Origin of the sequence: Collinsella aerofaciens, from assembly GCF_018785245.1 — a bacterium.
Classification (GTDB): domain Bacteria; phylum Actinomycetota; class Coriobacteriia; order Coriobacteriales; family Coriobacteriaceae; genus Collinsella; species Collinsella aerofaciens_AD.
The window spans coordinates 1-57,671 of sequence record NZ_WQPL01000004.1 but is presented as its reverse complement, the minus strand read 5'-3'; the positions used below and the strand labels follow the sequence as shown (position 1 = coordinate 57,671).

Here is a 57,671-nt window from a genome sequence, read left to right as displayed (position 1 = left end):
GCGACAGCGGCGCATGCGAACCGGTGGCAGCTTGGTATGGTGGCCATCTTTGGCCGAAAGGAACATGGGAAGCGCGACCGCGCGCGGAACGGGGCCGCAGGCGTAGCAGACGTCGAACATACCGTCATAGGGGTCGGCGTCGGGGCAGATGCGATAGCCCGAGCCATAGGTAGGACCCAGCTGAATCGCCATGATGATCGCCCTCACGCGCTCGGCGGGCGCCCCGTCAAAGCTGACTGTCATGGGGTAGTTGCGATAGCGTAGGCCAAACTGCTCAAGTCCCGAGAGGGTGTAGAGCGGCGCGCCGGTGAGACCCGTCTTTTTGCGCAGCTCGGTGGTGCCCAGGCCGATGGCGGCATCGATGCCGATCGAAAGCGTCTGGTCGAAGTACTCAACGGTAGCCTCGCCGCTGCCGCTCGCAGGGCTCCAAGAGCGAATGCGCCCGATGTCCTGACGCTGCAGCTCGCAGGTGAGCAGCGCGCCAAAATCCTTGCCGGAGAAATCGTCGATGCCGAGCGTCTGGGCAAAATCGTTGCCGGAGCCCACGGGCAGGACGGCAAGAGCGGGGCGGGCGTCCTCCTTTTGCGTCATAAGCCCGTTGACGACCTCGTGGATCACGCCGTCGCCGCCGAGTGCGATAACGGTGCGATAGTCCGTTGCCTGGGCGGCCAGCTCTTTGGCGTGTCCCATGTGCTCGGTAAGCACCAAGTCAAACTGGGATGCGCGCGCGGTCATATCCAAAAAGCGCTGCAGGCGCTCGGCAACTTCGCGCGCCGCACCCGACTGGGCGGCGGGGTTGGCGATGATGAGCGTGCGGCCAAAATCAGTTGCGTGCATGGGGCGACTCCCGGCGTATGACGTGACGGTGCGGTCGCTCTCAGGTCGAATTGCCCCCGATTGTGGCTGCACGTCGAATGCTTACGTCTACTCTATCAGGTCGTTGTGGCGCTCGATAGCATCCGCTACCGTACCGCCCTCATCCACAATAAGCGAACGGCGCTTGGGCGAGATGATGCGCTGGGCGGGGTACACGCCGCGGTGTCCGGCGGTTAGGTAGCTGATAAAGGCCACGATGACAAAGAACCCGGCGGCCGTGCCGTGGAACAGGTCGATGGCCATCATGCAGGTGGTGATGGGCACGTTGAGGCCGGCGCAGAACACGCCGAGCATGCCGAGAGCCGCCAGAAAACTGGGGTCGAGCCCGGTAAGGCAACCGATCCAGCCACCGAGTGCCGCACCGATGCCAAACAGGGGCGTGACCTCGCCGCCTTGGAAGCCGGCGCCCAGGGTGAGCGCCGTTACGACGAGCTTGATGGCGGCGTCGGCGAGGGTAGTCTTGCCGGCAAACCCGGCACCCGAAAGCCACGTGGAAAGGCCGGCATACTCCCAGGCGTCAAGCATCGCATAGACCGCGAGAACCACGAGCGCGCCGATGAGTGCGCGAACGAGGTAATTGGTGATAAAGCGACCGTACAGGCTCTTGACGGTTCGAACCGACCAGGCAAAGAGGCGTGCCGTCAGACCGAAGATAATGGCGCTGATAACAACGATGACAACCGTTTTGGGTGTCATGTTGGGAACGCTGGCGATGACATTCGCTTCGTACTCGGTACCCAGGGCGAGTGATGTAAAGTAGCCGGTAAACGAGGCGACCAGGCAGTAGATGCCTGCGGTGTAGTCGATTTTGCCGATAAAGCACATCTCCATGCCAAAGAAAGCTCCGGCAAGGGGCGAACCGAATACGGCGCCAAAGGCCGACGAGATGCCGGCGAGCATGAGGTCGTGATGGTCATGCTTTTCGAGGTGGGCGAGGCTCGAGATGTTGCTGGCGATGGTGCCGCCGATCTGCACCGCGGCTCCCTCGCGACCGGCCGATCCGCCCGTTAGGTGCGTGAGCGTGGAGCACACAAACGTGAGGACGGCCATGCGCATATGGATGAGGCGTGTGCCCAGAGCGGAGTCGATGACCAGGTTGTTGCCACGCTTGGCGGCGAGACCGTGGTTTTTGTACACCCATGCGGTGGCAACGCCCACAACGGGAAGCAAGGCGTAGACCCACGCATGGTGCTCACGATAATCGGTCGCGATATTCAGCGAGGCCAAAAACGCCCAAGCGGCAACGCCCATGGCGAGCGAGACGATGACGACGAGCGCGAGCAGTTTGGCGCTTGCAAACAGGTTGCGGGCGTTGCGGCGTGTGTCGGCGGCCAAGAGCTGCTCGGAGCGGGTGAGCTGATGCCTGCCTGCCATGATGACGTCGTTAAGGGAGAAAAAGCCGCCGGCGTCGAGCGGTTGAGAATGATCCTGCGTCTCGTTTGCGCTTTCGGGTTTGTCGTTATGAGCCATATGTTCCTCTTTTAGGTTGCAACGCAAGCATTATAAAACGCGGTAAACGCGACGAGCCGGTGGGTTGGTTTCTATTCTGTTTCGCGGCCTGCAACCGACAGGTGTATTTGCGGGTACGGGCCGAGTCGCGGTCGTGCGTCGGGGGATTATACTGAGACAAGCATAAAGAAACGGCGCCCCTGTTGTGCGCCGTGGCATTAAGAGGTGCATATGGCAGAGAAACTTATTCCACTGGATGACGCACAGTCGATTGTCCTGTCGCACGTTGCTCCGACCGATCTCGTCGAGATTCCCGTGTGGCAGGCCGCCGGTCTTCCCTTGGCCAAGGATGCGGTGGCCGATATCGACATCTCGCCGTTTGCCAACAGCGCTATGGACGGATATGCCGTGCGCTCGGCGGACTTGGTGCAGGCATCTGGCGAGGCGCCAGTGACGCTCGACGTTATCGGACACGAGGCCGCGGGTCATGTGTTTGGGGGCACAATCGGCGCGGGCGAGACAGTCCGCATCATGACGGGCGCGCCGGTACCCGAAGGTGCCGATGCCGTGGTGAAGTACGAGATCGTCGACGTGCTCGATGGCGACGGCAACGAGGGCTCGCACGTTCGCTTCTCGGCGCCTGCCAGGGTAGGGGAGAACGTTCGCTCTGCCGCCGAGGAGGCTCATGCCGGCGATGTTGTGATGCACGCCGGCGAGGTCGTGGCTCCGGCGGGCGCGGGTCTGCTGGCAAGCGCCGGATACGCGAGTGTGAAGGTGCACGCTGCCCCACGCGTGGGCATTATCTCGCTGGGCACGGAACTGGTCGCACCGAGTAAGGTACCGGCGCGCGGTCAGATTCGCGATTCCAACTCCTCGGCGTTAATGGCCGAGGCACTTGATGCCGGGGCCGAGCCCGTGTTCTACGGCATTGCGCCCGATGATGGGCAGGCGATTGCCGAGCTGGTGCATCGCGCCGTGCAGGAGTGCGATTTTGTCATTACGAGCGGCGGTGCCTCGGCGGGCGATTATGACTACGTGACGGCGCTCGTCCGGCGCGAGGGCGAGGTGCTGTTTGACCGCATTTCGATGCGTCCGGGCAAGGCCATCACGTTTGGCTTGCTCGGGGGTAAGCCCTACCTGGGGCTTTCAGGCAATCCGGCCGCGGCGTATGTGGGCTTTGAGATGCTCGCGCGCCCGGCGATTCGCAAGATGCGTGGTTTTGCCGAGGGGGCGCGCCCCGTGCAGCGAGCGGTTCTTACCCACGGTGTGAAAAAGCGCCAGGACCGACGCTTCTTCGATCGCGCCACGGTTTCGCGCGACCCCGAGACCGGTGAGCTGTTGGTGACCGAGGCCAAGACGCAGAATTCGGCGCTGCTCGGCACGATGCAGCGGGCCAACTGCCTGCTGCGTATTGACGAAGGACCGTGCGAGCTCAAGGCGGGAGATGTCGTGGACGTCGTGCGTGTCGACCTGCCTGAGGGAACGGTGCTATAGGAGGATCGCTATGGAGTTGAAGATTTCGATTGTGACGTGCTCGGATACGCGCGATCTTGCCCAGGACGAGGCTGGAGCCGCACTCGAGGAACTTATCGAGGCGCGGGGCTGGACGGTCGCCTCACATGTGGTCGTGCGCGACGACGTCAGCGAGATTGGTGATGCCATTGTGGAAGCCGCCGATGAGTGCCACGCCAATGTTGTGCTCACCTGCGGCGGCACGGGGCTTTCGATGCGCGATGTGACGCCCGAGGCGACGCGTGCCGTCTGCGACCGCGATGTGCCGGGTATTGCAGAGGCGATTCGCGCGTACTCGATGACCAAGACGCGCCGCGCCATGCTCTCGCGCGCTATTTGCATGCAACGAGGTCATACGCTTGTCGTAAACTTTCCCGGTTCTACGAAGGCCGCCCGCGAAAGCTGGGAGGCCATAGCGGACCAGCTGGAGCACGCGGCTCAGATGACAGCGGGCGGCGGACATACCAACTAAGCGGTTTACCTGCGGCGGGGCGACCTGAACGGCTGCTCCGCTTTTGTTTTCCACCGAAGCGACGCCGAGGTGCACAGTAACTCGAAACTATATACTCTGGTGAGAATAATTTCTCACTATCATTATTCGCGCAAAAGTATAATCTGATTGCAGATTAAAGCCCGCGGTGGGGTACCCGGGCACAAGGTCCGAAAGGGTTGAATATGTTCGATATGGTTTCTCGCCGCGGATTCGTCTCGCTTTCTGCTGTCGTCGCTGCCGGCCTTGGTCTTGCCGGCTGCTCGGGCAGCAAGACGTCAGAGCCGGCCGGATCCGATGCCGGCTCCGCCAAGGCCTCTTCCAAGAAGGAAACCGTCGAGCTGCAGGTCTTTGCCGCCAACTCGCTCGAGAAGGCGCTCCCCGAGGTCCAGGAACTCTATACCGAGCAGACCGGCACCACCTTTGCCGACACGCAGTTTAAGGCCTCCGGCGACCTCGTTGAGCAGATGAAGGCCGGCGCCACGGTCGACGTGCTCATCACCGCTTCCAAGGGCACCATGGATGACGCTGAGACCGCCGAGCTCGTCGACGCCGACGCCCGTGAGGATATGTTCGTCAACGACCTCGTGATTATTCGCGCCGAGGGTTCCGACACCAAGGTCGAGGCCATCGCCGACGTCGCGAACCTGGACGGCAAGATCGCCATCGGTGATGCCAAGACCGTCCCCGCTGGCAAGTACGCCAACCAGGCCCTGGCCTCCGTGGGCCTTTACACCGGCACCGAGGGCGACGACGGCGAGTATGCTCCCGAGATTGCCGACAAGGTCGCACTGGCCGATAAGGTGGGCACCGCCGCCGCCTATGTCTCTACGGGCGACTGCGTAGCCGGTTTTGTCTACAGCTCCGATATCTTCCGCTACGACGGCATCGAGGAGGCCTTCGTGTGCCCCGAGGATTCGCACAAGCCCATCGTGTACCCGGGTGCCGTTGCCGAGAGCTCCGAGCATGCCGACGAGGCCAAGGCGTTCATCGACTTTTGCCTGTCCAACAAGAAGGCTCAGAAGATTTGGGCTAAGTACGGCTTTGAGCTTTCCGCGTAGTGCGGCTTGGCGCGATAATTCCATCGTTTTGTGTTTCACTCCGTCCTTGTATTCGCTTGGAGCTTTTCGTGCTTAATAGATTCCGCATGCTTGTCGCCTGTGCTTTGACCTTCGCGCTTTGCTGGGTGCCGGGATTTGCGTTTGCTGGGGATGCTGAGGACGGGGCCCAGGTTGCTGCGACCGCTCATGGGCTTTCCTATGGGATCGAGGGTTTTGAGCGGCTGGCCAAGGGGACCGCTCGTGCCATGGAGGGCCAGCCTGAGGGCTACCGGTTTCCCGTTGACGAGGACGTGGACCTTGTAGTGGCGCCTGCTGCCGATCGCGTTGTGGTGTGGATATCGCCTAAGGCGGTCGAGAGGTATGGATTTGATCCGCAGGACAACGAGTGCATACCGGGTCTCAAGGCCCTCGTCTGCAAGCTCGACAGTGCAAACTGCATGGGAGGTGCGCAGCTGGGGGACGTGGATCTTCCTTGGTATGTCACGGCGGAAACAACGTTTGATGCCGGCGGGTATACCTATGGCTTTGACGAGCGCGGTGCGGATGGGGACCGCTATGTGGTGATTGCATCAGCCTCGGGTGATGCTAAGGGCGGCGCGCGTTGGCTTGATAGCGCTCAAATGGTAGAGGCATCGTCTGTCGTGTTGCGGGATGAGCAGGGGCCCTTGACCTCACTGGCTTCCTTTTTGGGCGATATCGACTATCGCCCGTTTTGGGTGTCCATTAAAACGAGCGGCCTTGCCCTGCTGATCTCCTTTGCGCTGGGCCTGTTTGCCGCATGGAAGACCATGGGTACGACGAGTCGCATCAAGGGCCTGCTCGATTCGGTCTTTACGATTCCTATGGTGCTGCCGCCCACGGTCTGCGGCTTTCTGCTCCTTATGCTGTTTGGCCGCTCGACCGGGGTGGGCCAGTGGCTCATCGCGCACGGCATCTCGATTGTCTTTACGTGGCCGGCAGCGGTGATATCTGCCGTGGTGGTGTCGTTCCCGCTCGTCTATCGTACGGCACTCGGAGCCTTCGAGAGCCTCGACACGCAAATGCTCGATGCGGCGCGAACCCTGGGATGGTCCGAGCGTCGCATCTTTACCAAGCTTATGATGCCGCTTGGCTGGCCCTCGATTGCCGCCGGCACGGTGCTCGCCTTTGCCCGCGCGATGGGCGAGTTTGGCTGCACCCTGTTCTTTGCGGGCAACTACGCCGGCATTACGCAGACCATTCCCATCGCCATCTACTTTGAGTGGATGGGCGGCAACACGTCGGTGGCCCTCTTTTGGGTCGCCGTCGTGATCGTGTTTAGTTTCCTGGTCATCCTGTTCATCAACATGTACACGGCGCATTCGCAAAAGTACCGCGAGCGTGGTCTTTCCCGTGCGGAGCGCAAGCAGGCCAAAGAGCTCGCCGGACAGGGCGATTCGCTCGACCCGGCGGGCGGCGATGCCCTGCGTATCGATCGCGAGGCGCTGGCCGAGCTCATGCGCGATGACGCTGTCTCGAAGGGAGGTCGATAGGTCATGTCACTCGTTTTGGATATCAAAAAGCGCTATCCCGGGTTTATGCTCGACATGCAGCTTGAGGCCGGCGAGGAGCGCGTGGCGCTGCTGGGCGCCTCGGGTTGCGGCAAGAGCTGTACACTGCGCTGCATCGCCGGCGTGGAGACGCCCGACGAGGGCAAGATCGTCGTCAACGGTGTGATCTTCTTTGACTCGGCGGCGGGCATCAACCTGTCGCCCCAGGAGCGCAAATGCGCCCTGCTGTTCCAAAACTATCAGCTGTTTCCCAACATGACGGTGGCCGATAACGTATGTGCCGGTGTAAAGGACGCGGGCGATGCCGCGGCGCGTAAAAAACTTGCCGAGCGCTACCTGAGCATTTTCGGTCTAGCCGACTTTGCCGACCGCTATCCCGCACGCCTCTCGGGCGGCCAGCAGCAGCGTGTGGCGCTTGCCCGCATGGTGGCGGCGCATCCGGGCATTTTTATGTTCGACGAGCCCATGAGCGCGCTTGATTCCTATCTTAAGAGCGCACTCGAGCAGAATATGCTCGACCTGTTCGATGTATGCAACCGCACCGTGCTCTACGTGAGCCACGACATCGACGAAGCGTGCCGCCTGTGCCAACGTATCTGCGTAATGCATGACGGGCGCGTCGAGGAGATCGGTTCTGTCGAGGTCGTGGTCCGCCGTCCGCAGACGCTGGCGGCACTGCGCCTGACGGGCTGCAAGAACACAAGCCGGGCGCGCAAGATCGGGCCTCAGGAAGTTGAAGCCCTGGATTGGGGTATGACCTTTAACGTGGGTCGCGAGGTTCCCGATAATGTGGCATACCTGGGCATTCGCGCAAGCTACTTCCATGTTGACAACCGTGCCGAGCGGGGCCGCAACAGCTATGATTTGCACGTGGCCCGAGTGAGCGATTCACGTTTTGAGCGCCTGGTGCTGCTGGACGTGCCGCGCGCCGATGCGCCCACGCGCCTGCAGTGGAAGGTCAACAAGGTGAGCGTGCCTGTAGAGGAGTTGCCACAGGCGGGGGAGACCTTGCGCATGCATTTTGATGCGAGCAGGATTCATCTGGTTCGTCGGTAGGGTAGAGGGCGGGCCGTCGAGGATTCTCGGCAGCCCGCAGTTTCGTTCCCTACCGTTCGCCGAATGTAGAATGGTAATTAATTATCAAGCAAGATAATAATTTATTAAAAGGCAACGGGTGCCTCTGTCGTACGAATGTCAACGGTGTTCGCATGGTCGATAACCGTTGATATAGTTGACCTCAACTGGTAAAGGAGGGTGCGCACATGCCGCAGACGACATACATTCGCCGCGTTGCCGCGCGCGCCCTGTATATGGCTCGGAGTCGCATATGAGCAGGTATGTTCACGGCTCCGGGAGAGACGACGCACAACTAAATTATCAGCTGCAAAGCAGGTTCCCCAAAATTCCGGGTTTAGGCGCGGCTGGGTTTTCGCCACCCACCGTGCAGCAATACCGTAGCTATTCATTTTTGGTTCGAGAGGGGAACCGTCATGGCTGAAGAATTTGATTTCCATCCGATGTGGGAGAGCCTCGGCATGAATCTTGCCGACCACGACATGCTGCTGGGCGCCGTGGGTCAGATGTACGGCGATATGTTCCTGACGCAGAACAATCGCCCCAAGTCCACGTCCTACCTGGATTTTGTCGCCACCAACATCCACAGCGGCCGTATTAAGGAGATGCTCGACAAGAAGGAGGCCGGCGAGGCCACCAAGATTGTTGGCAGCTTTTGCGTGTACGTGCCCGAGGAGATCGTACTTGCCTGTGACGGCATTCCCGTGGGCCTGTGCTCGGGTGCCGACTGGGCAACCGACAAGGTCGAGGAGCACTTGCCGCGCAACACCTGTCCGCTCATCAAGAGCTTTGCCGGCTTTAAGCTGGGCGAGGTCTGCCCCTACATTGAGTCGAGTGACCTGGTGGTGGGCGAGAACACCTGCGATGGCAAGAAGAAGGCTTATGAGTTTTTTGCCACGCAAAAGAACATGTACGTCATGGATATTCCCAACGTACACGACGAGTCGACGCTCGTGACCTGGAAAGCCGAGGTCAAGAAGCTCGCCGCCAAGATTGAGGACGAGTGCGGCGTCAAGATTACGCCTGAGCGTCTGAAGGCCGCCATCCACGCCGTCAATGAGAAGCGCCGTGCCCTGCAGCGCCTCGCTGCCACGCGCGCTGCCGATCCGGCGCCCATCAGCGGTCTCGACAGCTTGCTGACCGTTCAGGCCGCCTTTATGGACGACACGCCGCGTCTGACCGGAGCCATCAACGAGATGGCCGCCGAGTGCGAGCAGCGTGTCGAGGCCGGCGAGGGCGTGGCGCCCAAGGGGACCAAGCGCATCCTGTACACCGGTACGCCCATGGCCGTGCCCAACTGGAAGCTGTTCAACCTCATCGAGAAGGCCGGCGGCGTTGTGGTAGGCGAGGAGTCCTGCACGGGCTCGCGCTACTACAAGGACCTGGTCGACGAGTCCGGCGAGACGGTCGACGAGATGCTCGACGCCATCGCCGAGCGCTACTTTAAGATCAACTGCGCTGTCTTTACGCCCAACGACCAGCGTATGAAGGACATTGTCCAGATGGCCAAGGACCTGCATGCCGACGGTATCGTCGACGTGGCCCTGCAGTTCTGCACGCTCTACGAGATGGAGTCGTTTGCCGTGGAGAAGGCCGCCGAGGAGGCCGGCATTCCGTTTATGCACATCACGACCGACTACGCCGGCGAGGATGCCGGTCAGCTCCAGACCCGCATCGAGGCTTTCTTGGAAACCATTTAGGGTTATCCATCCCGGCGGCTTCCCCAGGTACCCGATCTTGCCGTTCAAACCGTCGCTTGCGTACCAAAGTGCGCGGCGCCCCTCTTTCACGGCAACCTCGGGCACCTGGGAAAGCCGTCTCCTTGGTTGGTTAAAAGGTTTGTTAAGGAGTTATATGTCGGAAAATATTGAGCAGCCGTTGCCGCGCACGTTTGAGGAGTTCAACGAGCAGCGCAAGGCGGCGTTTATTCGCGTCAAGGATTATAAGCAGGCGGGTAATCGCCTGGTCGGCTTTTTGTGCAGCTATACGCCGCTCGAGATTATCGATGCCGCGGGCGCCTCGAGCGTGGCCCTGTGCGGTACGTCCGACGAGGTGATTCCCGAGGCCGAGAAGGTGCTGCCGGCAAATTTGTGTCCGCTCATCAAGTCGACGTACGGTTTTGCCTATTCGCAAAAGTGCCCGTTTACGTACTTTAGCGACATGATCATCGGCGAGACCACCTGCGACGGCAAGAAGAAGATGTACGAGCTGCTCAACGAGCTCAAGCGCACGCACATTCTGCATCTTCCTCAGGGTCGCGACCGCGCCTACGAGCGCGTGGGCTGGTACGAGGAGTGCCGCCTGCTCAAGGAGGAGCTCGAGAGCTTCTACGGCATCACGATTACCGACGATGACCTGCGCGCCGCTGTGCGCCGCCGCAACCGCTTGCGTGCGGCCCAGCTCGACATGTTTGCGCTGCAGGCCAATCAGCCGGCGGCCATGAGCGGCGTCGACCTGATGAGCACCATGTTCGCCGGTACGTTTAGCTTTGATATCGAGGCCTATACGCAGCAGCTGGAGCAAAAGGTCGCCAAGCTGCGCGAGGCCTACGACGCGGGCGAGCGCCCGGTTGCGGCGGATGCCAAGCGCATTCTGATCACCGGCTGCCCGGTGGGCGGCGTAATCAACAAGATCGGTCGCACCATCGAGTCCAACGGCGGCGTGGTCGTGTGCATGGACGATTGCTCGGGCGAGCGCACGGCTGCCATGATGATCGACCCGGACGCGCCCGACATCCTGCGCGCTATCGCCGATCGCTACCTGGACATCAACTGCTCGGTCATGACGCCCAACGACGGCCGCATGGAGAACACGTTGGCCATGTGCGAGAAGTACCACGTCGATGGCGTAGTGGAGAGCGTGCTCCAGGCATGCCACACCTTCAACGTTGAGAGTGCGCGCATGCAGGAGGCTGTCGAGGGTGCGGGTATTCCGTATATGAAGATCGAGACCGACTACAGCAACGGCGACATGGGTCAGATCGAGACCCGCATCGCCGCCTTCATCGAAACCCTCTAGCTTCCTCAGGCACCGGATCTTGCTCCTCAAACCGTCGCTTGCGTACCCAAAGTACGCTGCGCTCCTCTTTCGGGGCAATCTCCGGCACCTGAGAAACCTAGAGCTAAGGCGCCTGAACGCGCCGCTACCTTTGATGTTTAGATTGGGAGAGAGCCATGATAGGGATCGGGATCGATATCGGGTCTACGGCGGCTAAGGCTGCTGTGGTCGACGGGGAGGGTTCGGTGGCGTGGACGTGCGTGCAGCCAACCGGGTTCTCCTCGGTCGATGCTTCCGAGCGGCTGCGCGAGGCACTGGCAGCGGCCGGCTATGACGTGACGGCCGACGACGTGCGCGTGATCGCGACCGGCTACGGCCGTGTCGCCGTGCCCTATGCGCACAAGGTCGTGACCGAGATTACCTGCCACGGTACCGGCGCCGTGCGCCTGTTTGGCGATCACGGTACGGTGATTGACGTAGGCGGCCAGGACACCAAGGTCATTCAGCTTAAAGGCGGCCGCGTGGCCAAATTTGCCATGAATGACAAGTGCGCTGCCGGCACAGGCCGTTTTTTGGAAATCATGGCCGACCGCCTAGGCATTTCCCAGCAGCAGATGGCCGACCTGGCGCGTTCCGGCGAACCCACCAAGATCAGCAGCATGTGCACGGTGTTTGCCGAAGGCGAGGTTATCAGCCTGATCGGTCGCGGTGAGCCGCGTGAGAACATCGCCCGCGGTGTGATCGAGAGTGTCGTGTCGCGCGTGGCCACTATGGCCGGGCAGGCGGCGGGCGCCCCGTATTACCTGACGGGCGGCCTGTGCGAGAACGCCTTCGTGGTGGAGCGGTTGGGCGAGCTACTGGGGTCGCCGGTGACCACCTCGCCCCAGGCTCGCTTTGCCGGAGCGATCGGCGCGGCGATTCGCGCGCAGGCGCTCAATTAATGCATCCGCCGTAGGCTCGCATTCATGCGTATACTGGGAGAAAATGATTGCCCGATGAGAGGAGGTATCGATGGCTGACGATCAGATTAAGCTCACGTCTATGACGGCCGCGAGCGGTTGAGCCGCTAAGCTGGCTCCCGGAGCCCTCGCCCAGGTCCTGGGCGACTTGCCCAATGTGCATAACGACAACCTACTCGTGGGGTTCGATACCTCTGACGATGCGAGCGTCTTCCGCGTGGGGGAGAACCTGGGCCTCGTGCAGTCCATCGACTTCTTTCCACCGATGGTCGATGACCCGTTCCTGTTTGGCCAGATCGCCGCGGCCAACTCGCTGTCGGACATCTACGCCATGGGTGGACGACCAAGCCATGCCATGAACCTGCTCTGCATACCCAGTTGCCTGGGCGTTGAGGTTGCCGGCCAGATTCTGGCGGGTGGCGCCGACAAGTGCGTCGAGGCCGGCTGCTCCATCGCGGGCGGCCACACCATCAACGACGACGAGCCCAAGTACGGCCTGTCCGTGAGCGGTTTTGTGCCACTCGACCGCATGCTCGCCAATAGCGGCGCGCGCGTGGGCGATGCGTTGCTGCTGACCAAGGCGGTTGGCTCGGGCATCATCACCACGGCCATTAAGGGCGAACTCATCGAGCAGGACGACGCCAGCCCGATGTTCGACTCGATGCGCACCCTCAACGAGGCCCCGATTCGTCTGGCCGAGGGACTTGAGCTTCACGGCTGCACCGATGTCACGGGCTTTGGCCTGATCGGGCATGCGTGCGAGATGGCCGAAGGCTCGGGCGTGCAGATTGAACTTGCGTCGGGGGCGGTACCGCTCTTTGACCAGGTGCTCGATATGGCGCGTTTGGGCATTATTCCTGCCGGTGCCTACCGCAACCAGGACTTCTTTGGCCCGCGCGTGGCGGCCGACGATGACCTGGAGCCGGGCATGTTGGATGCGCTGTACGATCCGCAGACCTCGGGTGGTTTGCTCATCGCGGCGCCTGCTGCCGATGTGGATGAGCTTGCGCGTCGCCTGGATGCCGAAGGACGTATCGCCGCCGTCGTCGGTCGCGTGTGCGAGCCGGTGCCAGGCGGTCCTGCCGTCCACGTTGTACGTTAACGACACGTTTATTGAGCTATATACCGTTCTAAAACGATTTATTCGAAAGGAAAAACTATGTCTACCAGGATTGAAGTCAATGCCATGGGCGATGCCTGCCCGCTGCCCGTCGTCAAGACGCTTAAGGCGCTCAAACAGCTTGATGGCGAGGGTGCCGTGGTGACCGCGGTCGATAACGAGACCGCCGTCAAGAACATCTCCAAGATGGCGCAGGAGAAGGGCTGCACGGCCTCGGTCGAGAAGATCTCGGACGCCGAGTGGCACGTGACCGTGGCGACCTCTGGCGCCGTTGCCGTGGCCGATCCCGAGCAGGATGGCGCTGCCTTCTGTGATGCCAGCGCCGGCAAGGGCAAACTCGTCATTTCCGTCTACACCGACTGCATGGGCCGCGGCGACGACGAGCTGGGCCACAAACTCATGAAGGCCTTCATCTTTGCCGTGACGCAGCAGGAGGAGCTGCCCGCGACCATGTTGTTCTACAACGGCGGCGCCAAGCTCACCGTCGAGGGCTCGCCGGTGCTCGATGACCTGAAGGGCCTGGCCGAGCAGGGTGTCGAGATTCTCACCTGCGGTACCTGCCTCGACCACTATGGCATTAAAGACCAGCTTGCGGTGGGCGAGGTCACCAACATGTACGTGATCGTGGAGAAGATGGAGCAGGCCGTGCGCGTCGTGCGCCCGTAGCGTTTGGGCGGGATTGCCATGAGAGAAAAGCGCCCGGCGCTTGTCATCACGTTTCCTACCACGGCGGCCGCTATGGGGTGCGAGACCCTATGCGTCGAGCGCGGCCTTCCCGGGCGCACGATTCCCGTGCCCGGGGAGGTCGCTGCCGGCTGCGGCTTGGCGTGGAAGGCGCTGCCTTCGGATGAGGACCTGCTGCGCGGCGAGCTTGCCGCGGCGGGCGTCCCCACCGAGGGCTTTACGGTAATCGACATGTGGGAGGTCGTGCGATGATCTACCTGGATAACGCGGCGACGACCATGCATAAGCCGCAGACGGTGATCGATGCCGTGACGCAGGCGATGTGTTCGCTCGGCAATGCCGGGCGCGGGGCCACGTCGGGTGCCCTCGATGCCGCTCGTACGATTCATGCTTGCCGTGCCAAGCTTGCGCGCTTGCTGGGCTGCCCGAGGGCGGACCATGTTTGTTTTACGCCCAATTCTACGGCGGCGCTCAACACGGCGATTAACGGCGTGGTGCGTCCCGGCGACCGCGTGGTCACAACGGTGCTTGAGCACAACTCCGTGCTGCGCCCGCTCAACCGCCTGACGGCAGAGCGGGGCGTGACCGTTGAGCATGCGGGCTGCGACGCGAACGGCCTGCTCGACTACGACGAGCTCGAGCGGCTGGTGACGCCTGGCACGCGTGCCGTGGTGGTGACGCACGCCTCCAATGTGACCGGCAACTCCGTTGATGTTGCACGTGTGGCGGCTGTGGCTCATGTGGCCGGCGCGCTCGTGATTGTCGATGCCTCGCAGTCTGCCGGCACGGCGCATATCGATATGCAGGACATGGGGCTCGACGTCGTGTGCTTTACCGGCCACAAGGGGCTCATGGGACCCCAAGGCACCGGCGGCCTTGTCGTTGCGGAGGGCATTGACGTGGCGCCGTGGGCCATGGGTGGCACGGGTGTGCACAGCTTCGATGCACTGCAGCCGCTTGAGTGGCCCACGCGCCTTGAGGCGGGCACGCTCAACGGTCACGGCATCGCGGGACTTTCCGCAGGTCTCGACTTTATTGAGGCACAAGGCGGGGTCGAGGAGATTGCTGCCCACGAGCGTGCGCTCGCTGATCGCTTCCTTGCCGGTGTGCGCAAGATTCCGGGGGTTAAGCTCTACGGCGCGTTTGACCAGCCCGTGCGCTCGGCGATTGTGTCGCTCAACGTAGCCGATATCGACTCTGCCGAGATTTCGGACGCGCTCATGCAAGGGTGGGGGATTGCGACGCGCCCCGGTGCCCATTGCGCTCCGCTCATGCACCGCGCGCTGGGGACCGAGCGCCAGGGCGTCGTCCGCTTCTCGTTTGGGTATTTCAACACGGACGAGGAAGTCGACACCGCGATTGACGCTTTGCGCGATTTAGCCTGCTAGAGCGTATATACTTGCGGGACGGGTCTTTTGCCCGTCCCGTTTTTGTTTCGACCCGAAAGGTGTGCATATGGCCTCATCCGCTCCGCGCGGTTTGCGCTCCGACCATGTCGTTACCGTCGGCATTGCGCTGTTCTCGATGCTCTTTGGCGCCGGCAACCTCATTATTCCGCCGCTGCTGGCGCTGCAGGCTGGTTCTGCCACGCCGGTCGCCATGCTCGGCTTTCTGATTGCCGCCATCGGCCTGCCCGTCATGGGTTTTATCGCCGTGGCACTTGCCGGAACGGCGCGCGAGCTTGCCGGCCGCGTGCATCCTAAGTTTGGTGAATTCTTCGTTGCGGCGGTCTACCTGGCCATCGGCCCGTGCCTGGCCATTCCGCGTACGAGCTCCACGGCCTTCGAGATGCTGGTGCCCTTGCTGCCTCAGGGCGTCTCGCTTGGCACGGCTCGCCTGGTGTTTGCCGTCGGTTTCTTTGTCGTCGCGCTTGCACTCACGCTGCGCCCGGGCGTTATCACACGCGTGCTCGGTCGTATTACGGGCCCCGCGCTCATCGCGCTCATCGTGCTGGTCGTGGGCGCTGCCGTGATCTCGCCGCTGGGTCCCGCTGCCGCGCCGCAGGCTCCCTACAATGCCGGTGCTGCCGTACAGGGCTTTTTGACCGGCTACCAGACCATGGACTTGCTCGCGTCGCTCGCCTTTGGCATTATCATCGCCGAGACCATCCATGAGCTGGGCGTTACCGACGATAAGCGCGTGGCCTTCGAGATCTCGCGTTCGGGTGTGATCGCCGGCGTGCTCATGGCCATCATCTACTGTGGCCTGGCGCTTGCCGGCATGCAGCTCGGCACGGTTATGCCCGATGCCACCAATGGCGCCGCCATCCTTGCCCGCTCTGCCTCCATGCACTTTGGCCTTGTCGGCACGGTCGTGGTCTTTGCGATCTTTTTCCTCGCCTGCATGAACGTGTGCATCGGTCTTATTAGCTGCTGCTCGCGGTACTTCTGCGAGACGTATGTGGTTGAAGGGGGAGCGGAGGCTTCCGAGGAGGCCATGCGCCACCCCTTTGCGATGCTTGCCTTTGTGTTCGCGGCGTTTTCGTGCGTGCTCTCCAACGTGGGCCTCGACGTGATCCTTATGTTCTCGGTGCCTATGCTCAATGCCCTGTATCCCGTTGCCATTGTGCTGGTGCTTATGGGCCTGATGCACGGCTTTTGCGACGCGCATCCGCAGGTTTGGGTTTGGGTCGGCGGCGTGGTCGCGGTGCAGAGCGTGATCACCTCGGTCCGCGACGCGTTCTTTACTGGTGCGTGGCTGCCGTTCGATGCGTTGCCGCTGGCAGATATCGGTGCTGCGTGGGCACCGGTTGCTGTGGCGGCGTTTGTGATCGGTCTGGTTCATAGCCAGTTTGTCGCACATTCGAGGAGCTAGGGTATCGTCGCTTGCACAGGCGGGGAGTCTCCCCTATAATTTCCTTCGCTTTGGGACACGCAAGGTTTATGCCTTAGCTGCTCAACACCTTCGGGACGTGGCGCAGTTTGGTAGCGCGCCTGCTTTGGGAGCAGGATGTCGCAGGTTCAAATCCTGTCGTCCCGACCATATCTTGCGGGCGTAGTTCAATGGTAGAACCCCAGCCTTCCAAGCTGATGACGCGGGTTCGATTCCCGTCGCCCGCTCCATAAGATAGATGAATGGCTCTGGTTCCTTTGGGACCAGAGCCATTTTCATATACATGCCGGGGCCCCACATCCCCACCTAAGTTGCGGTGAAATAGTTCCTGGATTAGCCGCAAAAGCTGTTATCCAGGAACTATTTCACCGCAACTTATTGAGGCCGAGCGGGCTGGGTCGATGATGGGTTCTGTTGTCGAGAAGATGAGGGCAGCCGGTCAGGAGTCTGCGTAGGGTTTTGTGGTTGGTATACCGTAGCCGCGCATCATGGAGCCGAACGCTTTGACATCGTAGGTGTCTGAGAGCTTGAAATGAATGACGTTGTGGCCCATGGCACGCAGGTTCGCGTCGCGCACGAGGGCGGCTCGATAGGTTTTTGCCGCAGTATGTTCCGGATCATTTTGGGCATCGCCCTCAAACTTGCCTAGTCCATGCAGCTCAGCCAGCATCCAAGAGCCGTTTGGCATCTGCCAGCCGTAATCTGCCAAATAATAGCCGGCGTTTCCCGGTCGAGTGATTTCAACCTGAAGTTCGGGAGCGGCAACTCCCGCTAGAATCATTGCCGCCCGTGCTTCGGATTCTCCACCGTTATCCGATCTGCCATCCATGTGTTCAAAAACGTCAAATGCGCGCGCGATGCCGTGCAGTCCGCGGCAGTTCGCTTGTGCATATGCACGCAATTCTTCACGCTCGACACCGTACTCACGGGCCAACCCGTCGACATGGCCTAGTGCATATCGAAAGGCGCTCGTTCGGGCGATGTCGACCACCGTGCGATATGGATCCGTTAACGTAAACGGGCCGAGCTGCCATACGTCGCCCGGCCGCCAGCGTCGGTATTCAACGAATTCGTACGTATCGCGCCTGGTGGAACGCGGCAGCAGCACTTGCACCTTGTCGAGAAGCGAATATGCAGAACCGATGCCATAGAGCAGTGCCGCCGTTGCTCCACAAAACACGGCATCCGGTTCAACGACCGCAATAGCGGATGCCAATTGAAAGATGCGATCTTCGACGCCGAGGTCATTCCAATACGCGGGATCAGCGTAGACATGGTTGTAGAGTCGAATAATCATCTCTTTTTGCATGAGCGCGTAGGCACAGCGTTCATCCCATTTTTTGGTAGCTACAAACAGGCGCCCGCCATGATGGGCCTCGAATAACCGGAAGAACAGCTCTACTTGCGGTTTGGAACAGCGTTTATCATGACTCATTTTCGACCCCATGGTCTCGAGGGGGAGTGAATGACACTACGCTATCCCATATTTGGTCCGTCAGACCTTGCCATGAACTGACCAAAAGCTTGACGGGGCAGGTCAGAGTCATGAGTCAGAGCCAAACATATCGGCAAATGGTTGATTTGTGCCCCTCGGCGGCACTAAAAACCACCCTTACAGAAAGTTGCGGTGAAATAGTTCCTGAAAAGCTCGAATAAGCCTAAATCCAGGAACTATTTCACCGCAACTTAGGAGGGGATGAGGCTGAGGGGCGGGCGATGCCGTTGCCTGTCGGTTAGTGGCGACCGTGGTTGCGGAGCTTGTCGATGGTGGAGTCGGTGCTTCGGCTGCGGGCTTCGGCGGCGCGGTCGCGAGCACCGGCGGCGGTTTGGCGCTTGCGGCGGTAATCGATCATGCCTTGGATGATGGGCTTGCCAAAGCTCACGACATCATCGTTGTAGATGGCGGTTCGGGCTGCGAGGAGGCAGTCGGTAAAGTCCATATGGGTCTTGCCAAAGAGTTTGACGGCAAGGGCGACAACGGTGGGCTCGTCGACCATGACGTCATCGAGCAGCCTTTTCATGGCCGTGGCAATCTCAACGCGGGGAACCTTATAGACGTCGCGCAGCGTGACCACGACGCGCGTGATGATTTCGGGGTAGACACGAGCGGTGCGCGTGGCGATGACCTTGGCGGCACGCGGTGACAGAACTTCGTCGTCGTCAAGCAGGTAGCGCAGGATGACGGTCTCGTCGATGATGGTGCTACTCATGGATATCTACTTCCTCGGGACCCAAAACCGACTCGTCGCTTTCTGTGGCTAGGTATTCAATCCAGGCATTGCGCTCCTCGGAGCGGCGATTGGGGTCCCCATATGCTTTGAGCAATCCATAGGCGGCCGTGCCGTCCTTGGAGCGCACGGCGACCGGCTGAAAGGGGAGCTTGCGCATCAAAATACTCTGCGCGACAAATAGACGGACAGCCTCGGCGAGCGATGTGCCCATAGCGTCGTAGAGACGCTCGGCATGCTGCTTGTCTTCCTCGCGAATGCGCACCTGCAGGATGGCCCGTTTTTGAGTCGATGACATCACTGGCCTCCCTTAATGAGCGTGCAATTTGAATAACAAATACAACATCGGCTAATAATAGCCAATCTTACAACCACTACTTTATTGCACTAGAGAAATTGAGTGTAAAGGATATTACAAACGTACTACATCCTTTAGAAATGAGCGTGAAATCTTTCTTGGGCGTACGCATGTAATACACTCACCTTTATAGCTTCTAGAGAATAATTCCAACCTGCCAAAACCCCTGCAATACACCCGTATTGCAGGGCCTATGCTCAAGTTTGCCACCTGCAACTGCGTATATTTAACCTGTATATCGTTGGAGGAATTCTATCGAAGTGCCTGTTTCGCCGCATGCACTCGATACGCCGATGCCAGGCCACGGGCGGCTTGGGTCAATGTCGACAGGGTCTCTTCGGCAAGGGATTCAGGAGGGAGTGAACAACATGGGTAATAAGCGAGTCGTAGCCGATTCTTCGCGTTGCATTGGGTGTCAAACCTGCATGGCGGCGTGTATCGAGGCGCACGACATCCCCGGTAACATCGCCGCGCCGCGCCTGCGCGTGACGCGTACGTACGAGATCTCCGCACCGGTGGCTTGCCATCACTGCGAGGGTGCCCCGTGCGCGAAGGCCTGTCCTACGGGCGCCTTGTTCTTTGATCCAAAGAACCATCGCATTGGCGTCAACGAGGACAACTGCATCGGCTGCAAGAGCTGCGTCATGGCATGCCCCTTTGGCGCCGTGAGCGTGGCGACCACGCAGGTTCCGGTCTTGATGGGCGACGTTCGCGTGGGTTCGCAGACCAAGAGCTTCGTGCTCAAGTGCGACCTGTGCGTGGACCGTCCCGGCGGTCCGGCGTGTGCCGAGGCGTGCCCGACCAAGGGCCTCACCCTGGTAGACGAGGAACGTTTGGCGGAGCTGACTGCCGAGCGTGCCCGCGCCACCATCGAAAACGAGGCGTAAGCGTTGGGGCGACAGGCCCAATGATTGTCAAATTAGTACCGAGTAATCGGTAGCAGAAAAAGGAAGGAGGGTGTCATGGAGAAGCATAAAGTGATCTGCCCGTATTGCGGCGCCGGTTGCCAGTTTAACCTCCTGGTCCAAAACGGCCAGGTCGTGGGCACCGAACCGCTCAACGGCATCACCAACCAGAGCGAGCTGTGCCTTAAGGGCATGAGCGGCTACGACTTCATCAACGACACCAAGATCTTGACTCCTCGCGTACTGCACCCGATGATCCGCCGCACCAAGGGCGCGGATCTTGAGCGCGTAAGCTGGGACGAGGCACTGGATTTCACCGCATCTAAGATGCAGGCCATAATTGACGAATATGGTCCTAACGCTGTCATGACCACCGGCTCTTCGCGAGGCGGCGGCAATGAGGCGAACTACGTCATGCAGAAGTTTACGCGTGCGTGCATCGGCATCCACAGCGTGGACAACTGCGCCCGTACTTGACACGGCCCTACTGTCCTCGGTCTGATGGACACGGTTGGTTCAGGTTGCATGTCATGCTCCATCCCCGGTATGGAGGATGCGGGCTGCATTTTCCTCTTCGGCTATAACCCTGCCGATTCGCACCCCATCGTCGCAAGGCGTATCGTGCGAGCCAAAGAAAAGGGTTGCAAGATCATCGTCGCCGATCCGCGCCATATCGAAACCGCGCGTATCGCCGATCTCTACCTTCCGATCAAGAACGGTTGCAACGTTGCGTTCCTCAACGCCTTTGCCAACTGCTTGGTCAACGATGGCCTCTACGACAAGGAATTCGTCGCCGAGCACACGAACGGCTTTGACGAGTGGTGGGAGACCATTAAGAACTACACTCCCGAATCCGTACAGGACATCACGGGTGTCGAGCCCGCGTTGATCCACCAAGCTGCCGAGATGTACGCCACGGCGAAGCCCTCCGCCATCATTGGCTGGGGCATGGGCGTATGCCAGCAGAAGCAGAACCTGAAGACGGTGCACACCATCGCCTCCATCGCCTGCGTTGCCGGCCAGATCGGCAAACCCAATTCCGGCCTCGCGCCCGTGCGTGGTCAGAACAACGTCCAGGGCTCCTGCGATATGGGCATGCTGCCCAACCTGTACCCTGGCTACCAGAAAGTCACCGACCCGGCTGTGCGTGCCAAGTTTGCCAAGGCTTGGGGCGTGCCCGAGGAAAAGCTCCCGCTCGAGGAGGGCTACAAGCTCACCGACCTGGGCCACCTGGTCGACGAGGGCAAGGTGCACTGCTTCTACAACTACGGCGAGGACCCGGTGCAGACCGAGCCCGATTCGGCCGGTATGCGCAAGACGCTCTCCGAGCTGGATCTGTTCATTTGCCAGGACATCTTTATGACGCAGACGACCATGCTCGCCGACGTCATCCTGCCTGCCACCTCTTGGGGCGAGCACGAGGGTGTCTTTACCGCATCCGACCGTAGCTTCCAGCACTTTGACGCGGCTGTTCCGCCCAAGGGCGAGTGCCGTCACGACTGGGAGATCTTCGCGGACCTGTCCACGCGCATGGGTTACCCCATGCACTACGACAACACCGAGCAGATCTGGAACGAGTGCATTAGCCTGTGCCCCAACTTTGTGGGCGCGACCTACGAGAAGATGGCTCCCGAGGGCGGCTATGCCCAGTGGCCCGTCAAGAGCACCGATGTGAACGACCACGGTACGCCCGACATGTTCGCTGGTGGCAAGTTCACCACCAAGGACGGCCGCGCCAACCTGATGGCGCACGACTGGGAGGCGCCCTCCGAGCTTCCCGATGATGAGTACCCGCTCATCCTGTGCACCGTCCGCGAGGTCGGCCACTACAGCTGCCGCTCGATGACCGGTAACTGCAAGACGCTGGCGCTGCTCGCCGACGAGCCCGGCTTTGTCCGCATGAATCCCGCGGACGCCGAGGCGCGCGGCATCAAGAACGGCGACATCGTCTCGATTCACAGCCGCCGCGGCCAGGTATACAGCCGCGCCGACGTGAGCGACCGCATCAACAAGGGCACGGTCTACATGACCTACCAGTGGTGGATCGGCAAGTGCAACGAGCTGACCATCCATAAGGTCGACCCGGTCTCGCACACGCCCGAGGACAAGTTCTCCGCCTGCCAGGTCGACGCTATCGCCGATCAGGTCTGGGCCGAGGGCGAGGTGGAGCGTCAGTACACCGAGCTCAAGCAGGCTCTGGTGGACGCCGCCGCTCCCCAGGACGTTGAGCCCGGCACCGCCAAGTTCGACGACGAGACGCACGTGAATCAAATCGTGTAGTCCCGTTCTCGTTGGCTATTTGGGCCGGGCGTCCCGTACGTTCGGGAGCCCGGCCCGTTATTTTGAAAGGAAGTGGGGATGAACCGCTTCATCGACATCAACCCGGAGAGGTGCATCGGCTGCGGAACATGCCAGTCCGCCTGTGCCGACGCCCACCGGATGCAGGGTCTTCAGGATACGCCGCGCCTGGCGCTCGTGAAGACCGGCGGTATTTCGGCCGCCCTTGCCTGCCACCATTGCGAGGGTGCCCCCTGCGCCGAGGTTTGCCCGGTGAATGCCATCGAGCACGATGGCGACCGCATCCACGTCAAGGAGCAGGAGTGCATCGGGTGCAGGCTGTGCGCCATCGCGTGCCCCTTCGGAGCCATCCATCCCGATGGCACGTCTATCGCCGGTGTCGCAGGCATGTGCGATCCGACGCCTTCGTATCCTAAGTCCCTGAGCAGCCTTCTTACGTGGGCTCCCGGCCAGTACACCTGCGCTGTCAAGTGCGACCTGTGCGCCTTCGATCCGGACGGCCCGCATTGTGTGGCGGCGTGCCCCACCAAGGCGCTGACCGTCATGGGCGGCGCGGCCGATCGCGAGCTCGACGAGGCCAAGCGCCTGCGCTCGATCGAAAACGGTCCGGTCGTCGACGTTACCGCTGTGGCCCAGGGCTTGTCCGAGAAAGCAGAAGGGAGCGTAAAGAATGGATAGCATGACGCTGTTTATCGCATCGCTTGCCGTCTCGTGCATCGGTGCGCTCGCCTCGGTTCTGCTGATCAAGGCCGATAACGCCGCCAAGACCGCCGGCTGCCTTATCGGCGCCGTCGCCGCGGTGCTTTCGTTTGTGGCCGGTATCCAGGCCGTGCTGGGCGATGTCACGTCGGTCGACACCATCGTGTTCTTCCCGTTTGCCCATTTCCAGCTGCTGCTCAATCAGCTGTCCGGCCTGTTCGTGGCGCTCATCTCGGTGCTCGCGTTTGCCGGTTCGATCTACGGTCTCAACTACTTTGATGAGTACCCGGGCAAAAAGGGCCGCGCCGGCTTCTTCTTTAACACCTTCGTGGCGTCCATGATGCTCGTCATCACCGCCGACAACGTGTTTTGGTTCCTGGTGGCCTTTGAGCTTATGTCGTTGACCTCGTACTTCCTGGTCGTGATCGAGGAGAACGAGAACTCCATCCATGGCGGTTGGCTCTACTTTGTGATCGCGCACGTGGGCTTTGTGCTCATCATGGCGAGCTTCCTCACCATGACCAACTTCGCCGGTGGCTCGTTTGCCTTTGCGGATTTCCGCGCTACGCAGTTTAGTCCCGCGGTCGCATCCGTGTGCTTCGTGCTCGCCTTCTTTGGCTTTGGCGCCAAGGCCGGTATCATCCCGCTGCACGGCTGGCTGCCCAAGGCACATCCCGAGGCGCCGTCCAACGTGTCGGCCCTCATGTCCGGCGGCATGATCAAGATCGGTATCTTCGGCATCCTCAAGGTTGGTCTCGACCTGCTCTCCGCCTCGGGCGTTCAGGTCTGGTGGGGCCTTATGGTCATGGTCTTCGGTGCGATCTCGTCGGTCCTCGGCGTGGCCTTCGCCCTGCAGGAGCATGACATCAAGCGCCTGCTGGCCTATCACTCCGTCGAGAACATCGGCATCATTCTGCTCGGCGTTGGCGCCTCCATGGCCGCCATGGCGCTCAACTCGGTCGGCATCGCCGTCCTGGCTCTGATGGCCGCCCTCTACCACACGTTTAACCACGCGATGTTTAAGGGCGAGCTGTTCTTGGGCGCCGGTGCGCTGCTGTACTCCACGGGTACGCGCAATATGGAGAAGATGGGCGGTCTGTTCCGTCGTATGCCGGCAACGGCCATCTGCTTCCTCGTTGGCGCGCTTGCCATCTCGGCCATCCCGCCCTTCAACGGCTTCGTGTCCGAGTGGTTTACCTACCAGTCGCTGTTTAACGCCGCCATGCAGGGCGACAAGGCCGTCATGATCGTGGCCGTGTTCGCTGCCGTCGCGCTTGCCATTACCGGCGCGCTGGCTGTCACGTGCTTCGTCAAGGCCTATGGCGTCTCCTTTGCCTCCGCGCCCCGCTCCGAGGCAGCGGCCAATGCCAAGGAGGTTCCCGCCCCCATGGTGTTTGCGCAGGGCCTGCTCGCGGCCATCTGCGTCGTGCTGGGCATTGGCGCTCCCGTGATCGCGCCCGTGCTGGTCGATGTCGCCGCGTCCGTGCTGCATCCGTACGGTGGCGTGTTTGCCGCCGAAGGCATGGAGCTCATGAACCAATACTCCGGCGCTGCCACCTCCACGCCCGCGATCGCCATTGCGCTCGTGGTGCTCGTCGGCCTTGCCTGCGGTTATCGCAAGCTCAAGACCGTCGGCAAGGTGCAGAAGTCCCAGCCGTGGGCGTGCGGCTATGCTCCCAACGAGCATATGCCTGTCGTGGCCACGACCTTTGCCTCCGAGGTGTCCTGGTTTATGCAGCCTCTCTACACGCTGCGCGACCGCTGCACGGCCGTCTGCTGGTCCATCGCGCACTTCTTCCAGAAGCTCACCGGTGTGGCCGAGGCTGTGGAGCCCGTACCCGACAAGGTTCTCGTCGATGCCCCGCATAAGGGTGTCGAGAAGCTCGCCGACCTCGCGACTAAGCTCGAGGGCGGCAACTACAGCATCTATATCTGCTACATCGTCGCGGCACTCGTGGTGTTCCTCGTGCTCGCCGTGCAAATGGGTTAAGGAGGGGAGAGCATGAACAACATCGTACTTGCCGTTCTGCAGGGCGTGGTCGTTATGGCCGTCGCGCCGTTCTTCTCCGGTCTCGGTCGCGTTATCCGCGCCAAGATGCACAACCGTCGCGGCCCCAGCATCATGCAGGACTACCGCGACCTGGCCAAGCTCTTTGCGCGCCCCGAGTCCCAGAGCGAGGACGCGAGCTTTGCGCTGCGCATTATGCCGCCGCTGTTCTTCGCCGTCGCCTTTATGCTCGCGATGGGCCTGCCGCTCTTTACGGCACAAAGCCCCATCCCGGTCTTTGGTGACGCCATCACCATCATGTACAGCCTGGCGCTCGCCCGCTTCTTCTTCGCCCTCTGCGGTGTGGATTCGTCCAACGCCTACGCCGGTATCGGCGGCGTCCGCGAGCTGCTCATGAGCGTGCTCATCGAGCCGTCCATGCTGCTGGCGCTGTTTGCCGCCGCCCTGGTGTGCGGCTCCACCGACATCGCCACCATGGGTCAGCACATCATGACGGGCGCCGTCGACGCGCCGGTCGCCGTGATTCTCGCCGGCATCGCCTTTGCGATCGCCTGCTACATGGAACTCGGCAAGCTGCCGTTTGATCAGGCCGAGGCCGAGCAGGAGCTTCAGGAAGGTCCGCTCGCCGAGCTTTCCGGCCCGTCGCTTGCGATGGCAAAGCTCGCCATGTCCATGAAGCAGGTCCTGGTCGTCGCCTGGTTCTGCGCGATCTTCGTCCCCTGGGGCGAGCCCGCGACCGTGGGCGCTGCCGCCGTTCTGGGCGCGGTCATCTTCCTGGTGAAGTGCCTGATCGACTTTGTCGTGTGCGGCGTGATCGAGAACTCCTGCTCGCGCTCGCGTTTTAAGGTGCTTGGCAATCAGACCTGGGCCGTTGTGGGCATCGCCGTTCTGGCGTTTGTCTTCGTGGTCGTAGGCGTGTAGGAGAAGGGAGAAACAATGTCATTTGCAGTCAGTCTGTCCCTTCTCGGCTTGGTCGCTATCGCGGCCCCGATGGTGGCCTCGGTGCTCGTCGCCCTGTTCCCCCGTCCGTACGCCAAGTGGTTCAGCGTTTTGGGTGCCGCCGTCTCGACGGTCTGCACCATCGCCCTCGCCGCGAATTTCGCTGGCGCCGGCATGCCCGACACGCAGGTCCCCCTGATCTCGTTTGGGCAGACCCTCGTTATGGGATTCACCTTCGATCGCATGAGCACGCTGCTCGCGCCCGCCTTTGTGGGTATCGGCCTGCTTGTCGTGATCTATTCGATTCCCTATATGAGCGAGAATAACCGTGAACATCCCGATGCGCCGCGTCGTCGCTTCTACGCGTACCTCGCGACCTTCATCGGCGCCATGGCCGGCCTCGTGTACAGCTCGACCCTTTTGGGCCAGCTCGTGTTCTTTGAGATCACGGGTGCGTGCTCTTGGGGCCTCATTAGCTACTACATGACGCCTACGGCCAAGAAGGCCGGCATGAAGGCCCTGATCATTACGCATATCGGTGCGCTCGGCCTGTATCTGGGCGCTGCCATCGTGTTTGCCCACACCGGCACCTTCGCCATTACCGCGATTGCCGGCCTCGACGCCAAGCTCAAGGCTATCGTCCTTTTGCTCGTGCTGTTTGCGGCCTGGGCCAAGTCCGCACAGGTTCCCATGTACATGTGGCTGCCTTCGGCCATGGAGGCGCCGACGCCTGTTTCGGCCTACCTGCATGGTGCCTCGATGGTCAAAGTCGGCGTGTGCGTGTTCGCGCGTGCACTCGTCTCTGCCGGCGAGATTCCCGAGATCGTGGGCTGGGTTGCCATTATCGACGCCATGGTCACCATGCTCTTTGGTTTCCTTATGTACCTGCCGCAAAAGGACATGAAGCGTCTGCTGGCCTTCTCCACGATCGCTCAGCTCTCCTATGTGTTCTTTGGTCTGGGCCTTTCGGTCTTTGGCAGCCAGCTGGCCTTTGATGGCGCCGTGTGCCACATCTTTAACCACGCTTTCGCCAAGACGCTGTTCTTCCTGATCGCCGGTTCGTTCTCCTTTACGCTCGGCACGCGTATGCTGCCCAAGCTTCGCGGCATCGTAAAGAAGTACCCGATCTCGGGCGTGGGCTTTGGTGTCGCGGCACTCGCCATTGCTGGCGTGCCGCCCATGAACACGTTCTTCTCGAAGTTCCAGATCATCGCCGGTGGCTTCTCCGTGGGTGCCGGCAACGTCGCGATCCTGGTGCTCGTGTGCATCATGGTCGCCGAGACCGTCGCCACCTTCGCCTGGTTCCTCAAGTGGATGGGCTATTGCCTGCCCGGCGAGCCGAGCGAAGAGGTCGCTGCGGGAGCCCCGCTTCCCCGCGCGATGGCGTTCGTGTTCATCGTGCTCATCATCATGGTTATCGTCAGCGGCCCGCTTTCGGCCAGCTGGATCGGTTAGGAGGTAGAACGACATGGGTTATTCGATCGTCAACATCCTTGGCGGCCTTCTGATCGTCACGTCCACCATGGTGGTTGTCTCCAAGAACATCAAACATGCCATCAACTGGTATGCGGTGCAGTCGCTGGTGCTCGTGGGACTGCTCGCCACGCTCGGTGTCACCACCGGTGCGCAGGAGCTGCTAATGTGGGCTGGATCTGCCTTTATCACTAAGGTCGTCCTGGTCCCTTACATCCTCAACCACGCATACAAGAAGATGGGCGAGCCAAGCGACGCATCGCTCAAGGCCGGCCTTAAGCCCGCGTGGGCCATTTGCATCATCGCCGTGGAGGTCGCGATTTGCTTTGCCGTCGTGACGCAGATCAGCCTGCCCACGGCCGAGGTCGCAACGCCTGCGCTCGCTATTAGCTTCGCTCACTTCTTTGTGGGCCTCACCTGCATCATCTCGCAGCGCAACATCATGAAGCAGATCTTTGGATACTGCCTTATGGAAAACGGCAGCCATGTGACGCTCGCGCTTTTGGCCCCCACCGCTCCCGAGATCATCGAGATCGGTATCGCCACCGACGCCATCTTTGCCGTCATCATCATGTCCATCGTCGTGCGTCGCATTTGGGACGACTCCCACTCGCTCGATGCGCGCGACCTGTCCGAGCTGAGGGGGTAGTCCATGGAATCGTTGATTCTCGCCCTGCTCGCGACTCCTTTGGTGTTCTCGCTGGTCATGGCGTTTTTGCCCAAGAACACGTCCTATAACGTGTTTGCCGGCCTCAACCTGGTCTCCGTCGCAGCCGTCCTGGTGCTGTCGATTATGACGGCCGGTGACGTCCTTATGAGCGGCGAAACCGCGAGCGCTCTTGGCCTGTGGTTCCACCTCGATTCGCTGGGCGCCATCTTTGTGCTGCTCATCGGCTTTATCGGTTTTCTTACCGGGCTGTTCTCGCTGCCCTATGTAAAGGCCGATATCGAGGAGGGCTCCATGCCCGCCGAGCGCGCCAAGCAGTATTTTGCGCTGTTTAGCCTGTTTGTGTTCACCATGCTGCTCGCGTGCCTGTCCAACAACATGATCCTCACGTGGGCCGCCGTGGAGGCAACCACGCTTTCCACCGTGTTCCTCGTGGGTATCTACAAGAACAAGACGGCCCTCGAGGCTTCTTGGAAGTATGCGATGGTCTGCACCGCCGGCGTGGCCTTTGGCCTGTTCGGTACGCTGCTGATCTACGCCAACGCCGCCGACGTGATTCCCAACGCCCACGAGGCCGCATTCCTGTCGTGCGTGCTGCCGTATGCCGACCAGTTCGACCCGACGCTCATGCGCCTCGCCTTTGCGTTTATCGTGATCGGCTTTGGCACCAAAGCCGGCCTGTTCCCCATGCACACTTGGCTGCCCGATGCCCACTCCCAGGCTCCGAGCCCTGTCTCGGCCCTGCTCTCGGGCGTGCTGCTTAAGTGCGCCATGCTTGTGATCATGCGCTTCTACGGCTTTACCATCCAGGCCGTGGGTGCCGAGTATCCGCAACTTCTGCTGTTGATCGTCGGCACGCTGTCCATTTTGGTGGCGGCACTCTCGATGTTTCGCCAGGACGACCTCAAGCGCCGCTTTGCGTACTCGTCTGTGGAGAACGTGGGCGTTATCGCCCTGTGCCTGGGTATCGGTGGCCCGCTGGGTATCGCCGCGGCCCTGCTGCACTGCGTGTTCCACGGCTTTACCAAGACGCTTGCCTTCTGCGTGTCCGGCAACATCCAGCACGCTTTTGGCACGCGTAGCCTGGCCAAGATCCAGGGCGTCGTCGAGGTTGCCCCCGCAACCGCCGCGCTCGCCGTCCTGGCGCTGCTCGGTCTTGGTGCCTTCCCGCCCTTTGGCATGTTTATCTCCGAGTTCCTGACTTTTGTCGCCGGTGTTACCGCCGGTCCCATGTGGCTGGTCGTCGTGGTCGCCCTCGGTCTTACCGTGGCCATCTCCGCGCTCACCCGTATCGCACTCAAGTCGGTATTCGGCCATGCGCCCCAGGGCATGGGCAAGCATGAGGCCCCGGCGCTCATGCTTATCCCCGAAATCATCCTGGCTGTCATGATCTTGTGGTTTGGCATCGCCACCCCGCTGCCCCTCGTGCACGGTGTGGAGACCGCGACCGGCATCGTGCTCGAGCAGAGCACCGAGGAACTTCACGCGACGCCGATGTACCGCGCTGTGTTCGGTACCGAGACCGCTCAGAGCGAGGTGGAGTAACGAATGATTGAAACTGAGAACAAGGTGTATGCCCGTCGCTGCGAGAGCCATGTCGAGGCCCTGCGCCGCGCCGTTCCGGGCTGCATCGAAAAGGTCGAGTGGCAGTGTGAGGACCAGCTGACGATTACCGTCAAGCAGGACAAGCTGCCCGAGGCCGTCCACTACCTGTACTACGAGCGCTACGGCTGGATTCCCGTGATCATCGGCAACGATGAGCGCAGCCTGTGCGGTCGCTACGCCGTGTACTACGTCATTTCCATGGAGGGCGAGGACCCCGGCTGGGTGACCGTCCGCGCCGAGGTCGACCCCGCCAAGATGACGTTCCCGAGCGTGACCCCGTTCGTCCCCGCCTGCGTGTGGGGCGAGCGCGAGCTGCGCGATATGTTCGGCCTGATTCCCGAGGGTCTGCCCGATCGCCGTCGCCTGGTGCTTCCCGACGATTGGCCCAGTGGGCTGTACCCGTTGCGCAAGGATTCGATGGATTACCGTTTCCGCCCCGCCCCCGCGAGCGACATGGAAAACTACGAATTCCTGGCCGACACCAAGGGCAAGGAGACCACGCTCGTCCCCATGGGACCGCTGCACATCACCTCCGACGAGCCCGGCCACTTCCGCCTGTTCGTGGAGGGCGAGACGATCGTCGATGCCGACTACCGCCTGTTCTACGTGCATCGCGGTATGGAGAAGGTCGCCGAGACGCGCCTGAACTATGACGCCGTGACGTTCCTTGCCGACCGTATCTGCGGTATCTGCGGCTGCGCCCACTCGGTGGCCTACGCCGAGGCTGTCGAGCGCGCCCAGGGCATTCACGTCCCGCCGCGCGCACAGTACATCCGCGCCATCATGCTCGAGGTCGAGCGCCTGCACTCGCACCTGCTCAACATTGGCCTCGCATCGCACTACACCGGCTTCGATTCCGGCTTCCAGCAGTTCTTCCGCGTTCGCGAGAAGTCCATGGACCTGGCCGAGAAGCTCTCCGGTCACCGCAAGACCTACGGCCTCAACGTGATCGGCGGCGTGCGTCGCGACATTTTGGCCGAGCAGAAACTTTCCACGCTCACGACCATCCACCAGCTGCGCTCCGAGGTTCAAGAACTCGTCGACGTGCTGCTCTCCACGCCCAACTTTATCGAGCGTACGAGCGGTATCGGCATTCTGGACCGCAAGATCGCACGTGACTTCTCGCCGGTCGGCCCGCTCATGCGTGGCTCGGGCTATGCCCGCGACGTGCGCTTTGACCATACCTTCGACGGCTACGCCGATTCGGACGTCCAAAAGATGCATGCCGCTACGGCTGACACCTGCGATGCCTTCGGCCGCACCGCCGTCCGCATCCAGGAGGTCTACGATTCGATCGATATGATCGAGACCATGCTCGAGAACTGCCCGTCGGGCCCCATCCTCACCACGGATTGGGAGTACACCCCGCACAAGTACGCCATCGGTGCCACCGAGGCGCCGCGCGGCGAGGATGTGCACTGGGCGATGCTCGGCAACAACCAGAAGTGCTACCGCTGGCGCGCCAAGGCCGCCACGTACAGCAACTGGCCGGTCCTGCGCTACATGTTCCGCGGCAACACTGTGGGCGACGCGGCGCTGATCGTCGGCTCGCTCGACCCGTGCTACTCCTGCACCGACCGCGTGACGGTGACCGATGTCGCCGCCAAGCGCGACCACGTGCTCGACAAGGAGCAGTTCGAGAACGTCTGGCGCGACAAGTCGCCGCTTGCGGGCGAGGGCACCATAGCCGCTCCGCTCGATGAGGAGGCACTCTAATATGCTGAAGCTTTGGAAGGTTAACGCCAAGGCCGGCGACGCGACGGTCAAGTACCCGTTTGCGCCGTTTCCCACCAACAAGGACATGCGCGGCAAGCCCGAGCACAATGCCGAGCTCTGCATCGCCTGCGGTGCCTGCGGCGTGGCGTGCCCGGCCGATGCCATTCGCATGGACACCGACCTTGCGGCCGATACCATCACCTGGTCGATCGACTACGGCCGCTGCATCTTTTGCGGCCGTTGTGAGGAAGCCTGCCCCATGGAGGCCATCAAGCTCACCGAGGAGTTTGAGCTGGCCGTCATGAGCAAGGACGACCTCACCAGCAAGAGCGTCTATACGCTCGAGCACTGCTCGCGCTGCGGCAAGCCGTTTGCCCCGCACAAGGAGATCGACTACGCAAAGCGCCTGCTGCAAAAGGCCGGCGGCATGGAGGCCGAGCAGGCTGCCCGTACCGTCGGTATGTGCCAGGAGTGCAAGCGCGAGCTCGACGCCCTGCGCGCCGCCTCGGCCGTAAAGACCGGCAACGCTCATGGCATGGCTGCCAACGAGACGCTTGCGTCCGGTGAGCCCCAGGGCCCCGGCATGGAGTATCTGGGCGGCCACGGCGTGAACCCGGAGTATATCGACCGCGAGCTCAACCCCGATGCGCCCGAGATTCCCGCCGGTCCTGCACCGGTCGAGGGCATCATCATGGATTTTGAAACGAAGGAGGAGTAACCATGGCCGAACCCACGCTTTTGCCCGAGCGGCTTCAGTACCGCCCGACCAAGATCGAGCTCGACGAGAGCATCGAGAAGGCCAAGGCGACCCTTCTTAAGAAGATCAAGCGCTCGGTGTACGTCTACCGTGTCGACTGCGGCGGCTGCAACGGCTGCGAGATCGAGATCTTCGGTTCCATCACGCCCGTCTTTGACGTCGAGCGCTTTGGCATCAAGGTCGTGCCCTCGCCCCGTCACGCCGATGTGCTGCTGTACACCGGCGCCGTGACGCGTGCCATGCGCATGCCGGCCCTGCGCGCGTTTGAGGCCGCACCCGATCCCAAGATCGTGGTGTCCTATGGCGCGTGCGGCTGCACCGGCGGCATCTTCTACGACAACTACTGCGTCTGGGGCGGCACGGATAAGATTCTGCCGGTCGATGTCTACATCCCCGGCTGCCCGCCCAGCCCCGCGCAGACCGTCTACGGCTTTGCCATGGCGCTCGGTCTGCTGGACCAAAAGCTCCATGCCGAGACCACGGTGGAGGCTGCCGGCGAGCAGGCCGATATCCTGCACCCCGGCGTGCCGTACAAGCTGCGCGTTGCCATCGAGCGCGAAGCTCGCGCCATGAGCGGCTACCGTTACGGCCGCGACCTGGCCAACGAGTTTATGGATACGCTCGAGGGCGCGCCCAAGGGCGATATCCGCGGTGCCATGGCGCTGCTCATCGACAAGCAGGACGATCCGCGCCGCGTCGAGGTCTACTCGGCGCTGCAGGATCTGGTGCTGGCCGGAGGTCGCTAGATGGAGCTCACGGACCGCTCTGGTTACTTTGCGGGTCCCGGCATGCTCGGCGGCTCCTTTGGCGATGCCTCGCGCGCAAGCGACGAGGCCGCCGAGGGCGTCGCCGACCCCTGCCTGGGTCATGCGCCCGACCAGGTGGTCTTTTACGAGCTCACGCGTAAGTTTGTGGAGACCGAGGAAGACGTTCCCCAGGAGGCCTGCGACGTACTGTACTACACGCTCGCCGTGGGCCACCACACCGGCGTGCTCGACTGCTTTGAGCCGCGCCTGTCGGTGCCGGTGGATGTGTTCTATTCGCTCGTCGACGCGCTGCCGGAGGGGGAGGCCAAGACCAAGTTCGAGGCCATCCGTTTCTTTGGCGAGTGCCAGCTCGACAAGGCGGCGGTGCCGTCGCTGCTCGAGGCCTGCGACACGCTGCTCGACGAGCGCGGTTTTCGCGGGTCGGCCAAGGCCGGCATCTCGGTGTTCGACGACGACTTTGGCCTGCATGCCCAGCAAGTCGCGTTTCTGATGAAGTTCCGCGATCTGGTTGAGCGCGTGCGCGATGTGTCGGGCGTGTATCTGACGGGAAGGTTGCAGTAATGGGTCGCGTTGTGGATGGTCGTGTGAACGGCGCCCCGTTTGCGGGTATCGTGCTCACGGCGGGAAGCGTGCTGCGTGCCGACGATGCCGCCGGCCCCGTGCTCTCCAAGAAGATGGAGGACGCGCCCATCGCCGGCTGGTACACCATCGACGGCGGTCAGACGCCCGAGGACGACATCATCGAGGTCAAGCGCGAGCGTCCGCCGCGTCTGGTCTTGGTCGATGCCGCCGATATGGCGCTGCCCGTCGGGTCCATCCGTTTGCTCGACAAGCGCGATGTGGCCCGTAAGTCGATGTTCACCACGCATTCGCTTCCTTTATCGATTCTGATCGAAGAGATTGAGCAATCGTGCGAAGATATCGTCTTCATAGGGATTCAGCCGGGCGATACGGAGTTCTATAACCCCATGTCCCCGGAGGTCTTTGAGGCCGTCGACGCCGTGTACGACGCCGTGGCCGCCAACGACTTTTCCCACTTTGTCCGCTTGGGGCAGGAGCTATAGCAGCGCTTGCCTCTGCTGAATAGGAAAGAAGTGATTGACATGGCAGATTCCAAGGTGGAGTACCCCGCTCCCGATTGCCTGGCGCCCGCCGCGATCGAGGCCAAGACCGAGGCCGCCGGCGTGACCAAGGCTAACCTGCCGGTCGCTAAGGCCTTTCTGTTGGCAATGTTCGCCGGCGCGTTCATCGCCTTCGGCGGCCTGTTCTTTACGGTGTTTTTGAGCGACAGCACGCTGGGCTGGGGTGCCCAGCGCGTCGTGGGCGGCCTGTGCTTTTGCCTGGGCCTGGTGCTGGTGCTGGTGTGCGGCGCCGAGCTGTTTACCGGCAATTCGCTTATGGTCTGCGCGCTCAAGAGCAAAAGGATCACCCTGGTCCAGATGCTCAAGGCCTGGGTCGTCGTATGGGTCGGTAACTTTGTCGGTGCCCTGTTCATCGTCTATTTGGTGTACATGGCCGGCATTTACAAGCTCAACGGCGAGGCGGTCGCCAATTCCATGGTGAGCGTCGCCGCCGGCAAGGTGACGATCGACTGGGTGACGATCTTCTTCCGCGGCATCTTGTGCAACATCTTTGTGTGCCTGGCCGTGTGGATCGGTACCGCCGGCAAGACCGTGGTCGATAAGGTTGTGGGCATTCTGCTGCCCATCGCCGCCTTTGTGGCCTGCGGTTTTGAGCACTGCGTTGCCAACATGTACTTTTTGCCCATGGGTGCCGTGATGCACGCGTGCGGCTATGGTGCCGACGTTGCTGGCGCCGATGCACTCAACGTCGCGGGCATTGCGTTTAACCTCTCTGCCGCCACGCTGGGCAACATCGTGGGCGGTGCGGTTCTGATCGCGCTCGGCTACTGGTTTATCTACGCCAAGAAGTCCGAGGCGTAAGGTACCGTCTGTTTGACGTTGGGCCTCCCGCAGGGCGTTGCCGTGCGGGAGGCTTTTTGGGCCTGGGGCTCGTTGCCGGGCTTTTGGCCTGTTGTGTTTGGCTGATGAAAGGGGTAATCGAGATGGCATCTGCTGTGAAGCGTGACGGTCGCGCCGTGGTGACCACATGCGGGGGATGCTATGCCGATTGTGCCTTCGCGGCACGCGTTGAGGACGGTCGCGTGGTGGCCGAGCTGCCGGTGCCGGGGCATCCGTGCGCGGCGCGTGCCCTGTGCGCCCGCGGGCGCCATCGCTTGGACATGCCGTTTGACGAGCGCGACCGGATTTTGCATCCCATGCGCCGCCGAGCTGATGGCTCGGGGTTTGATGCGATTTCGTGGGACGAGGCGTTCGCGCAGATTGCAGCGCGCCTTTTGGGGATTGTTGACGAGCGCGGGCCTCGTGCGCTGGGCATGACACTCGGCGTGCCCTCGTTCGACCGCTACTGGGCGTATCGCTTTATGCACGCGCTGGGTTCGCCCAACGTGTACGGCGCCGACGGTGCCTGCGAGGTAAGCCGACTTACGGGTTGGGAGCACAGCCTGGGTTATAGTCCCGCCTCCGACCTGGCGCATACCGATTGCATTATGTACCTGGGGCGTTCCATCGTCGATTCGTCGACGATGGGGGCCGTTGATGCGCTCAACGATGCCCGTCGCCGTGGGGCGAAGATTATCGTGGTCGACCCCCGGCGCAGCGGCTCGGCCGCGCTTGCTGACCGCTGGCTGCGTGTGCGTCCCGGATGCGATCTGGCGTTGCTGCTTGGCATTGCACATGTTCTCATTGCCGAGGACTTGTACGACCGCGAGTTTGTCGCCCGCTACACCACAGGGTTTGACGAGCTGGCGCAGGCGGCCCGTGCTTGGATGCCCGAGTGGGCCGAGTCGATGTGCGACGTGCCGGCCGCAGAGATTGTCGCGACGGCGCGCGATTTGGCTGCCGCGGCGCCTGCTGCAGTGGTGGACGCTGGCTTTCATGGTGGCATCGGTATCGCGTATGCCAATAGCACCCAGACCGCGCGCGCTATCTGCTTGGTCGATGTGCTGCTGGGCTGTATTGGACATGCGGGCGGCGCGCTCAATCCACAGACGCCGCTTGTATTGGGCGACCTTGATCCCACGCGCTTTGCGACGCCGCCGGTGCCGCGCGAGCCTAAGTTGGGGTCCGAGCGCTATCCGCTCGTCGATCCGGTGCGCGGCCTGTGTACGACCATCGGTCAGTCGATTCTGGCCGGCGATTTGCGTGGGCTCATCGTCTATGCCAGTAACCCCGGTGCGGGTTATGGCAATGCGCAGGCTTGGTTGGGTATCTTGCAGCAGCTCGACTTGCTCGTGACAATCGATATTCGCTGGTCCGAGACGGCGCGCGCTTCCGACTTCGTGCTGCCCGATGTGACGTATCTGGAGGCCGACCGCGGCGTGGGTACGGTCGTGGGCCGCAACGACGCGCGCGTGTTCTACCGCAATGCCGTGCTGCCCGTGTTACATGACGACACGCGACCGGGGCGGGAGATCTTTGCCGGGTTGACTGCGGCCTGCGGCGTGGGCGAGTACTTCGACTTTTCGCCGGACGACCTGGCGGCGGCCCAGGTGGCGCCGTTTGGGATTGATCTGGACGAGCTCAAGGAGCGCGGTTGGGCCGATACGGACGTGCCGCTGCCGCCGCGTACGGGCGAGCCCGTGATTCCGCTGGACGGCGGCAAGATAGAGCTGGCAAGCAGCGTGTGGGAGCGTGCCGGTTTGGGCCGTGTGCCCGACTGGATCGCGCCCATGGTGGAGCCCGGCCCGGGGATGTTTCGCCTCATTAGCGGCAATCGACCCTTTGAGTCGCATACCTCGCGAAGGCTTGCGGCCCAAGGTGCCGCCGAGGTGGGGTCGGACTTGGACGCCGTGCAGATGAATGCCGATGTTGCCGCACACATGGGTATCGCCAATGGCGAGGTCGTGGAACTCGTGAGCGACATGGGCCGCGACCTCGTTCGCGTGGAGACGACGCCCTATCTGCATCCGGCGTGCATCTTCACCTCGGCCGCTCCCGGTGGGCGTTCGTTTGGCGCCGACGCCGGTGGCGCTCAAGCCTTGGGCGTGGGCCCGCTCGACCATACGCCGTTACGTTGGGACCCGTTGACGGGTGCTGCGCTCACCCAGGAAAACGCCGTTCGCGTGGAAAAGATTGTCGCGCGCGGGGATAATGACGAGTAATTGACTCAGCTGATGTATTCGACTGATCCACGTTTCTTTTGAAAGGCTGCACATGAGCGATAGCCAGAACATGTCCGATGAGGTGCGCGCCCGTCTGCGCGCCATTCCCTCCGTCAACGAGCTGCTCGCAGAGTGGCCGGTTGTGAAGGCGGTGGGGGAGACCTGCGACGCGGTGGTGCATGCCGCCGTCACGGCCGAGCTCGACGAGGAGCGCGCCGCCATTCGCGCCGGCGCCGTCCCGCGCTCTAAGCGTGACCTGGCTTCGGCCATCGAGTGGCGTGCGCACCGCTCCGCGCTGCCGAGCCTGCGCCCCGCCGTCAACGCCACGGGTGTGGTCATCCATACCAACCTTGGTCGCGCCCCGCTCGCGGAATCGGCCGCCAAGGCCGTGGCCGAGGTTGCGCGCGGGTATAGCACGCTCGAGTACAGCGTCGACACCTGTTCGCGCGGGTCGCGCAAGGAGCACGCCGCGCAACTTATCCGCTCGCTCACCGGTGCCGAGGATGCGCTGGTCGTCAACAACAATGCCGCCGCGGTGCTGCTGGTGCTTGCCACTCACGCTGCGGGCAAAGAGGTCATTGTGAGCCGCGGCGAGCTCGTCGAAATCGGCGGCAGCTTCCGCATCCCCGATGTCATGGAAGCCTCGGGTGCCAAGCTTGTCGAGGTCGGTGCCACCAACCGCACGCACCTTGCCGATTACGAGCGCGCCATCACGCCCGATACGGCGATGATCTTGAAGGTTCACCCATCCAACTATCGCATCGAGGGCTTTCATGAGGAAGTGAGCTCCAAGGAGCTTGCCGCGCTGGCCCATAGGCACGGCCTGCTGTTCTACGAGGACCAGGGCTCGGGCGCGCTGCTACCCGACGACATCCTGGTTCGCGGCGGCGAGGAGACCACGCCGACCTCGGTTGCCGCTGGGCTCGATATCGTGTCGTGCTCGGGCGATAAGCTGCTGGGCGCGGCGCAGGCGGGCATCATCATGGGCCGCCGTGACCTGGTCCAGGCCTGTGGGTCACATCCGCTTATGCGTGCCCTGCGCCCGGGTAAATTGGCGCTCACGGCGCTCGAGGCCACGCTGCGTATCTACATGGACGGCGCTGATGTCGCCCATCGCGATATTCCGGTGCTCAGCATGCTCACGCTTCCGCAGGCTCATCTGGAGCGTCGTGCCCGCAAGCTGCGCGATTGTATGGTCGCCGGGCTCGATAAGGCCGGTTGCCCGTGCGCCGTTGAGCTGGAGATTGTCGAGGAGTCCTCGACGCCCGGTGGCGGTTCGCTGCCTACCGTGGAGCTGCCCACGATGTGCGTGGCCGTGCGTCTTGTTGACGAGCGCCTGACGGTCGACGCGCTCAAGCGCTCGCTTGTTCAGGACTTCGACACGCCGGTCGTCACGCGAACCTCGCACGATCGCATTTTGTTTGACGTCCGTACGCTTGTGGGCGACCGCGATATCGAGACGGCGGCGTCGACGCTCGTTGCGTGCGTTGAGAAGGCGATTGCTCGATGAGTGAGGTTCAAGCGCTGGTGGAGTGTCCCGTTATCGTTGGCACGGCGGGCCACGTCGACCACGGTAAGTCGGCGCTCATCGAGGCACTGACGGGTAAAAACCCCGATCGCCTGGAAGTTGAGCGTCGTCGCGGCATGACGGTTGAGCTTGGCTTTGGCGAGCTGGCGCTGCCGAGTGGCAAGATCGTTGGCCTGGTCGACGTGCCGGGCCACGCGCATTACTTGCGCGCCATGGTGCAGGGCGCCACGGGCATCGACGTGGCCGTGCTGGTGGTTTCGGCCGTCGAGGGCGTGATGCCGCAGACCCGCGAGCACGTGCATGTGCTGGAGCTGCTGGGCGTTACGCATATGGTGGTCGCGCTGACGATGTGCGACCTGGCCGATAGCGAAATGATTGAGCTGGCCGAGCTCGATGTCGATGACTTTTTGTCGGGTACCGTGTTTGCGGACGCGCCGATCGTGTCCGTGTCATCCAAGACCGGCGCGGGGATCGATGACCTGCTGGCTGCGCTCGACGAGCAGGTTGCCGCTTGCTGGGATTCCTGCCGTGCCCGTGCCGAGCGCACCGATGCCGCACCGCGTCTGCCCATCGACCGCTGCTTTACGATCAAGGGCGCCGGTACCGTGGTGACGGGAACGTTGCACGATGCGTCCGTCGCGGTGGGTGATGAGCTCGTCGCGCTGCCGTCGCGTACGGTCTGTCGCGTGCGCGGGATTCAGGTGCATGGCGATACGCCGCGCGCGCTGCCTGGTCAGCGTGTGGCGCTCAACCTGGTGGGCGATGGTGTCGCCGCGCTCGATCGCGGTGAGATGCTGGGCGTGGCGGGCCGCTTTGGCCAGACGATGCGCTTGATGATGACGTTTACGTATTTGGGTCGCGAGGGAGCCAAGCCGCGTGTGCTCGAGTCGGGTGCGCGTGTGCACGTGATGGCTGGTACGGCCGAGGTCGTCGGTCGAATCATGTTCATGGAGGGCGAGGCCCCCATGGCGGTGGGCGAGACCCGTATCGTTCAGGTGCGCTTGGAAAACTCGCTGCCGCTACGTGCCGGGGACCATGCCGTGGTGCTGTCCTATTCGCCCGTGATGCTTGTTGGCGGCGGGCGCGTGCTGCTTTCGCGCTGCCGTCGCTCGCGCGAGCTTGTTGAAGGGGAGCGTGCGCTGTATGCGGCGCTCGAGTCCGGCGATATCGCGGGTGGTGTGGGCGCTTGGCTGGCGCTGCAGACGCTGCCGGTTACGGCGGTTGATGTTGCCGAGGCTTTGGATCTTGGTGTCGGCGAGGTCGATGCCGCACTGCGCGGGTTGGTGGCGCAGGGTTCCGTTCGCAAGCTTGCCGTGGGTGATGCGGACCTCTTGGCGGACGCCGTGGTGCTCGATGCCGCGATGGATGCACTGGCGGCGACCCTGTCGGCCATGCACGCGGCGGCTCCCAAGGAGACGGGCTTTACGCCCGGCGCCGTTGCCCATGCTGCGTGGCCTGCCGCTGATGAAGGCGTTGCCGCGGCTCTGATTGCCGAGGGCTGCTCGCGTGGCGTGTGCGCCGCCGAGGGCGCCGAAGTGTTCGACCCGCACTCCGCTGCCGCCGCGGCGCGCGTGGTGCACGAGGCCTGCGAGCGCATCGTTTCCTTGCTGGATGAAGCCGGCCTCGATGCGCCGACGTTGCCCGAGGTGGGCGAGCAATTGCAGCTCGATCGCGACACCATGACGCGTGCCCTGCGCGAGCTTTCGCTCAACCGCTCCATCGTAAAGATCGAGCGTGATGTGGCCCTGTCTGCTGCCGCTGAGGCCCACGCGCGTGAGCTCGTCGCCTCTGCCATCGCCGATGCCGGTGGCGCCGCCACCACGAGCGTGCTGCGCGAGGCCCTTGGTGTGTCGCGCAAACGCGCCATCAGCATCTTGGAACACCTGGATGCCGTGCGCTTTACGGTGCTCGACAAGGATGCCGGCGGCCTGCGCTCCCTGCGCTAGGCCGGTCACCTGTCCCCGTCTCCTCTGTTGCGGTGAAATAGTTCCTAGTTGGGGACTTTGGCAGCAAAAACAGGAACTATTCCACCGCAACTTCTTGCTCGTCTTTTTGGGATGGAGCCGTTTCGGTTTGGTAAAATACCGGCGCACTTGGGAACGGATGGGCTCCGGTGGGCTCCGCGGTCCTCAAAACCGTTGCGAGGCGTGCAAAACGTCTTGGATGTGTTCGATTCACATACGTTCCCGCCATACGCTACCAGCGCTTTTGTGCTCGCGGTCTTGCTGCGTGCCGCAAAGGCGCTGTTTTGTTTTTGCACGAGCTTTTCGTAGCGCCGCAATTTCGGCGGCGGTATTTAGCTTCGTGCGCCGGGTTTCGAGCATGCCGATGGGGGTGGTTTGCCGTATGACTACCGTAAGACGAGCCGATCTTTCTTGCGTCGTCCAGGCCGGCGGGCTGTCGTCGCGCATGGGCTGCGATAAGGCGCGCATGGCGTTTTGCGGCGAGCCGCTCATCGAGCGCGTACTGGGTCGGCTGGCGCCAGTTGCCGGCGAGTTGGTCGTGACGACTTCGCGTCCCAGCGAGCTTGCCTATCTTGAGGAGCGCGCGTTTGGCGGCCTGGTACCGCGCGTGGTGATGGACGTCGACGGTCCCGCCGGCGCCATGCGCGGCATCGCGAGCTCGTTGGCCGCGGCCCGATTGCCACTTGTGGCGATTGTCGCCTGCGATATGCCGTTTGTCTCGCCGGAACTCATCGGCGCTCTTGTCGATCGTGTTGAGGCCGAGGCGCTCGACGTGTGTGTGCCGCGCGAGGAGCGGGGGATTGAGCCACTTTGCGCCGTCTGGCGCCGTGACGCGTGTGCGCCGGTTGCCCATGAGCTGCTCGCCTGCGACCGCCAGCGCATTCGCTGCCTGATCAATCGCGTTCAGGCTGGTTATATGGATGAGCCGCAGATCGTTAAGGCCGCGGGCTCGACGCTCTGCTTCGAGAACGTCAATACGCCCGAGGAGTTTGCGGCGGCCGAGTTGCTCGCATAGACGATTGGAGTTGCCATGTCTCACGATATTTGCCCCGACACGGGAGAGCCTTGCACTTGCGATGGGTCTGAGCCTTGTACCTGCGGTTGCGGTGGCTGCGGGCATACCGCGGAAGAGGAAGCGGCCGCTGCGGCGTATCGTGAGGCACACCGTGAAGGCCCGTCCGGTGATGCCCTCGACCACGAACGCAAGATCATCGTGTCGTTCGACAGCACCTTCGATGTGATGGAATGCGAGCGGCTGTGCCTGGATGCCGGTGTGCCCGGGCGCATTATGCCTTTGCCCGGCTCCATTACCGCAGGTTGCGGCCTGTGCTGGGCCATGCCGTTTTCGGGCGATGCGCTCGCCGCCTTCCGCGCTGCCACCGAAGGCCGCATAACCCCGGCCGACTACCATCAGCTCGTCCTCTAACCACCAACACCACCACATTGGGGACAGGCACCTTTGTGGTGGTTTGGAACATGCGGACGAAACAGCTTCGAAACACGCGATTTGTACGTAGGGTGCTCAAAAACGCTTCTACCTGCACCGTAATCAAAACGAAACATCCGCTCGTCGGCTTATGCGAAACTTTGCTGCAACAGTGCGATATTATCCATACTCGATAAAGTTCGCGGCACATAGGGTGCCGCGACCAACATTTTTCGTTTCCCATCAATTGGAGGAAGCATGAGCTACACGCAGAAAGTTCTCGAAGAGCTCAAGGCCCGCTATCCCGAGCAGCCTGAGTTTATCCAGGCCGCGACCGAGATCCTCGGCACCATCCAGCCGGCGCTCGACGCCCATCCCGAGTACGAGGAGGCCGCCCTGCTGGAGCGCCTCGTCGAGCCCGAGCGCATCGTCATGTTCCGTGTCCCCTGGGTCGACGACCAGGGCAAGGTCCAAGTCAACCGCGGCTACCGCGTCGAGTTCAACTCTGCCATTGGACCCTACAAGGGCGGCCTGCGCTTTAACCCGACGGTCACCCTGGGCATGCTCAAGTTCCTGGGCCTGGAGCAGATCCTCAAGAACAGCCTGACCACCCTTCCCATGGGCGGCGGCAAGGGCGGCTCCGACTTTGACCCCAAGGGCAAGTCCAACAACGAGATCATGCACTTCTGCCAGTCCTTCATGACCGAGCTCTATCGCCACATCGGCCCCAACACCGACGTTCCCGCCGGCGACCTGGGCGTTGGCGGCCGCGAGGTTGCTTACCTGTTCGGTCAGTACAAGCGCCTGACCAACGAGTGGACCGGCGTCCTCACCGGCAAGGGCCTTTCCTTTGGCGGCTCGCTCGCCCGTACCGAGGCTACCGGCTACGGCCTGGCCTACTTTGTGGACGAGTACCTCAAGAGCCGCGGCGACTCCTTCGAGGGCAAGAACGTCGTCGTTCACGGCTCCGGTAACGTCGCCATCTACGCCGTCCAGAAGGTTTCCCAGCTCGGCGGCAAGGTGCTCGCCTGCTCCGATACCCACGGCTGGGTTGAGGATCCCGACGGCATCGACTACACCGTGCTCGAGCATGTCTACAACAAGAAGCGCTCCGGCCACGACAAGGGCGTTACGCTCGCTATGTACGTCGACGAGAAGCCCAATGCCGTGTGGCACGAGGGCGACGGCCGTGGCGTGTGGCAGCTGCCCTGCGACATCGCGCTGCCCTGCGCTCGCGAGAACACGTTGCTGCTCGAGGACGCCCAGGCGCTCGTCGCCAACGGCTGCAAGGTGGTCGGCGAGGGCGCGAACATGCCCACGACCATCGAGGCCACGACCTACTTCCAGGAGAACGGCGTCGCCTTTATGCCCGGTAAGGCTGCCAACGCCGGCGGCGTGCTCGTGTCCGGCCTGGAGATGAGCCAGAACGCCGAGCACCTGTCCTGGACCTTCGAGGAGGTCGACGGCAAGCTCGAGCAGCTCATGCGCGGCATGTTCCACAACGTGGACGACACCGCCAAGGAGTATGGCCAGGAGGGCAACTTTGTCATGGGCGCCAACATCGCCGGCTTCCTGAAGGTCGCCGACGCCATGCTCGCCCAGGGCGTCTGCTAAATCTTCGCTTCATAGCGCCAAATGAGGCTCCCAGTCATCTTGGCTGGGAGCCTTTTCTATCCCGGAGGACTCCTCATAACTTGCGGTGATATACGGACTATTTAGCGTCCCAGAACGGCTAATCAGTCCTTATATCACCGCAAGTTATGGATGGGTGGGTGGATTTTGTCCTAAAACGGTGTGCGGCCCCTCGTTTGGTACACTTAAAAGTACTGGACAAGTGGAGAGATGGGGGAGAACGTGCTCAAGTTCGGTACCTACGTCCGTGTTGGAAACGCGGCCGAAGCCTATGAGCTTTTACAGAAGAACCGCAACAACAAGATTGTGGGCGGCGGCATCTGGATGCGCCTGGGATCGCGTCGCGTGGCGACGGCGATTGACCTTTCGGCCTGCGGACTCGATCAGATCGAGGAGACCGAGACCGAGTTTCGCATCGGTGCCATGTGTACCCTGCGCCAGCTCGAGCGTCATGCCGGGCTCAACGCGCTTGTCAACAATGTCTTTGAGTTCGCCGTCCATGACATCGTGGGCGTGCAGCTGCGCAACACCGCCACGGTGGGCGGCAGCATCTACGGCCGCTTTGGCTTCTCGGACGTTCTCTCCGCCTTCCTCGCGCTCGATTCGTATGTTGAGCTGACGGGCGCCGGCCGCGTGCCGCTCGCCGAGTTCGTGAACATGGGTTACGTGCGCGACGTGATCGAGCACATCGTAGTCGTTAAGCACGATTACTGTGCAAGCTACGAGGCCGTGCGCAAGGCCGCGACCGACTTCCCCTCCTTAAACGTCACCGCCGCCTGGTGGGACAACAGCTGGCATGTCACTGTGGGTGCCCGCCCGCTGCGTGCGACCCTGCTGCAGGGCGAGGCATGCGGCCTTACTGCCGAGCAGCCTTCCGAGGACGAGCTTCGCGCCCTGGCCGCATCTGTGCGCGCGCTGAGCTACGGCACCAACCTGTGGGGCTCGGCCGACTACCGCCGCCGCATCTCGGCCCCGCTTGCCGTCCAGGCTGTGCGTCGCGCCGCCGGCATCGAGCTTTCGGCCGCGCTTTCCCGCGAGCTCGAGGGTGTGCAGATCCCTAAGTTTGCCACGGACGAGTATTCCTGCCGCCGCGTGCCCGGCGTCGATTCTAGCGAGGTGCGCTAATGGCTGCCAAACTCATCGATCTTTCCTTTACGCTCAACGGCCGCAAGGTCAAGGTTCAGATTGCCCCCGACACCATGCTCTTTGCGTTGCTGCGCGAGCAGGGCTGCGCGTCGGTGCGCTGTGCCTGCGAGACCACCAACTGCGGCCTGTGCACGGTGTGGCTCGACGGCGACCCGGTGCTGAGCTGCTCGGTTCCCGCCGCGCGCGTCGAGGGCCACACCATCACCACGCTCGAAGGCCTCAAGGCCGAGTCCGAGGCTCTCGCCCGTGCGATGGCTGCCGAAGGTGCCGAGCAGTGTGGTTTTTGCGCCCCCGGCCTCATCATGAACGTGCTGGCGCTCGCCCGCGCCGCCAAGGAGGACCCGAGCCTCGTCGCCACGCGCGAGGAGCTCTCGCGCCAGCTCGCCGGCAACCTCTGCCGTTGCAGCGGCTACGAGAGCCAGCTGCGCGCCATCGTCCGCTTCCTCAACGAGTCGGGCGTGCAGGTGGGCTTCGAGATGCCCGAGCTGCCCGTCAACGACACGAGCTCCGACGGCGTCTCCTACAAGCAAATCACCCACAAGCAGCCCAAGAAGGATTCGAAGGCCCTGCTCGAGGGCCGTCCCGTCTACACGGGCGATATGGTGCCCGCCGGCGCGCTCATCGTCAAACTCAAGCGCAGCCCCTATGCCCGTGCCAAGATCCGTTCCATCGACACCTCGCGCGCCCTGAAGGTGCCGGGCGTCGTGGGCGTTTACACCTACGAGGACGTGCCCAAGCGCCGCTTTACCATCGCCGGCCAGAGCTATCCGCAGCCGAGTCCCTACGACCGCCTGATTCTCGAGAACCTTGTGCGCTATCAAAACGAGGAGGTGGCGATTGTCGCTGCCGAGACCGAGGAGGCCGCCGACAAGGCGCTCAAGCTCATCAAGGTCGACTACGAGGTGCTCGAGCCGCTGCTCGACTTTACCCAGGCACTCGATAACGACATCGTGGTCCACCCCGAGGGCGACGTGACCTTTATGTTCCCGCAGGGCGGCGACGTTGCTCGCAACCTGGTGTGCAGCGGTACCAGCGATTTTGGCGACTTGGACGAGGCCTTCGCCCAGAGCGACATCGTCTTTGAGCGCACCTACACCAGCCAGGCCACGCAGACCGCGCCCATGGAGACCTTCCGCGCCTTCGCGACGACCGACGCGTTCGGCCGCATCTCGGTGACCACCTCTACGCAGGTGCCCTTCCACGTGCGCCGCATGGTCGCGCAGTCGCTCGATATCCCGCAGTCGCAGGTGCAGGTTATTAAGCCGCGCATCGGTGGTGGCTTTGGCTCCAAGCAGACGGGCTGCTGCGAGATCTTCGTGGCGTTCGTGACCCAGCAGACCGGCCGTCCGAGCTATTGCTGCTACACCCGCGAGGAGACCATCACCGCGGGCAATTCGCGTCACCAGATGCAGATGACCGTCAAGCTGGGCGCCATGAACGACGGCACCATCACGGCTATCGACCTGCACACGTTGTCCAACGCCGGCGCGTACGGCGAACATGCCACCACGACGATCGGCCTCTCGGGACACAAGAGCCTTCCGATTTACAACCATGTGAAGGCGAACCGCTTTAGGTGGGACGCGGTCTACACCAACACCAACCGCGGCGGCGCGTATCGCGGCTACGGTGCCACCCAGGGCCAGTTTGCCGTGGAGAGCGCCGTCAACGAGCTCGCCGACATGCTGCACATGGACCCTGCCGACCTGCGCCTTAAGAACATGGTGCACGAGGGCGAGATCATGCCGCAGTACTACAACGAGAAGCTCAACGCCTGCGCGCTCGACCGTTGCCTGCTGCGCGCGATGGACATGATCGGTTGGCGCGACAAGCCGCTGGCCGTGGACCTGGGTGACCGCGTGCGCGCCCTGGGCTGCGCGCTCACCATGCAGGGCTCGGGTATCTCCAACGTGGACATCGCCGGCATCGACATGCGCCTGGAAGAGGACGGCTTCATTACCATCGGCACCGGCGCCACCGATAACGGCATGGGTGTCGACACGATCCTGGCGCAGATTGCTGCCGAGGAGCTGGGCGTGGAGAGCTCACAGATTGTGGTGCGCGGCGTAGACACCGACGTGTCGCCGTTCGACGCCGGCTCGTACGCGAGCTCCGGTACCTACGTGACGGGCCTTGCCGCCAAGAACGCCGCAGCCGAGCTGCGCGAGAAGATTTGCGCCAAGGCCGCCCAGATGTGGGACGTTGACGCCGCCGACGTGGTCTTTGATGGTCAGTACGTGCGCCTGTCCGACGAGCGTGCCGCTCGCGAGCGCGGTCGCTACCTTACGCTGCGCGACTTTGCCAACCTGTGTGTCAAGAACATCGAGGGTGGCGACGCGCTGACCTCGCACGCCTCTGCCTGCCTGCCCGTTTCGCCTCCGCCGTTTATGGCCGGCATTGCCGAGGTCGAGGTCGACAAGGCCACAGGCAAGGTGACCGTGGTGGACTACGCGGCGGCCGTCGATTGCGGCACCGTGATCAACGAGGCACTCGCGCGCGTCCAGGCCGAGGGCGGCATTGCCCAGGGCATCGGTCACGCGCTCTACGAGATTGTCGAGCATGACGATCGCGGACGCCTACGCACCGGCAACTTTATGAGCTACAAGCTGCCCACGCGCCTGGATATCGGCAGCATTCGCGTGGCCTTTGAGCCGAGCTACGAGCCGACGGGCCCGTTTGGCGCCAAGTCGATCGGCGAGGTCGTCATCAACACGCCGCTCGCCGCCGTGGCATCGGCCGTCGCACACGCTACCGGCCATCAGGTTCGCTCGCTGCCGATCACGCCGGAGAAAGCACTGCTGGGGGAGTAGCGGGTCGGCGAACAAGTCGCAATTGGCGGGGCGGGGCAACTCGTCCCGCCTTTTGCACTCGTGGTGAGGTCGTGAGCCTGTAAAAGGTGTGCGTGCGCTTGCCGTTCGTATCTGCTATCATTCCTAGTCTGTGCGCTCATGCGGGCGTGGCGGAATTGGTAGACGCGCCAGATTTAGGTTCTGGTGGGATTCCCGTGAAGGTTCGAGTCCTTTCGCCCGCACCAACGCACCTGCGTCGGCTCCCGCCGTCGCGACTCTTTGTTGCATAAAGGTACCAGCACCTCAGATAAGCTGGGCAGTATGAGGAGGAACGTGTTGAACATCACCGCTTCTGACGTCAAGGACGCCAAGCTCACCGCTACGGTCACCATCCCGGCCGCCGACGTCGACGCCGCGATCAAGAAGGCCTACAAGGACACCGCCAAGAAGTACCGCTTCCCGGGCTTCCGCGCCGGTAAGGCTCCCCGTCCGGTTATCGACTCTGCTCTTGGCGCCGAGGCTACCCTCGCTCAGGCCACCAACGACCTGATCGCTGCCAACGAGCCCGTCGTCCTCAACGAGCTGGACATCGTCCCCACCAAGAACGGTGACTACAAGGAGCTCGATCTCGCCAAGGATCACGAGGACTACACCTACACCGTCGAGTTCTCCCTGCGTCCTGCCGCTGAGCTCTCCTCCTTCGACGCCGTCGAGATCGAGATGCCTCCCGCGGAGGTCACCGAGTCCGAGATCAACAACCAGGTCGAGATGCTCCTCAACTACCGTGCCACCTTCGAGGACGTCGAGGGTCGCGCCGTCGAGGCTGACGACTACGTGACCGTCGACCTCAAGGCCGTCGAGAACGCCGACAACTTCGCCGCCGAGGGCCGTATGCTCATCGCCGGTAGCGACAGCAACCCCAAGGAGTTCAACGAGGCCCTGATCGGCGCCAACGTCGACGACGTCAAGACCGTCACCTGGACCGACGAGGTCGAGGAGGGCGAGGAGGCCGAGACCCACACCGTCGAGGTCACCGTCAAGGGCATCAAGGTCCGCAACACCCCCGAGCTCACCGACGAGCTCGTCAAGTCCGACTTTGGCTTCGACAGCATCGACGCCATGCGCGACGCCATCAAGATCGAGATCGAGCAGGACAAGGCTTCTCGCCTCCCGGCCGAGAAGGAGAACCGTTGCGTCTCCGCTCTCGCCGAGCGCCTGCAGCTCGACGAGATGGACGCCGACTACGAGCAGTCCGTCTTTGAGGAGCTTGGCCAGAACTTCCTGTCCAACCTCGCTGCCCGTGGCATGACCCTGGACACCTGGCTGCCCGCTTCCGGTCTGACCATGGAGCAGTTCATCGGCGACCTGCACAAGCAGGCTAACGACGTTGCCCGTGAGTCCCTGGCTCTCGACGCCCTCGCCCGTGAGCTCAAGATCGAGGTCACCGAGGACGATATCAACGCCGAGTTCGAGAAGGCCGGCGTCAAGGACGTCGAGGCTTCCAAGGCCGAGTTCATCGCCGATGGCCGCATGCCTGCCGTCCGCGAGTCCATCCGTCGCTCCAAGGCCGTCGACCACCTGGTCGAGAACGCCAAGGTGACCGAGGTCGACGAGACCGCCAAGGACGCCGAGTAATTCTCGCCACCTTTTCCGCGAGCGCATGGATGCGCCCGTGATGGGGTAAAGTTATAAACCGGTTATCCGGTTGCTTCGTACGGTGCCAGCCAATGCATAGCATGCGGGCACCGTACGTTTGTCTAGAACCACTATTGGTCCGTAAGAGAAATGGAGATGCGTATGATCGCTAAGTTCGATTCCGCCCTCGTGCCATACGTTATCGAGCAGACGCCGCGCGGCGAGCGCAGCTACGATATCTATTCGCGCCTGCTCAACGACCGCATCATCTTCTTGGGCGAGGAGATCAACTCCGTCAGCGCCAACCTGGTCGTTGCCCAGCTGCTGCATCTTGAGAGCCAGGATGCCGAGAAGGATATCTCGCTCTACATCAATTCGCCCGGCGGCGAGGTCTATTCCGGTCTGGCGATTCTGGACACCATGAACTTCATCAAGCCGCAGGTCTCCACCATTTGCGTCGGTATGGCCGCGTCCATGGCCGCCGTGCTGCTTTCGGCCGGCGCCAAGGGTAAGCGCTTCTGCCTGCCGCACTCCAAGGTCATGATTCACCAGCCCAGCGGGGGTGCCCAGGGCCAGCAGACCGAGATCGAGATCGTGGCCGAGGAGATCAAGAAGACCCGTCGCGAGCTCAACCAGATTCTGTCTGACGCCTCGGGCCAGCCCATCGAGAAGGTCCAAGCCGATACCGAGCGCGACAACTACCTGACCGCTGCCGAGGCCCTCGACTATGGCCTGATCGACCGTATCGTTACCTCGCGCGATCTTGCCGCGAAGGACGCCTAGGATGGCAGGTAACATGCAGGACAACTTTGACGAGAACGGCAACCCCATCCGCTGCTCCTTCTGCGGAAAAGAGCAGGGCCAGGTTCGCCGCCTTGTTAAGGGTCCGACCAACATCTTTATCTGCGACGAGTGCGTCGCCGCCTGCTCCGAGATCCTTGAGGAGTCGCTGGCTTCGGACTTTATGGACGCCGCCCGCAACGGCAATCTCCCGGGTTTCCTCAACGACCACGGCCAGGCTGCGTCCCAGCCCGCCGTTGACCCCGAGGCCGAGGGCTTTGAGCTCGAGGACGACCGTCAGGTCATCACGCACGTGCCGACGCCGCACGAGATTTATGACGAGCTTTCGGCCTATGTCATGGGCCAGGAGGACGCCAAGCGCGCCATGTCGGTTGCCGTGTACAATCACTACCGCCGCGTCATCGAGGGCGGCGCTGCGCTTTCGGCCTTTGACGACGGTCTGGATTCGCAGCTCGACGATGATATGGACGAGGTGGAGCTCGCCAAGTCCAATATTTTGCTGCTCGGTCCCACCGGTACCGGTAAGACCCTGCTCGCCCAGACGCTCGCGCGCATCCTCGAGGTGCCGTTTGCCATCGCCGACGCCACCGCGCTTACCGAGGCCGGTTACGTTGGCGAGGACGTGGAGAACATCCTGCTCAAGCTCATCAATGCCGCCGATGGCGATATCGAGCGCGCGCAGGTTGGCATTATCTACGTGGACGAGATCGACAAGATCGCCCGCAAGGCCGAGAACCTTTCCATCACCCGCGATGTTTCGGGCGAGGGCGTTCAGCAGGCGCTGCTTAAGATTCTTGAGGGCACGGTGGCAAGCGTTCCGCCCACCGGCGGCCGCAAGCATCCCCAGCAGGAGTTGCTGCAGATCGACACGACCAACATCCTGTTCATCTGCGGTGGTGCCTTTGTTGGTCTGGACAAGATCATCGCCGATCGCGTGGGCAACAAGGGCGTGGGCTTTAACTCCGAGATCGCCGGCCCCACCTCGGTCGACGAGAACGACCTGCTGCGTCAGGTGCTCCCGCAAGACCTCAACGCCTTTGGCATGATCCCCGAGTTCGTGGGTCGTACGCCCGTCGTCACCCAGACGCAGGCGCTCGACGAGGACGACCTGGTGTCGATCCTGACCGAGCCCAAGAATGCCGTGGTGCGTCAGTACCGCAAGATGTTCCAGCTCGAGGACGTTGAGCTTGAGTTTGAGGACGCCGCCCTGCATGAGATCGCCCGCATGGCGCTTGCCCGCAAGACCGGCGCCCGCGGTCTACGCGCCATCTGCGAGGACGTGCTGCAGCAGACGATGTTCGACCTCCCCAGCGAGGAGGGCGTTGCCAAGGTTGTCGTAACCGAAGCCGCCGTCAAGGGCGAAGAACAGCCCCAACGCATCTACGGCTAGACCTGCCTAAAACGTGCTTGCAAATAGCCTCCGGCCACCCGCGGTCGGAGGCTATTTTATATATGCGCAATAACCCCAACTACCTGTGTTATTCTGTGTGTTTGTTTAAGCCTCAGCGAAGTCATTCAGACTGAAGTAATCGATACCTAAGGGGAGGAATGTAGGCCCGATTTTCGTAGATTCCGCACGAGCCGAAGACCACTTAATGTGGTCTTCGAGCGAGCCCAGGACTTGACCGAGCGAAAATCGGGCCTACATTCCTCCCCGACGGGCAAGGGAGAGATATATGGAAGAAATGCCCAAGAACTACGATCCGTCGACCAACGAGCCGGCGATCCTGCAGAAGTGGCTCGACGGCGGCTACTACAAGCGCCGTGAGGGCGTGGGCGACTGCACCGTCACCATTCCGCCTCCCAACGTGACCGGCAAGCTCCACATGGGCCACGCTACCGACGACTCCATCCAGGACGCCATCATCCGCATGGCCCGTATGCGCGGCAAGTCCACGCGCTGGGTGCTCGGCACCGACCACGCCGGTATCGCCACGCAGACTAAGGTCGACAAGAAGCTCAAGAGTGAGGGCATCAGCCGCCTAGAGATCGGTCGCGACAAGTTTGTCGACGCCTGCTGGGACTGGACCCACGAGTACGGCGGCATCATCGTCGAGCAGATCAAGCGCATGGGCTGCTCCGTCGACTTTGATAACGAGCGCTTCACCATGGACGAGGACTATGCCCAGGCCGTGCGTAAGGTCTTCTGCGACTGGTACCACGACGGCCTGATCTACCGCGGCAAGCGCATCGTCAACTGGTGCCCCAACTGCACCACCGCCATCTCGGACGACGAGGCCGAGTATAAGGACGAGAAGGGCCACCTGTGGCACCTGCGCTACCCGCTGACCGAGCCGGTCAACGGCCAGGACTACATCGTCGTCGCTACCACGCGCCCCGAGACCATGCTCGGCGACACAGGCGTTGCCGTCTCCCCGAAGGACCCCGAGAAGGCCGCCTTTGTGGGTAAGACCGTTAAGCTCCCCATCGTCGACCGCGAGATCCCCATCTTTGAGGATTGGCATGTCGACGCCAACTTTGGCTCCGGCTTTGTTAAGGTCACCCCGGCCCACGATCCCAACGATTACGCCATGGGTCAGGCCCACGACCTTCCGCAGATCAACATCTTCGACGAGCACGCGGTGGTCGTCGAGGGCTACGGTGAGTTCACCGGCATGAACCGCGACGAGTGCCGCGAGGCCGTCATCAAGTGGTTTGAGGAGCACGACCTGCTCGATCACGTCGAGGACCTCGATCACTCCGTCATGCACTGCTACCGTTGCGACTCCGCGCTGGAGCCGTGGCTGTCCGAGCAGTGGTTTGTGGCCGTCGACAAGCTCAAGGGGCCGGCGCTCGACGCCGTCAACTCCGGCAAGGTTACCTTCCATCCCGCGCGCTGGACGCAGACCTACACCACTTGGATGGAGAACCTCAAGGACTGGTGCATCAGCCGCCAGCTGTGGTGGGGCCACCGTATCCCCGTGTTCTACTGCGAGGACTGTGGCTGGGAGGACGCCCTTACCGAGGACACCGACGTGTGCCCCAAGTGCGGCGGCCATCACGTGCATCAGGACGAGAACGTGCTGGACACCTGGTTTAGCTCGCAGCTGTGGACCTTCGCCACGCAGGGCTGGCCGCAAAAGCCGGAGCTGCTCGAGGGCCATCACCCCACGACGGCGCTCGTCACCGCGCGCGACATCATCGCGCTGTGGGTCGCCCGCATGGTTATGAGCTCGCTGTACTTCTTGGACGAGGTGCCGTTTAAGGACGTCGTCATCTACCCGACGATCCTTGCCAAGGACGGCAGCCGCATGTCCAAGTCCAAGGGCAACGGTGTTGACCCTATGGACCTCATTGGCATGTACGGCGCCGACGCCATGCGCTTCAACCTGCTGACGCTCTGCACCAACAACCAGGACGTCAAGTTTGACGCGAACATCGACAAGAAGACCAAGAAGCTTATCGACAGCCCGCGCACCGAGCAGGCCAAGTCGTTTGTGACCAAGATCTGGAACGCCAGCCGCTTCCTGCTTATGAACATGGAGGGCTACACGCCCGGCGAGCCCGTCGTGGAGACGCCGGCCGACGCCTGGATGTTCAGCCGCCTGGCCAAGGCCGTGAAGATGGTCACCGAGGGCATCGAGAACTACACCTTTGGCGATATGGCCCGCGGCGTGCAGCAGTTCTTCTGGAACGAGGTCTGCGACTGGTACGTCGAGGTCACCAAGGCTCGCCTGAAGGGCGAGGGCCGTCTGCAGGCTCAGCGCAACCTGATCTTTGTGCTCGACACCTCCATTCGCCTGATGCACCCGCTCATGCCGTTCGTTACCGAGGAGATTTGGGACAACATGCCGGCGAGCGTGCTCGATCTGGACGCCGAGGGTAACGTTGATCGCGCCGATGCGCTCATGATCGCCAAGTGGCCCGAGCCCGCCGACTACGCCAAGTATGTTGACGAGGACGCCGAGCGCGCGTTTGAGCTGTGCCGCGCCGTCGTTTCCGCCGCCCGCGCCACGCGTTCGCGTTATCGCTTGAGCCCCAAGGCCGAGCTCGACGTTGTCGTGCGTGCCGGTGCCGAGGACATCGAGAAGCTCGAGAGCCTGCGCTCAACCATCGAGCCGCTGGCCAACACGGCGTCGCTGGTTATGGGCACCGACGTTGAGAAGCCGGCCGCGAGCATTGCCGTGGTCGATAGCGGCGTCGAGGTCTTTGTGGTGCTCGAGGGCAAGGTCGACCTTTCGGCCGAGAAGGCACGTCTGGAGAAGGAGATCGCCGCGGCCCAGAAGGAGCTCGCCGGCTGCGAGAAGACGCTCGCCAACGAGGGCTTTGTGGCCAAGGCCGCGCCCGCGGTGGTCCAGAAGAAGAGGGACCGTGCAGCCGAGCTCAAGGAGATCCTGGCGGCGCTGACTGCTCAGGTTGCTGACTTCTCGTAAGGTTTACTCTGGGGCGCGTCCCGACGCTTTGCTCGCTACTGCAAACAGTCCTGCGCAAGACGGACAGCACATTTAGTGCTGTCCTTTGCGTGCGGAACTTGTATCGAGCAAAGCGTCGGGCCGCTCCTAGTTCGTTTACGTGGTTGTTTGCATCTGGCGTGTTAGGGCCACTGGGTTGTGGCCTTGATCTCGCTGCAAGCGGGTAAAGGCTGATATTGTCAACGTGAGGGGCTCATTCTTTTTGATGGGCCTCTTTTTCTGTTATTGGAGACTTTGGGTTATGGCTAAGCGTTCTGGGTCGTATGTCGTTCCTTTCTCGTTTGAGTTGCTTTCGTTTGATGAGGCTGTGGGGCTTGCTGCTGATACGGGGCGGATTTCTGGGGATGCTGGGCCTCTGCTCGAGACGGTTGTCGATATGCTCGATGAGCTGGGGCGTCCGGACGAGTACTTTGATTGCATTCAGGTTGCCGGTACTAATGGCAAGACTTCGACAACGCGTTTTTCGGCTGCCATCCTTCGTGGCGAGGGGCTCAAGACCGCGCTGTACACGTCGCCGCAGCTCGTTCGCTATCCCGAGCGCATGGAGGTCGACGGGCGCGTCGTGAGCGACGAGGCCTTTGCTCGTGGCGTTTCAGCAGCTGTCGAGGCGGGACATCGCGTGAATGCGCGCCGTGTGGCGGCGGGGGAGCGCGCCTATTCCATCACGCCGTTTGACCTGCTGACGGCTGCCGCACTTGTAGTGTTTGCCGAGGCCGCGGTGGATGTTGCCGTGCTCGAGGTCGGCATGGGCGGACGTTGGGACGCCACGAGTGCGACCGATCCCGTCGCCGTTGCCATTACGGGCATCGGGCTCGATCACACACGTATTTTGGGCGATACGCTCGAGGCCATTGCGGGGGAGAAGGCTGCGGTCATTAAGCCCGGACGCCTGGTTGTGCTGGGCGAGGGCACGCACGAGGCGAGCGTTCAGCGCGTGATGGATGCCCGTTGTCGCGAGTGCGGCGTCGTGCCACTCGTGGTGAGTCATGCCACGACTAAGGTGCCGGCGCATGTGGGCGACACGGTTGAGTTTAGCTGCACCACGCCGCGTGCCATCTATACGTCGAGCATGGTTAAACCAGCGTATCAGCCGCAGAATGCTGCGTGCGCGATTATGCTGTGCGAGGGGTATCTGGGCTGTGAACTCGATCATGATAAGCTCGATGCGTCGCTTATGGGCTGCCCCACGCCGGGCCGATTTGATGTGCTGGGAACTGATCCGCTCAAGCTGATCGACGCCTGTCACAACCCTCAGAGCTGCGAGAACTTTGTGAGCGCGCTGGACGAGATCGATCCGTGCGTGGAGAATCGCCCCACGCTGCTGTGTGCCGCGCTGGCTGACAAGGACGTGGCGGGCATCGTTGACGTTTTGGTTCCGGCGTTCCCCCACGTGGTCGTGACCCAGACCGATTCCGATCGCGCCCTGCCGGCAGAGGAACTCGCTGCCCTCGTTGATGCCGATAAGCTCGTGGGCGTATACCCGAGCGTGTCCGAGGCCCTCGCTGCCCTCGATGCCGCAAGTGAGCCCTTCGTTGCCGCCGGTACCATCACTCTAGCCGGCGAAGTGGCCGGCCTGCTGCGCTAACCCATCCCCTCAGCAGTTGCGGTGAAATAGGGACTGTTTTACAAGCCAGGAGCCCCAAACAGTCCGTATATCACCGCAACTCAAAAGCAGCCAATTTGGGACGGGGCTTTTTTAGCTGCCCTGTACCCCGAGTTGACTCGCTTGTCACGAAATGGGCCTATCTACTACGTTTGACGGGTTACCCTCGACCACACGGAAAATCGTGAAATCAAAACCGCAGGTAAAAGGCTTGCCAGTTTTCAAAAAAGACCCGCATGGTCGACCCATGCGGGTTAAACGTAGTAGATAGCCCGTTTTTGTGGCGCGACGTAATCGCAATGTGACAAAGGGGCTGTCCCTTTGTCACATTGGCTAGTCTAGGCGGAGCGGATCGCGGGGGTAGGCGTTGAGAATCTCGACGCCGGACTCGGTAACCAGGGCCAGGTCCTCGATGCGGACGCCGGTGCGGCCAGGGAGGTAGATGCCCGGCTCGATGGAGAACGTCATACCCGGCTCTACAACTTGCTCGTTAACAAGTGAGACATCGCCTGGCTCATGGTCCTGCAGGCCGATCGAGTGTCCCAGGCGGTGCGTAAAGTACTGCCCATAGCCCGCTTCCTCAATCATGTCGCGCGCGGCACGGTCCAGGTCGCACATGCGCACGCCCGGTGCGATGAGCGCCTCGGCGGCCTCGTTGGCGCGGCGCACGATATCGTAGATGCGCGCCGTCTCTTCGTCCGGCTCGCCCCAAAAGAACGTGCGCGTCATGTCCGAGCAGTAGTTGCAGCGGCGTCCGCCAATGTCGAACAACACCACGTCGCCACGCTTGAGTACGGTGTCGTCTGGTTCGTGATGCGGGTCGCCGGCGTTAGCGCCAAAGCTCACGATAGGCGGAAAGCTAAAGCCCTCGCAGCCGTGCTTGCGGTACAGACCGAGCATCCGATCGGCAATCTCGCGCTCCGTTACGCCCTCGTGGACGAGCTTGATGGCATCGGCCATCACGGCGTCGTTAGCGGCCGAGGACAAGCGCATGAGCTCCTGCTCGGCGGCATCCTTGTGGGTGCGTGCGGCGGTGACGGCAAAGTCGCCTAGGAAGAACTCGCTCGCGGCGAGACGCTCCATGAGTGGCATCAAAAAGCCGGAACGCATGACGGTATCGATACCGAGCGGTTTGCTCGGATCGACCTCGCGAACGATGGCGTCGGCCACGACGTCGGTATCGGCGTGGTAGGCGACGCGGGCATTGTCGTACTCGGGCAACTGATGCAGCGCGTTGACCAAGATCACCGGCTCGCTGCCGCGTGCGAATAGTACACCGCAAAAACGCTCGAACATATCAGCATAAAAGCCGGTCAGATAGTAGATCGACCACGGGTCGTTTACAAGCAGCTGCGCGCCGGGGTGCTGAGCCTCGAGCGCATCGAGCACGCGCGCCACACGCTGGTCATCGACATGTGCCATACATCGTCCTTTCGCTAGGGTGCCACCATGGTATCCCAAGCCCGGCAGTTGGGTGTTCCTATAGTTTTGTCAACCGTCGGGGCTACTCCCGGTAGGGCACCCGGTCGCGCATCACGGCGTATATCGC

The 57,671-nt window shown here is 62.2% G+C and carries 46 protein-coding genes and 4 tRNA genes (1 of these 50 running past the window's edge); 44 read left to right on the top strand and 6 right to left on the bottom strand.

Annotated features, from left to right (window positions below; translation table 11 throughout):
• Together GPK39_RS00905 and GPK39_RS00900 are read right to left on the bottom strand one after the other, a co-directional pair.
• A protein-coding gene (locus tag GPK39_RS00905; RefSeq protein ID WP_215673425.1) for a diacylglycerol/lipid kinase family protein crosses the window boundary here: on the bottom strand, positions 1–837 show its 5' portion. 126 nt of this gene lie to the left of the window's left edge; the window shows 837 of its 963 coding nt (coding positions 1–837); the start codon lies at positions 835–837; its stop codon lies beyond the left edge, outside the window.
• 87 nt (positions 838–924) lie between these two features.
• Positions 925–2,346 (bottom strand): chloride channel protein, encoded by a 1,422-nt coding sequence (locus GPK39_RS00900; protein WP_215673424.1) that lies wholly within the window; start codon positions 2,344–2,346, stop codon positions 925–927.
• 210 nt (positions 2,347–2,556) lie between these two features.
• Between GPK39_RS00900 and GPK39_RS00895 the strand changes: the two genes are divergently transcribed.
• From GPK39_RS00895 to GPK39_RS00825, 15 genes are all read left to right on the top strand, one after another.
• Positions 2,557–3,819: a molybdopterin molybdotransferase MoeA gene (locus GPK39_RS00895; RefSeq protein WP_215673423.1), complete on the top strand. Its 1,263-nt coding sequence runs from the start codon at positions 2,557–2,559 to the stop codon at positions 3,817–3,819.
• A 10-nt stretch (positions 3,820–3,829) separates the two neighbouring features.
• Positions 3,830–4,309, top strand: coding sequence for a MogA/MoaB family molybdenum cofactor biosynthesis protein (locus GPK39_RS00890; protein WP_215673422.1), 480 nt, complete (start codon positions 3,830–3,832; stop codon positions 4,307–4,309).
• Between the two features lie 203 nt (positions 4,310–4,512).
• The gene (modA, locus tag GPK39_RS00885) at positions 4,513–5,388 is read left to right on the top strand and encodes a molybdate ABC transporter substrate-binding protein (RefSeq protein ID WP_215673421.1); all 876 of its coding nucleotides are present in this window, start codon (positions 4,513–4,515) and stop codon (positions 5,386–5,388) included.
• Positions 5,389–5,456: 68 nt separating this feature from the next.
• Positions 5,457–6,899: a molybdate ABC transporter permease subunit gene (gene modB / locus GPK39_RS00880; RefSeq protein ID WP_338404364.1), complete on the top strand. Its 1,443-nt coding sequence runs from the start codon at positions 5,457–5,459 to the stop codon at positions 6,897–6,899.
• A 3-nt stretch (positions 6,900–6,902) separates the two neighbouring features.
• A complete protein-coding gene (locus GPK39_RS00875) occupies positions 6,903–7,973 on the top strand; it encodes a sulfate/molybdate ABC transporter ATP-binding protein (protein ID WP_215673420.1) in 1,071 nt (356 codons plus the stop codon).
• A 434-nt stretch (positions 7,974–8,407) separates the two neighbouring features.
• Entirely contained in the window at positions 8,408–9,691 is a 1,284-nt protein-coding gene (locus GPK39_RS00870) for a double-cubane-cluster-containing anaerobic reductase (protein WP_215673419.1), read from the top strand.
• 154 nt (positions 9,692–9,845) lie between these two features.
• Positions 9,846–11,009 carry a double-cubane-cluster-containing anaerobic reductase gene (locus tag GPK39_RS00865; RefSeq protein ID WP_215673418.1) on the top strand — a complete coding sequence of 388 codons (1,164 nt, stop codon included), beginning with the start codon at positions 9,846–9,848 and terminating at the stop codon, positions 11,007–11,009.
• A 155-nt stretch (positions 11,010–11,164) separates the two neighbouring features.
• Positions 11,165–11,929, top strand: coding sequence for an acyl-CoA dehydratase activase (locus tag GPK39_RS00860; RefSeq protein ID WP_215673417.1), 765 nt, complete (start codon positions 11,165–11,167; stop codon positions 11,927–11,929).
• Between the two features lie 70 nt (positions 11,930–11,999).
• Entirely contained in the window at positions 12,000–13,049 is a 1,050-nt protein-coding gene (gene selD, locus GPK39_RS00855) for a selenide, water dikinase SelD (protein ID WP_252204473.1), read from the top strand.
• A 57-nt stretch (positions 13,050–13,106) separates the two neighbouring features.
• On the top strand, positions 13,107–13,733 hold the full coding sequence (yedF, locus tag GPK39_RS00850; protein ID WP_215673415.1) for a sulfurtransferase-like selenium metabolism protein YedF: 627 nt from the start codon (positions 13,107–13,109) through the stop codon (positions 13,731–13,733).
• A gap of 18 nt (positions 13,734–13,751) precedes the next feature.
• Positions 13,752–14,003 carry a putative Se/S carrier protein gene (locus GPK39_RS00845; RefSeq protein WP_195239643.1) on the top strand — a complete coding sequence of 84 codons (252 nt, stop codon included), beginning with the start codon at positions 13,752–13,754 and terminating at the stop codon, positions 14,001–14,003.
• Positions 14,000–15,139 (top strand): aminotransferase class V-fold PLP-dependent enzyme, encoded by a 1,140-nt coding sequence (locus GPK39_RS00840; RefSeq protein WP_215673414.1) that lies wholly within the window; start codon positions 14,000–14,002, stop codon positions 15,137–15,139. The genes GPK39_RS00845 and GPK39_RS00840 overlap by 4 nt, the downstream gene beginning before the upstream one ends.
• Before the next feature lie 67 nt (positions 15,140–15,206).
• A complete protein-coding gene (gene brnQ, locus GPK39_RS00835; protein WP_215673413.1) occupies positions 15,207–16,565 on the top strand; it encodes a branched-chain amino acid transport system II carrier protein in 1,359 nt (452 codons plus the stop codon).
• A gap of 91 nt (positions 16,566–16,656) precedes the next feature.
• Positions 16,657–16,733 (top strand) — tRNA-Pro (locus GPK39_RS00830).
• A 6-nt stretch (positions 16,734–16,739) separates the two neighbouring features.
• Positions 16,740–16,813 (top strand) — tRNA-Gly (locus GPK39_RS00825).
• 209 nt (positions 16,814–17,022) lie between these two features.
• Here GPK39_RS00825 and GPK39_RS00820 read toward each other — a convergent pair.
• From GPK39_RS00820 to GPK39_RS00810, 3 genes are all read right to left on the bottom strand, one after another.
• Positions 17,023–18,018 carry a hypothetical protein gene (locus GPK39_RS00820; RefSeq protein WP_215673412.1) on the bottom strand — a complete coding sequence of 332 codons (996 nt, stop codon included), beginning with the start codon at positions 18,016–18,018 and terminating at the stop codon, positions 17,023–17,025.
• Positions 18,019–18,316: 298 nt separating this feature from the next.
• The gene (locus tag GPK39_RS00815; RefSeq protein ID WP_215673411.1) at positions 18,317–18,793 is read right to left on the bottom strand and encodes a type II toxin-antitoxin system VapC family toxin; all 477 of its coding nucleotides are present in this window, start codon (positions 18,791–18,793) and stop codon (positions 18,317–18,319) included.
• Positions 18,786–19,109, bottom strand: coding sequence for a type II toxin-antitoxin system RelB/DinJ family antitoxin (locus tag GPK39_RS00810; protein WP_138112252.1), 324 nt, complete (start codon positions 19,107–19,109; stop codon positions 18,786–18,788). Before GPK39_RS00810 ends, GPK39_RS00815 begins: the two co-directional genes overlap by 8 nt.
• Before the next feature lie 428 nt (positions 19,110–19,537).
• Between GPK39_RS00810 and GPK39_RS00805 the strand changes: the two genes are divergently transcribed.
• The 29 genes from GPK39_RS00805 to GPK39_RS00660 all read left to right on the top strand — a co-directional run bounded on the left by GPK39_RS00805 (position 19,538) and on the right by GPK39_RS00660 (position 56,104).
• Entirely contained in the window at positions 19,538–20,056 is a 519-nt protein-coding gene (locus tag GPK39_RS00805) for a 4Fe-4S dicluster domain-containing protein (protein ID WP_252204471.1), read from the top strand.
• 75 nt (positions 20,057–20,131) lie between these two features.
• Complete coding sequence (gene fdhF / locus GPK39_RS00795; protein WP_252204468.1) at positions 20,132–22,354, top strand: formate dehydrogenase subunit alpha; 2,223 nt, start codon at positions 20,132–20,134, stop codon at positions 22,352–22,354.
• Between the two features lie 78 nt (positions 22,355–22,432).
• A complete protein-coding gene (locus GPK39_RS00790) occupies positions 22,433–23,050 on the top strand; it encodes a 4Fe-4S dicluster domain-containing protein (protein ID WP_215673408.1) in 618 nt (205 codons plus the stop codon).
• Positions 23,043–25,061, top strand: coding sequence for a hydrogenase 4 subunit B (hyfB, locus tag GPK39_RS00785; RefSeq protein ID WP_215673407.1), 2,019 nt, complete (start codon positions 23,043–23,045; stop codon positions 25,059–25,061). Before GPK39_RS00790 ends, hyfB begins: the two co-directional genes overlap by 8 nt.
• A 12-nt stretch (positions 25,062–25,073) precedes the next feature.
• A complete protein-coding gene (locus GPK39_RS00780; RefSeq protein WP_118237871.1) occupies positions 25,074–26,000 on the top strand; it encodes a respiratory chain complex I subunit 1 family protein in 927 nt (308 codons plus the stop codon).
• A gap of 15 nt (positions 26,001–26,015) precedes the next feature.
• Positions 26,016–27,473, top strand: coding sequence for a hydrogenase 4 subunit D (locus GPK39_RS00775; protein WP_022095200.1), 1,458 nt, complete (start codon positions 26,016–26,018; stop codon positions 27,471–27,473).
• A gap of 13 nt (positions 27,474–27,486) precedes the next feature.
• The gene (gene hyfE, locus GPK39_RS00770; RefSeq protein WP_215673406.1) at positions 27,487–28,140 is read left to right on the top strand and encodes a hydrogenase 4 membrane subunit; all 654 of its coding nucleotides are present in this window, start codon (positions 27,487–27,489) and stop codon (positions 28,138–28,140) included.
• Positions 28,141–28,143: 3 nt separating this feature from the next.
• A complete protein-coding gene (locus GPK39_RS00765; protein WP_215673405.1) occupies positions 28,144–29,703 on the top strand; it encodes a hydrogenase 4 subunit F in 1,560 nt (519 codons plus the stop codon).
• A 3-nt stretch (positions 29,704–29,706) separates the two neighbouring features.
• Positions 29,707–31,479 carry a hydrogenase large subunit gene (locus tag GPK39_RS00760; RefSeq protein WP_215673404.1) on the top strand — a complete coding sequence of 591 codons (1,773 nt, stop codon included), beginning with the start codon at positions 29,707–29,709 and terminating at the stop codon, positions 31,477–31,479.
• Position 31,480: 1 nt separating this feature from the next.
• On the top strand, positions 31,481–32,197 hold the full coding sequence (locus GPK39_RS00755) for a formate hydrogenlyase complex iron-sulfur subunit (protein WP_196022398.1): 717 nt from the start codon (positions 31,481–31,483) through the stop codon (positions 32,195–32,197).
• A 2-nt stretch (positions 32,198–32,199) separates the two neighbouring features.
• Positions 32,200–32,982 (top strand): NADH-quinone oxidoreductase subunit B family protein, encoded by a 783-nt coding sequence (locus GPK39_RS00750; RefSeq protein ID WP_006234107.1) that lies wholly within the window; start codon positions 32,200–32,202, stop codon positions 32,980–32,982.
• Positions 32,983–33,564: a formate hydrogenlyase maturation HycH family protein gene (locus GPK39_RS00745; RefSeq protein ID WP_215673403.1), complete on the top strand. Its 582-nt coding sequence runs from the start codon at positions 32,983–32,985 to the stop codon at positions 33,562–33,564.
• Entirely contained in the window at positions 33,564–34,067 is a 504-nt protein-coding gene (hycI, locus tag GPK39_RS00740; protein ID WP_215673402.1) for a hydrogenase maturation peptidase HycI, read from the top strand. The genes GPK39_RS00745 and hycI overlap by 1 nt, the downstream gene beginning before the upstream one ends.
• A 39-nt stretch (positions 34,068–34,106) precedes the next feature.
• Positions 34,107–34,946: a formate/nitrite transporter family protein gene (locus GPK39_RS00735; protein WP_215673401.1), complete on the top strand. Its 840-nt coding sequence runs from the start codon at positions 34,107–34,109 to the stop codon at positions 34,944–34,946.
• Between the two features lie 122 nt (positions 34,947–35,068).
• The gene (locus tag GPK39_RS00730; protein WP_215673400.1) at positions 35,069–37,186 is read left to right on the top strand and encodes a molybdopterin-containing oxidoreductase family protein; all 2,118 of its coding nucleotides are present in this window, start codon (positions 35,069–35,071) and stop codon (positions 37,184–37,186) included.
• 52 nt (positions 37,187–37,238) lie between these two features.
• Positions 37,239–38,696 carry an L-seryl-tRNA(Sec) selenium transferase gene (gene selA / locus GPK39_RS00725; protein WP_215673399.1) on the top strand — a complete coding sequence of 486 codons (1,458 nt, stop codon included), beginning with the start codon at positions 37,239–37,241 and terminating at the stop codon, positions 38,694–38,696.
• Positions 38,693–40,660 carry a selenocysteine-specific translation elongation factor gene (gene selB / locus GPK39_RS00720; RefSeq protein ID WP_215673398.1) on the top strand — a complete coding sequence of 656 codons (1,968 nt, stop codon included), beginning with the start codon at positions 38,693–38,695 and terminating at the stop codon, positions 40,658–40,660. Before selA ends, selB begins: the two co-directional genes overlap by 4 nt.
• A gap of 149 nt (positions 40,661–40,809) precedes the next feature.
• Positions 40,810–40,906: transfer RNA gene (locus tag GPK39_RS00715), tRNA-Sec, on the top strand.
• Between the two features lie 154 nt (positions 40,907–41,060).
• Complete coding sequence (gene mobA / locus GPK39_RS00710) at positions 41,061–41,693, top strand: molybdenum cofactor guanylyltransferase (protein ID WP_215673397.1); 633 nt, start codon at positions 41,061–41,063, stop codon at positions 41,691–41,693.
• Between the two features lie 15 nt (positions 41,694–41,708).
• On the top strand, positions 41,709–42,104 hold the full coding sequence (locus tag GPK39_RS00705) for a putative Se/S carrier protein (RefSeq protein WP_215673396.1): 396 nt from the start codon (positions 41,709–41,711) through the stop codon (positions 42,102–42,104).
• Positions 42,105–42,362: 258 nt separating this feature from the next.
• Positions 42,363–43,718 carry an NADP-specific glutamate dehydrogenase gene (gdhA, locus tag GPK39_RS00700; RefSeq protein ID WP_022095186.1) on the top strand — a complete coding sequence of 452 codons (1,356 nt, stop codon included), beginning with the start codon at positions 42,363–42,365 and terminating at the stop codon, positions 43,716–43,718.
• Positions 43,719–43,958: 240 nt separating this feature from the next.
• On the top strand, positions 43,959–44,861 hold the full coding sequence (locus GPK39_RS00695) for an FAD binding domain-containing protein (RefSeq protein ID WP_215673395.1): 903 nt from the start codon (positions 43,959–43,961) through the stop codon (positions 44,859–44,861).
• Positions 44,861–47,692, top strand: a complete 2,832-nt coding sequence (locus GPK39_RS00690; RefSeq protein ID WP_215673394.1) for a molybdopterin-dependent oxidoreductase — start codon at positions 44,861–44,863, stop codon at positions 47,690–47,692. The genes GPK39_RS00695 and GPK39_RS00690 overlap by 1 nt, the downstream gene beginning before the upstream one ends.
• A 140-nt stretch (positions 47,693–47,832) precedes the next feature.
• Positions 47,833–47,916: transfer RNA gene (locus tag GPK39_RS00685), tRNA-Leu, on the top strand.
• An 88-nt stretch (positions 47,917–48,004) separates the two neighbouring features.
• Positions 48,005–49,306 carry a trigger factor gene (gene tig, locus GPK39_RS00680; RefSeq protein ID WP_227790170.1) on the top strand — a complete coding sequence of 434 codons (1,302 nt, stop codon included), beginning with the start codon at positions 48,005–48,007 and terminating at the stop codon, positions 49,304–49,306.
• Between the two features lie 162 nt (positions 49,307–49,468).
• A complete protein-coding gene (locus tag GPK39_RS00675; protein WP_022095182.1) occupies positions 49,469–50,089 on the top strand; it encodes an ATP-dependent Clp protease proteolytic subunit in 621 nt (206 codons plus the stop codon).
• A 1-nt stretch (position 50,090) separates the two neighbouring features.
• Positions 50,091–51,497 carry an ATP-dependent Clp protease ATP-binding subunit ClpX gene (gene clpX / locus GPK39_RS00670; protein ID WP_215673393.1) on the top strand — a complete coding sequence of 469 codons (1,407 nt, stop codon included), beginning with the start codon at positions 50,091–50,093 and terminating at the stop codon, positions 51,495–51,497.
• Positions 51,498–51,783: 286 nt separating this feature from the next.
• On the top strand, positions 51,784–54,480 hold the full coding sequence (locus tag GPK39_RS00665; RefSeq protein WP_215673392.1) for a valine--tRNA ligase: 2,697 nt from the start codon (positions 51,784–51,786) through the stop codon (positions 54,478–54,480).
• Between the two features lie 280 nt (positions 54,481–54,760).
• Positions 54,761–56,104: a bifunctional folylpolyglutamate synthase/dihydrofolate synthase gene (locus tag GPK39_RS00660; RefSeq protein WP_215673391.1), complete on the top strand. Its 1,344-nt coding sequence runs from the start codon at positions 54,761–54,763 to the stop codon at positions 56,102–56,104.
• 351 nt (positions 56,105–56,455) lie between these two features.
• Here GPK39_RS00660 and GPK39_RS00655 read toward each other — a convergent pair whose 3' ends face one another.
• The gene (locus GPK39_RS00655; protein WP_215673390.1) at positions 56,456–57,544 is read right to left on the bottom strand and encodes a M24 family metallopeptidase; all 1,089 of its coding nucleotides are present in this window, start codon (positions 57,542–57,544) and stop codon (positions 56,456–56,458) included.
• Positions 57,545–57,671: the final 127 nt, after the last annotated feature.

Excerpts from the sequence above, each read along its gene's own strand:
- GPK39_RS00815 (WP_215673411.1), bottom strand. The coding sequence starts at position 18,793 with ATGAGTAGCACCATCATCGACGAGACCGTCATCCTGCGCTACCTGCTT.
- GPK39_RS00665 (WP_215673392.1), top strand. The coding sequence starts at position 51,784 with ATGGAAGAAATGCCCAAGAACTACGATCCGTCGACCAACGAGCCGGCG.
- selB (WP_215673398.1), top strand. The coding sequence starts at position 38,693 with ATGAGTGAGGTTCAAGCGCTGGTGGAGTGTCCCGTTATCGTTGGCACG.
- GPK39_RS00790 (WP_215673408.1), top strand. The coding sequence starts at position 22,433 with ATGAACCGCTTCATCGACATCAACCCGGAGAGGTGCATCGGCTGCGGA.
- GPK39_RS00875 (WP_215673420.1), top strand. The coding sequence starts at position 6,903 with ATGTCACTCGTTTTGGATATCAAAAAGCGCTATCCCGGGTTTATGCTC.
- gdhA (WP_022095186.1), top strand. The coding sequence starts at position 42,363 with ATGAGCTACACGCAGAAAGTTCTCGAAGAGCTCAAGGCCCGCTATCCC.
- GPK39_RS00895 (WP_215673423.1), top strand. The coding sequence starts at position 2,557 with ATGGCAGAGAAACTTATTCCACTGGATGACGCACAGTCGATTGTCCTG.
- GPK39_RS00900 (WP_215673424.1), bottom strand. The coding sequence starts at position 2,346 with ATGGCTCATAACGACAAACCCGAAAGCGCAAACGAGACGCAGGATCAT.
- GPK39_RS00750 (WP_006234107.1), top strand. The coding sequence starts at position 32,200 with ATGGCCGAACCCACGCTTTTGCCCGAGCGGCTTCAGTACCGCCCGACC.
- GPK39_RS00805 (WP_252204471.1), top strand. The coding sequence starts at position 19,538 with ATGGGTAATAAGCGAGTCGTAGCCGATTCTTCGCGTTGCATTGGGTGT.
- selA (WP_215673399.1), top strand. The coding sequence starts at position 37,239 with ATGAGCGATAGCCAGAACATGTCCGATGAGGTGCGCGCCCGTCTGCGC.
- GPK39_RS00660 (WP_215673391.1), top strand. The coding sequence starts at position 54,761 with ATGGCTAAGCGTTCTGGGTCGTATGTCGTTCCTTTCTCGTTTGAGTTG.
- GPK39_RS00840 (WP_215673414.1), top strand. The coding sequence starts at position 14,000 with ATGATCTACCTGGATAACGCGGCGACGACCATGCATAAGCCGCAGACG.
- GPK39_RS00780 (WP_118237871.1), top strand. The coding sequence starts at position 25,074 with ATGAACAACATCGTACTTGCCGTTCTGCAGGGCGTGGTCGTTATGGCC.
- GPK39_RS00870 (WP_215673419.1), top strand. The coding sequence starts at position 8,408 with ATGGCTGAAGAATTTGATTTCCATCCGATGTGGGAGAGCCTCGGCATG.
- GPK39_RS00865 (WP_215673418.1), top strand. The coding sequence starts at position 9,846 with ATGTCGGAAAATATTGAGCAGCCGTTGCCGCGCACGTTTGAGGAGTTC.
- GPK39_RS00705 (WP_215673396.1), top strand. The coding sequence starts at position 41,709 with ATGTCTCACGATATTTGCCCCGACACGGGAGAGCCTTGCACTTGCGAT.
- GPK39_RS00775 (WP_022095200.1), top strand. The coding sequence starts at position 26,016 with ATGTCATTTGCAGTCAGTCTGTCCCTTCTCGGCTTGGTCGCTATCGCG.
- yedF (WP_215673415.1), top strand. The coding sequence starts at position 13,107 with ATGTCTACCAGGATTGAAGTCAATGCCATGGGCGATGCCTGCCCGCTG.
- modA (WP_215673421.1), top strand. The coding sequence starts at position 4,513 with ATGTTCGATATGGTTTCTCGCCGCGGATTCGTCTCGCTTTCTGCTGTC.
- mobA (WP_215673397.1), top strand. The coding sequence starts at position 41,061 with ATGACTACCGTAAGACGAGCCGATCTTTCTTGCGTCGTCCAGGCCGGC.
- hycI (WP_215673402.1), top strand. The coding sequence starts at position 33,564 with ATGGGTCGCGTTGTGGATGGTCGTGTGAACGGCGCCCCGTTTGCGGGT.
- GPK39_RS00730 (WP_215673400.1), top strand. The coding sequence starts at position 35,069 with ATGGCATCTGCTGTGAAGCGTGACGGTCGCGCCGTGGTGACCACATGC.
- GPK39_RS00655 (WP_215673390.1), bottom strand. The coding sequence starts at position 57,544 with ATGGCACATGTCGATGACCAGCGTGTGGCGCGCGTGCTCGATGCGCTC.
- GPK39_RS00690 (WP_215673394.1), top strand. The coding sequence starts at position 44,861 with ATGGCTGCCAAACTCATCGATCTTTCCTTTACGCTCAACGGCCGCAAG.
- GPK39_RS00765 (WP_215673405.1), top strand. The coding sequence starts at position 28,144 with ATGGAATCGTTGATTCTCGCCCTGCTCGCGACTCCTTTGGTGTTCTCG.
- clpX (WP_215673393.1), top strand. The coding sequence starts at position 50,091 with ATGGCAGGTAACATGCAGGACAACTTTGACGAGAACGGCAACCCCATC.
- GPK39_RS00675 (WP_022095182.1), top strand. The coding sequence starts at position 49,469 with ATGATCGCTAAGTTCGATTCCGCCCTCGTGCCATACGTTATCGAGCAG.
- GPK39_RS00860 (WP_215673417.1), top strand. The coding sequence starts at position 11,165 with ATGATAGGGATCGGGATCGATATCGGGTCTACGGCGGCTAAGGCTGCT.
- GPK39_RS00760 (WP_215673404.1), top strand. The coding sequence starts at position 29,707 with ATGATTGAAACTGAGAACAAGGTGTATGCCCGTCGCTGCGAGAGCCAT.
- brnQ (WP_215673413.1), top strand. The coding sequence starts at position 15,207 with ATGGCCTCATCCGCTCCGCGCGGTTTGCGCTCCGACCATGTCGTTACC.
- hyfE (WP_215673406.1), top strand. The coding sequence starts at position 27,487 with ATGGGTTATTCGATCGTCAACATCCTTGGCGGCCTTCTGATCGTCACG.
- GPK39_RS00755 (WP_196022398.1), top strand. The coding sequence starts at position 31,481 with ATGCTGAAGCTTTGGAAGGTTAACGCCAAGGCCGGCGACGCGACGGTC.
- GPK39_RS00845 (WP_195239643.1), top strand. The coding sequence starts at position 13,752 with ATGAGAGAAAAGCGCCCGGCGCTTGTCATCACGTTTCCTACCACGGCG.
- GPK39_RS00735 (WP_215673401.1), top strand. The coding sequence starts at position 34,107 with ATGGCAGATTCCAAGGTGGAGTACCCCGCTCCCGATTGCCTGGCGCCC.
- hyfB (WP_215673407.1), top strand. The coding sequence starts at position 23,043 with ATGGATAGCATGACGCTGTTTATCGCATCGCTTGCCGTCTCGTGCATC.
- GPK39_RS00820 (WP_215673412.1), bottom strand. The coding sequence starts at position 18,018 with ATGAGTCATGATAAACGCTGTTCCAAACCGCAAGTAGAGCTGTTCTTC.
- GPK39_RS00745 (WP_215673403.1), top strand. The coding sequence starts at position 32,983 with ATGGAGCTCACGGACCGCTCTGGTTACTTTGCGGGTCCCGGCATGCTC.
- GPK39_RS00810 (WP_138112252.1), bottom strand. The coding sequence starts at position 19,109 with ATGTCATCGACTCAAAAACGGGCCATCCTGCAGGTGCGCATTCGCGAG.
- GPK39_RS00890 (WP_215673422.1), top strand. The coding sequence starts at position 3,830 with ATGGAGTTGAAGATTTCGATTGTGACGTGCTCGGATACGCGCGATCTT.